This window comes from Phreatobacter sp. (assembly GCF_016793595.1).
In the GTDB taxonomy this organism is placed as follows: Bacteria; Pseudomonadota; Alphaproteobacteria; order Rhizobiales; family Phreatobacteraceae; genus Phreatobacter.
Window position 1 is genome coordinate 1 of the sequence record NZ_JAEULY010000004.1, and the last position, 53581, is coordinate 53581.

The window sequence follows — 53581 nt, forward strand, 5'->3', positions numbered from 1 at the left end:
CTTGAAGTTCGTGTTGACCTTGTTGAAGGCGTTGAGCGTGTTGGTGCCCATGGTGTTGACCGCGACGATGACGACGGCGGCGATGCCGGCGGCGATCAGGCCGTACTCGATGGCGGTGGCGCCCGAGTTGTCCTTGGCGAAGCGAGCGAGAAGATTGGTCATTGGTGGTCTCCCTTTCTGATGGAGCCATCACACCACACAGAGATTGAGGAACTCGCCTCGCAACAGCCGATAAAGACGTTTGCGCGTATTAACCTTGCCGCTTCGTTAGGCCCTTGGAAGACCCGCCATTCCCGGCCAGCGCCGGCCGGAGGCCGGCCCCGCGACGGTCGATGATGGCGACGAGCGGCGTCACCGCGCCGCTCGTTCTTGCCTGATGCGCCCGGCGTGCCCCCGATAGGCCGGCGTGCCATGGCGCCGCGCAACGAAAATGGGGCCGCCCAAGGGCAGCCCCAAGTTCATGAAGAAGATGCACTGCTGCAGAAATCAGTACCGGGCGACAACGGCCGAGGGGCCGGTCGTGAACATGTAGCTCACGCCGAGACGGACCGTGTGCGTGTCCAGACGCTGGGCGATCGAGCCGCCGGCGAAACCTGTTCCGAGCGTCGTGCGGGTCCCGTAATTGGCATAGAGATATTCGCCGCGAATGGCGACATTCGGCGTGACGGCGTAGGCGACGCCGGCGCCGACCGTCCAGCCAGCGCGCGTTCCGCCGAACTGGGTGTTGGCAACGCAAGCCGCGCCGGGCACAGTGACGCCGCACCCGGAAATCCCGATGAAGCTGACGCCGCCCGTTGCGTAGAGGAGCGCCCGGTCAACCGCGAAGCCGGCGGTTGCCCGGATCGATCCGTCCCAGTTCGCGCGGGACTGATAGGCGTTCGGTGCGAAGCCGTTGATCGTGAAAGCCTTGGTGCCGGCGCTCAGCCAGGACAGATCACCTTCGACGCCGAGCACGAAGTTGTTGGCGAACTGGTAGCGATAGCCGACATGCCCGCCCAGCTTCACGCCCGACAGACTGCCGGACGCAGTGAACGTGTTGGCCGGCTGCGCGAAGCTGTTCTGTGCGGAGTAGAAGCCAAGATCGGCACCGACATAGAAGCCGGTCCAGCTGAAGGCGGGCATCACCACGACGGCCGCAACCGGCGAGCGCGGCACGCCGAGATCGGCGGCCTGCGCGCCCGAAGCCAGAGCGACGACAGCGGCGCTGGCGAGAAGGAACTTTTTCATGGAACGACCTCCGATCTGTTACCATAAAAGAACATCTACCCCAGCGTCATGGCAACCGATATTCACAGTTTGCCATATTAACTGAACTGCGCTGTGGCAATTATCCCACATTCTCGAGGAGCCCCTGCCGGCACCACGCGGGGGACGAGAGCGGCGCCGACGATCGGATGCCCCCCGGATTGTCCAGCGCTCCCGCGACATGCCGCAGGTGGTGCCCCTCCCCGGTTTCCCGCAGCCTGCCAGCCGTGCCATGGTGCCGCCCGCATCGCATCAGGAGCGCCGCCATGTCCGACAGCCAGATTTCCGACAGCCCGGCCACTGATGCTCCGGCCGGAGCAGGCGCCCTTCCCGACTGGCTGGAAGCTGCCCTCGAATATGTTCCACGCTGGGTCGACTTTCAGCTCCAGCAGGTCGACCAGCCGGGCTGCGCCATCGCCGTCGCCCACAAGGGCCGGATCGTCATGGAGGAGGCGTTCGGCGTCGCGGACCTTGGCTCCGGTGAGGCGCTCACCCCACGCCACCGCTTCCGCGTCGCCTCGCACTCCAAGACCTTCACCGCCGCCGGCATCCTGAAGCTGAAGGAGCGCGGGCTGCTGCGGCTCGACGACGCGGCCGGCAGCTTCGTGCAGGGCCTGCATCCGGCCATCGCGGACGTCTCCCTGCAGCAGATCCTGTCCAACAGCGCGGGTCTGTCGCGCGACGGCGGCAATGCCGGCTATTTCCCCGGCCTGCGCCCCTTCCTCTCGGCTGCGGAGCTGAAGGAGGCGCTGACGCTGCCGCCGCCGCTGCCGGCCGCCGAACGCTTCAAGTATTCCAACCACGGTTTCAGCCTGCTCGGTCTCGTCATCGAGCAGGTGGCGGGCGAGCCCTATCGCGACTGGATCATGCGCGAGGTGGTCGGCGCGGCCGGCCTCACCGAGACCTTCGCCGATATCGGGCTGATGACCGAAGGCCCCTTCGCCAAGGGCCATTCGACCCGCCTGCCGGTCGGCCGCCGCCTCGTCCTGCCCGGCGACATGGCGACCGCCGACATGGCGGCAGCGACCGGATTCGCCTCGACCGCCGGCGATCTCGCGCGCTTCTTCGCCCAGCTCTCGTCGAATTCCGAAAGCCGGCTCCTGTCGCCGCTCACCCGGCGCGACATGAGCCGCCCGCACTGGCGCGACCGCGAGACGGCGCTCGACCGCGCCTATGGGCTCGGCACCATATCCGGCACGCTCAGGGGCTGGGACTGGTTCGGCCATTCCGGCTCGTTCATCGGCACGCTGAGCCGCACCGCCGTCTTTCCAGCCGAGGATCTGACCATTTCGGTCATCACCAATGCCATAGACGGGCCGGCGCAGGCCCTGGTCGACGGTATCGCCCTGATCCTGAAGACGTTCCGCGAGCGCGGCGCGCCGACCCCGGAGGTCGCCGACTGGGCGGGACGCTGGTGGATGATGTGGGGCGCCATCGACCTGGTGCCGGTGGGCAACCGCGTATTGGCTTACGCGCCCGCCCTGCCGGCGCCGCTGTCGGAGGCGAGCGAGATCGCCGTGACGGGCCTCGACGCCGGCACCATCGTCCGCGCGCCGGGCTTCGCCAGCCCCGGCGAGCCGGCGACCCGCACCCGCGACGCCGATGGCATGGTGTCCGAGGTCTGGCTCGGCGGGGTCGGCCTCGTCAGCGAGCCGGACTTCATCGAGACCATGCTGTCGCGCTTCGAGACCTGACAGCCGTCACGTTTCGGCTTCGACGGGAGCGGGCTCGGCTCGCGCCAGCAGCGCCAGCGCGACGAGGGCTGCCGCGACCGAAACGCAGGCGGAGATGAGCGCCGTCAGTTCCAGCGCATCGGTGAAGGCCATCCGCGCTGCGCCGATCAGCTCCCCGGCGGCCGGCCCCGTGAGCCCGCTCGCCACCGCGACGGCGCCGCCGAGCGTGTCGCGCGCGGCATCGGCCGCCGCCAAGGGCACGCCAGCGGGCACTGCCGCTGCCATGGCGCTGCGGTAGATGGCGGTGACGATGCTGCCGAGCACGGCGATGCCGACCGCGCCGCCGAACTCAGCGCCGGTCTCGGAGATCGCCGAGGCCGAACCGGCCTTTTCCGGCGGCGCGGCGCCGACGATCAGGTCCGTCGTCAGCGTCACCACCGGCGCCATGCCCAGCGACAGGATCACATAGCCGACAACCACCACGGCAAGGCCGTGCGGCCCGCCGATCTGGGTCAGCAGCGCGAAACCCGTGGCGCTGGTGAGAAGCCCACCGGTCATCACATAGGCCGGCCGGAAGGCACGCGTCAGCCGGGGCGCGATCATCGATCCGGCGATGAAGCCGAAGGCCGACGGCGCGCTCCAGAGCCCCGCCTCCAGCGCGGTCATGCCGAGGACGAGTTGCAGATATTGCGCGATCAGCAGGAACGAACCGAAAGCGACCGAGAAGCCGAGCACGTTCACCACCACAGCCGCCGAAAAGACCCGCGACCGGAACAGGCGGAAATCGATCAGCGGATCGGCAAGGCGCTTCTGCCGCGCCACGAACAGCAGCCCGATCAGGATGCCGGCCGCGATCGGCGCCCAGGCCAGCACGCCGACGCCATGTTCCGCGATGCGCTTGATGCCGAAGATCACCGCCAGCACCGCGACCAGCGACATGGCGGCGCTGACGAGGTCCAGCCGGCCGGCATTCGGATCCTTGTATTCCGGCAGCAGCCACGGCCCGACCGCCAGCAGCAGGATCATGATCGGCACGTTGGCGAGGAAGACGGAGCCCCACCAGAACTGGGTCAGCAGCAGGCCGCCGACCAGCGGCCCGATGGCGCCGCCCGCCGAGAAACTGGCGATCCAGACGCCGATGGCGACGGTCCGCTCCTGCGGGTCGAGAAACATGTTGCGGATCAGCGAGAGCGTCGAGGGCGCGAGCGTCGCCGCGGCGATGCCGAGCAGGGCGCGGGCCGCGATCAGCTGGTTCGGCGTGGTGGCGAAGGCCGCCAGCACGGAGGCGATACCGAAAGCGGCGGCGCCAATCAGCAGCAGCTTGCGCCGGCCGATCCGGTCGCCGAGCGTGCCCATGGTGATCAGCGAGCCGGCGACGAGAAAGCCGTAGATGTCGACGATCCAGAGGAGCTGCGAGGAGGTCGGCTTCAGATCGGCGGAAAGATGCGGCACCGCGAGGTTCAGCACCGTCAGGTCCATCGAATAGAGCAGGCACGGCAGGGCGATGACCGCGAGGCCGATCCACTCCCGGCGGCCCGCCTTGGGGCTGTCTGCGATGGCCGTTTCGGTCGAGTGGGTCATGGCATGCTCCAATGGCGGACGGGCGGTGCGCGGCCCCTTCGGGGCGGCGCGAGCAGATCGAATTTTCGGGACGCTGGACTGTCTCACGGGCTGCCGTCCGATCCTGTCAGCAGGCGGACCGCCGGCCCTGCGTCAGCCTGACGCGCGGGCGCGCTCCTCGATCCAGCCGCCGAGCCAGGCGCAGGGCATGGCCGAGGCGATCAGCGCCAGCGGATACCAGGCCGGGCCGTGGTTCCACATGGCGACGGCTCCGAGGCTCGCCAGAACCGTGCCGATGCCGCCGAGGATCAGCGCGTGGCGCAGCGGGCGGGCCGGCGCCAGGACGGCGGTCACGAGGCAGCCGAGCACCGCGATCAGGCAGCGATAGGCGAAGGCGAACAGGAGCAGCCCGTCGGGCACCGGCCGGCCGTAGTGCGGGACGATGCCGGCGACGTGCATGACGTGATCGGCCGCGTGCGTCAGCAGGACGGCGGTGCCGAGACCGGCGAGGATCGCGAAGGCGCTCCGGTGCAGCGCGCGGCGACGGGGAACGCGGACGGTAAAGGCGGTCATGACGGGCTCCTCCCCTTCGGTCGGCCGGGCAAGCAGGCTTGGTACCGGGCGTCAGTCCGTGACGAGTCCGCAGGAGAGGTTCATGACCGCGCCGGTGATTGCGCCCGCGCGCGGCGAGGCGGCGAAGACGGCCGCCTCGGCCACCTCGTCGAGCGTCGGAAACCGACGCAATGCCGGTATCTCCTGCGGCTGCGCCAGCATCTCCTCCACCGTCAGGCCCTCGCGGGCGGCGAGCGGCGCGAAGACCTCGCGGGCGTGGGAGCCGCACGCGATCGTCTCCGGAACCGCATTGGGCATCAGGCAGACGACGCGAATGTTGTGGGGGCCGAGCTCCACCGCGAGACGCCGCGAAAAGCTCTCCTTGGCGGCGCAGGCGATGCCGTAACCGAGGAAGCCCGGCCAGGTCAGGCGTGAGCCGGGCGTCGACAGCGTCAGGATCACGCCGGAGCCGGCCTTCACCATGGGCCGTGCCACCGCCTGCGCCGTGACGAACAGCGCCCGCAGGTAGGCATCGACCGGGTGGACGAAATCCGCGAGCGTCAGGTCGAGGAAGGGCGTGCCCTGCACATGGGCGAAGCCGACGGCGACCATGGCGATGTCGATGCCGTCTGCCTCGGCCGCAACCGCATCGACCAGATCGCGCACCGCGACCGCATCGAAGACATCGAGCACCGCCGTATCCGCCGTGCCGCCCGCGCCCCGGATGTCGCGGGCGATCGCCTCCAGTTTCGACGCGGTTCTGCCGGCAAGGACCACGCGCGCGCCCTCACGCGCAAACGCGCGGGCAGCCGCGCCGCCGATAGCGCCGCCGCCTCCGAACACAATGGCTGTCCTGTTTGCCAGCATCATGACGCTCTCATCCTCGCTTGGGGCGGGCAATGCAGATCCTTCGCGCGCGCCGGGTGACGCGAGCGGTTTCGTCGATCGTTGCTGCACGCATCAGCCGGAAGGCAGCCGGGGGCCCTCCCCGCGCCAAATTCGGCGCGAGGAGGGTCGGCGGGGGCCAATCCCTGGCCCCGTGACCTCGGCAAATCTGGTGTTGCGGCCGTTTCCGGCCGGCCGCCTCAGGCGGCTGCGGCGGCGCGCTCGGGCCAGGGGTCGAGCCAGCCCTTCAGGCGGCTGAGCTCGTCGTGCCAGCGGCGGACATGGGCGAAATCGGCCAGCGGAATATTGGCCTTCTGCGCCCAGGGCAGCGTGACGCCCGCCGCAATGTCCGCGATGGTCAGGCTGTCGCCCGCGAGCCAGCGGCTGGCGGCAAGCCTGCCATCCAGCACGGACAGGTGGCGCTTCGCCGCCTTGATCGTAGTCGCTTCGGCCTCGGCATCGACCGGGCCCATGCCGAAATGCGACTTGATGATGTGCTCGAAATAAAGCGCGCCGGTCTGCGGGTTGAGCTCATGGGCGGCGAAACTCAGCCAGCGCTGCACCTCGACCTGCCTTGCCGGATCGGACGGCCAGAGATCGGAACCGGCCTTGACCGCGAGGTGCATGGCGATGGCATCCGCCTCGGATAACGTCAGATCGCCATCGACGAGGACCGGCACCTTGCCGGCCGGGTTCATCGCGCGGAAGGCCGGCGTCCGGTGTTCGCCCTTGCCGAGATCGACAAGGACATAGTCGAGCGGCATATCCAGCAGCTTGGCCACCGCGCAGACCTTCCGCGGCATCATCGTCTCGGCGTAGTAGAGCCTCATCATCTGACATCCTCCCGGACGAAGAGCCGTTCCATCTTGTTGAGCGAAGCGGTCCAGCCGCGGGTATGACCGAGGCGCGCGGCCTCGTCGTAGAGTTGTTCGTGGATCAGCGTCAGCATGCAGCCGTCGCCATCGGGGCGCGTCTTGACGGTGACCTGGGAGACGCGCTCGGCCGTCGACTTCCAGAACCAGGAGAAGACCAGCTTCTCGTTCTCGACGACCTCGCGATACTCGCCGTGGACATCGTGCCGCTCGCCCTGGAACTCGAAGCCGACATGAAAGGCGCCACCGACGCGCACGTCGAGCTCGATCACCCGCATGTCCTCAGGCGCGCCCGGTCCCCACCACTGGGCTAGCCTTTTGGGGTCCGTCCACGCGGCGTAGACCTTGGCCGGCGAGGCGTTGAGCCAGCGTCGGATGGTGAGGCTGGGCCTGACGCCGGCACCAGCGAGAGGCCGGGCGGCGACGGGTTGCGACTGGGCTGACATGCGTCCTCCTCGAGCAGGGCCTGGAGACGGTCGAGCTGGCGTGTCCAGAAGATCTGGTAGCGGGTAAGCCAGTTCATCGCCTCCTCCATGGGTGCGGCGTTCAATTGGCAGGTGACGGTGCGCCCGGTCTTCGACCGTGTGACGAGGCCGGCATCCGACAGCACGTCGAGATGCTTCATCACCGCTGGCAGCGACATGGCGAAGGGCCTTGCGAGCTCGCTCACCGATACCGCCTCGTGGTCGCCGAGCTGGGCCAGGAGCGCGCGCCGCGTCGGGTCGGCGAGCGCAGAGAAGATCCGGTCCAGTTCGGGATTCTGATACTTAACCATTAAGTTAAGTCTTATGCGCGCCACCGGCCGCCGTCAAGAGGCTTCCCATGAACATCCGAAGATGTCGGCGATGGCCTGTCGCGATGGAATGCGACAACGCCCGGGATCACGCCCGGGCGCTGGTTTCATTCCCGGCGCCGCGCTCAGGCCGCGAGCGCGGCGCTGGCCGCGGTCAACCGCCGCTCGATGCGGACGAGACGCGGATCCTCCCGATGGCGCGCCTCGATGGCCCCGACCTTCGCGGCGAGCGCCAGCATGGCATCGTTGCCGCGCAGCGTTTCGCCATGAAGCAGTCTCGCGCCGGCCTTCCCGGCGCAGCTCGCGATGGCGGCAAGCAGCGCGGCGCCTATGCCCCTGCCCTGCCAGTCGTCGCGCACCGAGAGCGCGAACTCGACGGACCCGGCCTGCCGATCGATCGCATAGACCGCTTCGCCGACCATCGTCCGCCGGTCGCATTCGACCAGTTCGGCGATGAGCGGGAACACGGTTCCACCTGCGCCGCCCAGCAGCCGCTCGACCTCGGCGCGCGCGAGCTCGTTGACGCCGCCCAGATAACGGTTGTGCCGGGAGCGCACGGACAGCCCGCGCACATGCGCCAGCAGCGCCTCCGAATCCGCCGCGACCATCGGCCTGATGTCGAGCATCGTGCCGGCACCGATGCGCAACCCGGCGCGCCAGACCGGGCGCGCCATGCAGAGATGGACGGCGATCGCGATGCTCATGATCAAGCCGCCCGCCGCGTGTCGATGACGCTGTCCGGGCCCGCGCCGGACGCCTGCGTCCCGGCGGCGCGATGCGGATCGCGGATCGTCACGTCCGCCGGCCCGGCAATGGCGCAGACGAGGCTGAGCCCCGCGCGGTCGATGACGAATTCCTGACCCGGCTCGAGCAGGATGTCGCGATCGTCGCGCTCCAGCGTGACCCACACCGCGCCGGACAGGCAGCGCACGGCGGTGCCTTCCGCATCGCCGAGGCGGATGAGGCCACCGCGCTGGACATGAATGCGTGCATCAGCTTCGAGACAGACCATGGCGGCCTCCTCCGATACGGGATCTGGATGAGTGGTGCGAATGTGACGGCCGGCTATTTGTCAGCAGGAAGCTGCGCCGACCTCGACATGAGCGAAGGGTGCGCGCATATGTGGCAGCGCACAAACGATCAATTCTCACTCACTGCATGAGTTCTGAGAATGTCAAAACGCCGCTATGACCTGCCGCCACTCGGCTTCGTCCAGGGCTTCGAGGCAGCCGCGCGTACGCTCTCCTTCACCAAGGCCGCGGAGGAGCTGTTCCTGACCCAGTCCGCCGTCAGCCGGCAGATCAAGACGTTGGAGGACCATCTCGGCGTGCAGCTTTTCGAGCGCCGCCACCGCGCGCTGGCGCTGACCGACGATGGCAAGGCGTTCCAGCGCATCGCGGCGGACGTGCTCGACCGCCTGCAGTCGTCGATCAACCAGATGCGCGCGCGGGGCGCGGAGAACCAGCTCTCGGTGACGACGGTCACCGGCTTCGCCTCGCTCTGGCTTATCCCGCGGCTGAAGCGCTTCACGCGGCTCTATCCGCATATCGACGTGCATATCGTCGCCAATGACAAGCTGCTCGATCTCGAGCGCGGCATGATCGATCTCGCCATCCGCTATACCAAGACCGAACGCGTGGCGCCGGGAGCGGAACGGCTGTTCGACGAGGACATCCTGCCCGTCTGCCACCCCTCGCTCGTCGCCAGCAACGTGACGCCGCTGCGCCGGCCGCGGGATCTCGCGCACCACACGCTGCTCCACCTCGACTATCACGGCGCACGCAAGACCTGGTTCGACTGGGGCACCTGGCAGACCGTGCTCGGTATCGAGGATCTGAAGCCCGCCGGCCATCTCTATTTCAGCCGTTACGACCAGCTCATCCAGGCGGCCATGGCCGGCCAGGGCGTCGCGCTCGGCGTCTCGCCGCTGATCAACGAGGCGATCCGGTCCGGCTCGCTGATCGCCCCTTTCGACAAGCAGGTCGCCGGCCCGCATGGCTACTATCTCGTCCGCTCATCGACCGGGCAGGCGAAGCCGCAGGTGGCCGATTTCATCGCCTGGCTGCACGAGGAGGTGCGCGAAGGGGCTGTCGCCGAGCCGCTGATGGACACCGTCGACCTTTGAGAGCCGCCCCTCGCCTCTGCCGCCTTGCCAAGCCCGGCATTCGCGGGCATAGAGGCGCTCGCAACGGAGACGTGGCCGAGCGGCTGAAGGCACTCGTTTGCTAAATGAGCATACCCCAAAAGGGTATCGAGGGTTCGAATCCCTCCGTCTCCGCCAAGCGTTTCTTCTTTTTGTTTTCAGCCGCTTCCGTTGAGCGTCAATGCTGACTTTGTGGCATCTGGCTGGCTGCCCGACGGTCGGCCGCGCCGCCACCCACGCTTCGCCCCTCGCCCGCAGCAGTTCCGGATTCTCGCGCGGCGTTGAACCGATCAACGGGGTCATGTCCACCGCCTCGTCACCGAGCAATCGCAAGCCGGATTGTCGAGACCGCTCAATCCGCCGTATCGCGCCGGCACGGCGCGAACGATCTTGACCCCTGCCGCTCCGCCTCGTGACACGCGACGGCGGTCGCGCGTAGCTTGTGCCGCGAATTTCGAGGAGAGACACCATGGACATTCATCGCTGCGGCACCATCAAGTCCCGGCGCCCTCCAAGCGACTGGTTCACCGGCGATGTCTGGCAGGAGCCCATCGTCGAGGCGCCGGCCCCGGCCCGCGTGCGCTCCGCCGTCGTCCGCTTCGATCCCGGTGCCAGAACCAACTGGCACACCCACCCGCTCGGTCAGACGCTCTATGTGATCGCGGGGAGCGGGCTGGCGCAGACGCTGGGCGGCCCGATCCAGGAAATCCGCGCCGGCGACGTGGTCTGGATTCCGCCGGGGGAAAAGCACTGGCATGGCGCCGGGCCATCGACCGCGATGACCCATGTCGCCATTCACGAGGCCCTCGACGGCAAGCATGTCGATTGGATGGAGCCGGTCACCGACGCGCAATATGGCGGCACGGCCGGCTGACGGGTGCGGCCGCTGGCGTCAGGCCTGATCGCGCTTACCCGTTCTTCTGGTCGCGGCGAAGTGTCGGCAGGCCGATGCCGGTGGCCTCGAACCCGCCATCGACGGCCAGCGTCTGGCCCGTGATATAGCTCGCCCCGGGTCCGCACAGATAGACGATGGCGTCGGCCAGCTCTTCCGGCAGGCCGTACCGGTTGAGCGGGATGGCATCGTGATAGTCGGCCCTGATTTCCGGCGAATGGACCCTCTTGGCCATTGCCGTGTCGACCGGCCCCGGCGCCACGGCGTTGACCCGGATGCCGTAGCTCGCGAGCTCCACCGCCATCTGCTTGGTGAGATGGCCGAGCCCGGCCTTCGACGTGCCGTAGGCGACGCGCAGCGTCGAGGCGCGCAGCGAGGAAATGGACGTGATGTTGACGATGGCGCCGCCGGTTTCGCGCATCAGCGGGACGGCGGCCTTGGTCATGATGAACGGTCCCGTGAGATTGACCGCCATGATCTCGTTCCATGCCTCGAGCGACGTCTCCATCAGCGGGCCGAAATGGGCGATGCCGGCATTGTTCACCAGCGCGTCCAGCCGGCCGAACCGCGCGCGGACGGCGGCAATCGCCTGATCGGCATGATCCGGCCGCGAGACGTCGAACGGCAGGGCCAGCAGCCTGTCCGGCTGCTTCAGCGCGCGAACGGCCCCGTCCAGCGTCTCGGCCTTGATGTCGAGCATGGCGACCGACCAGCCATCGGCGAGGAACCGCGTCGCCGCGGCAAGGCCGATGCCCTGCGCGGCTCCGGTGACGAGCGCGACTTTCGAAAGATTATCGGACACCACGACCTCTCATCTCCGCGCCCTGCCGGCGCCGTGCGCATCCTTGCGAAAAGGGCGCAGCGGTCAACATCGCCAGAAGGAGCGAGCCCAGACGGGAACAGGCCTCACCAGGCCAGCGTCTCGCCCTGATAGTCGAGGAAGCGGTGCGCCGGATCGTCGAGGGCCGCTTCGAGCACCCGCGTCATCCCGCCGACGCTCTCGGGAATCGTGAGCGGCGCGCTGGCGCCGCCCATGTCGGTCTGCACCCAGCCGGGATGCAGCATCAGGACGCCGACCCCGGCGGGCAGCGCGTCCCGCACGGCGAAGGATCGCCCGAGCGAATTGAGCGCCGCCTTGCTGGCCCGGTAGAGCTCGCTGCTGCCGGTATCGTTCAGCGCGACGCTGCCCATCCGGGAGGACATGAAGGCCATGACGCCGCCGCGCCGGACCAGCGGCAGAAGGTCGCGCGCCAGCCGGATCGGCGATATTGCATTGGTCAGGAACAGATCCGCGACCTCGGCTGCACCCGCCTTGCCGGCATCCTGATGATCGGGGCCCTTGATGCCCGCATTGACTAGGACGAGATCGAAGCGCGACCCGGCAAGCGCGCCGACCAGTTGCTCGCCGCACCGCGGATCGTTCACGTCCAGCGGCAGGGTCGCGATCCCCTTCGTCCCGGCAAAAGGCGTCCGCGCGGCATCGCGCACCGTGGCGACGACCGACGTGCCGCCCGCTGCGAGGGCCTCCGCCATGGCGCGGCCGAGGCCGCGCGAGGCGCCGATGATGAGAGCTTGCTTCAGGGCTGACACGATGACCTCGCCTTGGCGGACCTGCCGGATGCGCGGTCATAGCAGGCAGGACGGCCGCGGTCAGGATGGTTGTGCGGATCGACCCGGTGGACGGACCGCGCCCGCTCCTCGGCCCCGTGGCCGCCGCGCGCATTGCCCCGCCGCCCTGCGGTACCCGCGATGGAGCGATGCCGCCACGCGGTGGACGTGGCCGCCCCGTTATGGGATCAGGCCGCCCCACGTCAGCGCGGCGGCCCCGATTGTCCTCACTGTTCCAGAGACCCAACAATCTCCTCGGCATCGCCATGATGCTGATCGGCTTCTTCGTCTTCGCGGCCAATGACGCGCTGGGCAAATGGCTGCTGGCGACCGCGACGGTCGGCCAGCTGATGCTCGCGCGCGGCGTGGTGGGGCTGATGGTCGTCGGCTCGACGCTGGCCCCCTCGGGCCTCGCCCCGATCCGGACCCAAAAGCAGATCTGGTTGCAGATCGCGCGCGGCATGCTGTCGGCGACCGAATCGTCGCTGTTCTTCGCCGCCCTGATCTTCCTGCCGCTGGCGAGCGTCATGACCTACTATCTGGCGGGCCCGATCTATGTGACGGCGCTGTCGCCCTGGCTGCTCGGCGAACAGGTCGGCTGGCGGCGATGGCTGGCCGTCGGCATCGGATTCTGCGGCGTCGTCATCGCCATTCAGCCGGGCGCGGACAGCCTGTCGTGGGGCGCCATCGCGGCTCTGGGAGGCAGCATCGCCTATGCCTTCGTCATGATCTTCACGCGCAAGCTCGCGGCGACCGACGGTCGCGTCCTGATGGGTTGGCAGCTCATCAGCGCCGTCGTGGTCGGGATCGGACTGACCGCCTACCAGGGTTTCGCGCCGCTCGGCACACTCGACATCGTCCTGATCGGCATCCTCGCCATCGGTTCGCTCGCGGGCAACTGGTGCGTGAATATCTCGCTGCAGCTGGCCCCGGCATCGGTGGTCGTGCCCTACCAGTACTCGCTGATCATCTGGGGCGTGCTTTTCGGCTATCTCGTGTTCGGCGAGGTGAGCGAAAGCCACACGCTGATCGGAGCCGCGATCATCGTCGCCGCCGGCCTGTTCATCTTCCTGCGCGAACAGCGCCTGCACCGGGGCGCCACGAGCAGCAGTCCCTCGGTGAACAACTGACGCTGCACGAGCCTATCGCGCCGGTCGGTTGTGGAACCGCATCGACCTCCGCAGCCACATCGGGAGCCAGCCGGCCTTGCCGCGCGAGGCTATTGATCGGCTCGCGCAGGCTGTGGGCGCGCCCGGAGAGCGGTGGTTGCTGAACGGCGACATCACCACCTGTTCATTGTCAGGTCATCGTGCCAGCATCAGGCTGCCTTCGCCACAAAGGAGGCGCATATGAGTATCTTCTCGTCGATTCTGAACAAGATCCTGCCGGGCCGCGCACAGGCTGCGGAGCAGCCCGCGCCGCCAGCGGCGACCACGACCGCCCAGGCCGCTCCGGCTCCGTCCGCGGCGCCCGCGACACCGGCGGCGACGGCGGCGACGGCCCCGGCCGCCGTCCCGGTCGATGTCGTCGCCATCCTGACCGAAAAGGCCACGAAGGCCGGCCAGAAACTCAACTGGAAGACGTCGATCGTCGACCTCCTGAAGCTCCTCGACCTCGATTCCAGCCTCGCCGCCCGCAAGGACCTCGCCAAGGAGCTCGGCTATACCGGTGATACAAACGACAGCGCGACCATGAACGTCTGGCTGATCAAGCAGGTGATGAGGAAGCTCGCGGAGAACGGCGGCAAGGTGCCGGACGATCTCAAGGACTAGCAGCGGCCGTGCAGTGCATGGGCGACGGCGGTCTTTTCGCCCGTCGTCGCCGTTCGACCACGTCGTGACAGGCTCAAATCAAGGGGGCACTCATGGAGCAGATTCTGATCAATCTCGTTGCCGGCGCGCTCGGCGGCAACGGCGTCGGCAAGGCTTCGCCGCAATTCGACCTCGGCACCATCGGCAATACGATCGCGGGGCTCATCGGTGGTGGCGCGCTGGGGCAACTCGTGCCCTTGGTCCTCCCGGCCGTCCAGGCCTCGATCGCCAGCGGAAACTTCAGCATCGGCGGCGTGGTCGCCAACCTGATTTCGGGTGGCGCCGGCGGCGCGATTCTCACCGCCATTGTCGGCCTGATCAAGAACAGGGCCGGCTAGGCGCTCTTGCCGGGAGATGTCGCGCCGACACGCGGCGCGGCATCATCCCACTGGATCGGGCTCGCGCGGCTCAGCTCAGCTGCGGCGCATCCCATCTCAAGCACATCTTGGACAGCCGCAAGATCAGAAACACTCCAATCTTCGACATGTTCATTGATATTTGTTGACACAATAAATCAACTTATCTAGCAGGGCCAAGGGTCATCGCCGAGCGGTGACCCGTGCCAGCCAGCGTTTCAAGCCAGCCAGCCGAACAATCAGGTCAGGCATAGGGGCTTGAGACAATGTCTCGTTACAGATACGGCGCGCTCGTCGCGTCGGTTTCGGCGTGCGCGCTGATGGCATCGTTTTGCGGCGCGGCCGCGCAGTCGGGCGGCGATGAAATCACGGTGACCGCGACGCGCGAGGAGCGGCAGCGGCTGGACGTTCCGGCCACCGTCGACGTCATCTCCCGCCGGCAGATGGAAGAGCGCCAGACGCGCGACATCCAGGACGCCGTTCGCTACATCCCCGGCGTCAGCGTCGAGCGCTTCACCTCGGCGACCGACCCCTGGAAGAACCTTGGCGGCTTCACGGTGCGCGGCGTGTCCGGCAACCGGGTCGCCATCACCGTCGATGGCGTGCGCATCATCGAGCGCATCACCGACGGCACCCGCGACCTCATCGACATCCCCTATATGAGGTCGATCGAGATCATGCGCGGGCCTGCCTCGGTGCTCTGGGGCGCCGACGCGCTCGGCGGTCTGGTGGCGTTCCGCACGATGAACCCGCAGGACCTGATCCGCGGCAACGAACGCGGCTGGGGCGCCCGGCTGCATACGAGCTTCGACAGCTTCACGCGCTCGATCGTCAAGACCGCCATGGCCGGCGTCACCATCTCGCCCAATGCCGAAGCGATCTTCTCGCTAAGCCACGGCACGGCGTTGCAGCCGACCTACTCGACGGCGCGTGCGGACGGCGGCATCTGGACTTGCCCAACGATCCGCGCCCTGCCCTGCAACATCACCGACCCGTTCCGCGCCCATAACTGGAACGGCTTCGCCAAATTCGTGTTCAGGCCCGCCGACAATCACGAGCTTCGCCTGACTGTCGAACACTATTCGAAGATGACGGTCGCCACCCAGCTCTGGGATCGCGGCATCGTGGCAACCGGCAGCTGGCGGAACGACAACTTCTCCCGCGACCAGTATCTGGAGCGCCAGCGGGCAACACTGTCCCATGACTGGACGCCGGGATGGGGCTGGATCGATGCGATCCGCACCAATCTCACTTACTCGCCGCAGCGCCGCAACCTTGACAGCTATCGCTACCAGACAGGTGTCGGCGGCACCAATCTCAACCAGCAGCGCCTGACCTACGACATTCTCGACTATTCCGAGAAATTCTATCAGGGCGACGTGCAGCTGACGTCCAGCTTCAACTTCGGCCCCTCGCGCCACGTCTTCACCTACGGCTTCCAGGGCGACGTCGCGCGCACCGATTACTACCGTCAGGGCACCATCACCAACCTGACGACGGGGACCAGCACAACGACCATCGCCGGCGGCTTCAACTTCGCCAACGCGACGACGACGCGCGCCGACTTCTACATCCAGGACGAAATCAGGCTGCTGGACGACCGCTGGACGATCACACCGGGTCTACGCTGGGCGAACTACCGCATGACGCCGCGTCTCGGCGCCGGCTATCAGCCCGTGCCCGGCGCGGAGCCGCGCGAGGTGACGTCGAGCCGGTTCATTCCGCAGATCGGCACGATCTTCAAGCTGACCGACGTCTATTCGGTCTACGCACGCTATGGCGAAGGCTTCAAAATGCCGACCGCCCAGCAGCTCTACCTGTCGGTGCCGAACGCCTGTGGCGCCGGCTGCAGCCTCATTCCGAATCCGACGCTCCAGCCGGAAAGCGCCCGCTCCTACGAGGCGGGTTTCCGTGGCCGCTTCGAGCGCGGATGGTTCTCCATCGGCGCGTTCCACACGAACTACAAGAACTTCATCCAGAGCTTCCAGACCGCGCCTGACGGCGTGAACATGACCAATATCAACCTGTCATCGGTCGTGCTCTGGGGCATCGAAGGCTCGGCCGAGTACCGCGTCACCGACGATATCCACGTCCATGCCGGCTTCTCCTACCAGTTCGGCAACCAGCGTTCGCGGCCGACGTCCCCGATCACGGCCTTCGACGCGGCGAGCCCGTTCAACGGCGTCCTCGGCCTGCGCTGGTTCAAGCGCGACTGGAACCTCGACGGCGAGGTGGTCAGCCGCTTCTCCGCTCCGGTTTCCCGCGCCAGCGTCGCGACCGTCTACAAGCCGGGCGGCTGGTTCGTCCTCGACAGCTTCGTCAACTGGCGGCCGCGCGAGAACGTGACTCTCCGCGCCGGCGTCCAGAACATCTTCGACACCCGCTACTTTCAGAACCTGATGGGCAGCTACCCGATCACCCCGACCACGGCCGTCGCTCAGCAGAATCCGCTCGAACTCCAGGTCCAGCCGGGTCGGACGTTCAAGGCCTCGATGACCGTCGATTTCTGATCGTCCCATGAACCGGCCTGCCTGTGTCCGGGCGGCCATGCAGCAGGGCGGCCCGCACCTTCCGAAAGGCAAGGCGGGCCGCCCACCCGTTTCCAGCACGAGACCAGACCCATGACCGACCCCAAAGCCATCCGCGAAGTCCTCGCCTGCTCCGTCGCCGCCGCCGTCGAGACGACCCGCGGCATGGGCCGGGTCATGCTGTCGGTCTCCGACAGGGGCGCGACCCACGAGCGGATCGGCGTGGTGGATATGGTGACGGTCGAACCGGATGCCGTTTCGCTGTCGGGCGCTGCTCACGATTCCCGCATCGACCTGACTGTCATCAAGGGCGTCGTCGCCGACCGCTCTGGCAAGATGAAGGACAAGGTGCTGCCGCGCCTCGAATTCCAGGATGCCGCCGGCACGACGCTATTCAGCATTATCGGCCTCGACGGCATCGAGCCGTTCGACGCGGCGCTGGAAGCGGTCGGCGGCGGCTCGCCGCTGCCCGAGAGGGAGCGGCCGACGCCGCCTGCGGGTGGCAATCCGCCGGCCGAGATTGACCCTGAGGATGCCGGTGCCAAGCCGCTTCATGCCGCGAAGGACAGCGGCGCGACCATTGGCGTCGTCTATCGCGGCAATGGCCTTGAGCAGCGCTGGACCGGCACAGTGGCCGAGGTGCGCCCCGCCATGGGCTTCATCAACATCATCCAGCCGGACTTCCATCTGCACCTGAAGGCGGGGGCCGTCGCAAGCTGGCGCCGTGAGGACAGTGAAGCCGGTGTCGCGCTTCACGGGCAGAACGCCGAGGGCCGGCCGCTCGGCCTGATCCTCACCGGCCCCGCCTCCCTCGCCTGAGCGTCGTGCGGCCGTGATCACCAGCCTGAAGCAGATCTGGCGGCTCGCGGTCATCTGCGCCTGGCGGCCCGGCGGGCGGCTCGGCATCCTGATCTTCGCGGCGGTGTTCGGCCTCGGGCTCGTCGGTATCCACATCACGGTCCGGCTGATCCGCTGGACCAATGACTTCTACAACGCGCTGCAGCGTCTCGACGTCCAGGCGGCGGTGCACCAGATCGGCGTGTTCTTCGTGCTGGTCGCGATCAGCGCGGCGCTGCATCTGGCCGCGAACTACCTGCGCAAGCTCCTGCAGATCCGCTGGCGGCGCGTGCTGACCGATGCGGCTCTGGAGGTCTGGCTGGCCGGCCACGCCTACTGGCACATGCGCGACCGCACCGAGCACGGGCTCGACAATCCTGACCAGCGCATCGCCGATGACTGCCGCATCTACGTCTTCCGGCTCACCACCGAGGCGCTGGAATTCATCACCGCCATCGTCGCGCTGTTCACCTACGTCTCCATCCTCTGGTCGCTATCGACCTTCCCCCTCGCCTTCACCCTGTTCGGCTTCGACGTCTCGATCCCGCGCTACATGGTCTGGGCGGCGCCGCTCTATGTCGCGGTCTCGTCCGGCGTCACCCATTGGCTGGGCGCGCCGCTGGTGCCGCTGAATTTCGAACAGCAGAAGACCGAGGCGGATTTCCGCTTCGCTCTCGCGCGCTTCCGCCAGTCCGGCGAGCAGGTGGCGCTGCTGTCCGGCGAAAAGGCCGAGCGGCGGCTGTTCGACCGGCGCTTCAGCGCCATCGTCGGCAACTGGCACCGGCTGATGAACCGCGAACTGATTCTTGGCTGCTTCACCCGGCCCTACATGCAGACGGTGCTGCGCATCCCGCTATTTCTCGCGCTGCCGGCCTTCCTCGCGGGGCGCGTGACCTTCGGCGGACTGATGCAGATCGGCTCGGCCTTCCAGAACGTCGTCACGACCATGTCCTGGTTCATCTTCTCCTACCGCGACCTCGCGGAACTGGCCGCAGCCGCCAAGCGCCTCGACAGCTTCCTGGAATCGGCCGGGAGCGCGGCAGGCACGCCGAGCGGGGTATCCCGCAACCCTGAAGGCGGCGACACGTTTCGTCTGTCCGACGTCGTTCTGAAGAGTCCGGCGGGCCGCGACATCCTTGATGTCGACGGCCTCGACATCCGCCGCGGCGAGGCCGTCTGGCTCAGAGGCCCCTCCGGTCGGGGCAAGACGACGTTGGTGCGCATGCTCGCCGGCTTGTGGCCGGACAGCGCGGGCCACGTCGACCATCCCGACGGGCGGATGCTGTTCCTGCCGCAGCAGGCCTATCTCCCCATCGGTTCGCTCAAGGACGCGGCGGTCTATCCGGCCGACGCCGCCGACATCGATGACCGAGAGGTCATTGCTGCGCTGGGGGTGGTCGGCCTTGGCCGGCTCGCGGAGTCCGCGCATCTCGCCGCCGACGTGACCTCGCTCGGCCTTTCCGGCGGCGAGCGCCAGCGGCTGGTGCTGGCGCGTCTCCTGTTCGAGAAGCCCGACTGGGCCCTGCTCGACGAGGCGACCGGCGCGCTTGACGAGCCGGCGGAAACACGGCTGTTCTCGGCCCTGCGGGAGACCCTGCCCACCACCACCTTCATCCTCATCGCCCATCGCCGCCCCACGGGTCTCGGCGACGTGCGCGAGGTTGAGCTGGGCGGCGTCGCTCGGGCGCCAGTGCCCGCCTGAATCCAGGCGGGCAAGGTCAGGCGCGATGTCGGCGCAACGGCCAGCATGATGCGAGAGGCTTCGCGGACCGGCAGGCAGCGCGACCATCGAGAACGCGCGATTCCGCGCCTCATGACCCGCGCCGTCCGGCGCGACCTGCGGTCGGGGCTGGAAAATCCGTAAGTATCAGCTGATTGCAAGGGGATGGTGGGGGAAGCAGGACTCGAACCTGCGAAGGCGTAGCCAGCGGATTTACAGTCCGCCCCCTTTGCCGCTCGGGACATTCCCCCGTCCCAGACCCGTTGGACCAAGGCCGCGGGGCGAGGTGCGCTTGATAGGGACGGCCCCCTGCCCTGTCAACCGGCAAAGCTTCGCATTCACCTACCGGCATTGCGAAGCCGGGCGGGCCGTGGGATGGAGAGCCCATGAGCAAGCAGCCGACCAAAGGTCCCGGAAAGCCGTTCCGCCCCTTCTCCCGGCCGGGAAAGCCGTTCAAGGGCCGTGGCGGCCGTGTGCTGCGCGAGCCCGCGCCCGACTACGAGAGCGGCACGGTCCTGCTCTACGGCTGGCACACCGTGTCGGAGGCGCTGCGCAATGGCGGCCGGCGAATCCGTACCCTGCTCGCCACCGAGAACGCCGCCAAGCGCCTCGACGAGGAAGGCATCGCCCATTCCGCCGAGATCGTGCCGGTGCGCGAGATCGACAGGCGCCTCGCCGCGACGCCCGACGCATTGCATCAGGGCCTGTTCGCAGAAGCCGATCCCCTGGACGCACCTGATATCGAGGACATGCCGGCCGAAGGCGTGCTGCTGCTGCTCGACCAGATCACCGACCCGCACAATGTCGGCGCCATCGTGCGCTCGGCGGCGGCCTTCGGCGTCAAGGCCATCGTCACCACCAACCGCCATTCGCCGGAAGCCACAGGCGTCCTCGCCAAGAGCGCCTCGGGCGGGCTGGAGCACGTGCCCTTCGTGACGGTGCAGAATCTCTCGCGCGCGATGAACGAACTGAAGGATCGCGGCTTTCAGATCATCGGCCTCGACAGCGAGGGCGAGGCCGATCTCGACGCGGTGAAGCTGCGCGAGCCGGTCGCGCTGGTCCTCGGGGCGGAGGGCAAGGGCCTCCGGCAGCTGACGCGCGAAACCTGCGACGCGCTGGCGCGTATCGACATGCCCGGAGCGATCAAGAGTCTCAACGTGTCGAACGCCGCGGCGCTGGCGCTCTACGCGGTCACGACGCGGCTCGGCCTGCGCCGCTGATCAGCGACGGCGGCGATTCGACCGGACCGGCGGGTCGTTCAGCGTGATTACCCGCGCCTCGGAGCCGCTGGGATAATAGGGCCGGCGCTCCATCATCGGCGAGCGGCCGGGAGCCCCCATCACGGGATAGGCGCCCGAGCGGGGGAAGATCGGATAGACCGGCACCACCTGGCGGGGATGGGCATGGATCGGCGGCTGATAGATCGGCAGCGCCATCCCGTAATCCACCCGGGGCGCCTGCGGCACGACATAGCGCCACTCGCCCGCGCGGCGCTCGACCACGAAGCCGCAGCCGCTGCAATGGTGATGATGCCGGACCTCGTAGCCGCCCGGCGTGCGGTCATCGGCGATCTCGATGCGCCGGTACTGCGCCAGCGACGCCGTGGACATGATCGGCGTGACGACGATGGCGGCCAGAGCCGCGCGACCAAGGGACCATCCCATGACGGCCGATCCTTCCCTGCGAGGGCGCCACACCCGGGAACAGCCTAGCGCAGGCCACGAGCGCCGGATAGCTCCCGCCGTGAATGCCTTACCGCATGATGAATCGACAGGCCGCCGACGCCTGATCCCCGGCACGACTCAGCGTGGAAACCCCGTCCCCCATCGACCGGACTGGGCGTCCATGGTGTTGCGCACCCAAAGATGCGACGGCCGTCAGACTTATACTTTCGTCTCTTAGACTTTCGGTATGGTCACGCGGCCCGACGTCTGTTCGCAGATGCAACAATCCAGAACTGGACTGGACCTGCGCGGCGAAAGGCGCGGCAATGACGGGTAGAGTGAGCAGCTGCGAAAGAAGTCCGCGCGTTTCTACGAAAGTCTTATCTACGATTTGCCAAGGGACACGCGCGCGGACCTCGGCCTACCGAGGATCCATCGCGAGGGCGCTCGACCTTACGCCAACAAGAACAAGGACCGGATCGTCGAGACGACGACAGCCGGGTCCGTCACCAGGACAGCAGGAAGGAAACCGCCATGTCCATGAGCACCGCCTCGGGTGCGGGGACCACCCCCCGCCCGATGACCAAGGAGGAGCGGAAGGTCATTCTTGCCTCCTCGCTCGGCACCGTCTTCGAATGGTACGACTTCTATCTCTACGGCTCGCTCGCCGTGATGATCGGCGCGCAGTTCTTCGCGCCCTTCGACGCCAATACCCGTGCCATCTTCGCGCTGCTGGCCTTCGCCGCCGGCTTCCTCGTGCGCCCGTTCGGCGCTCTCGTCTTCGGCCGCCTCGGTGACCTCGTCGGCCGCAAATACACCTTCCTCGTGACCATCGTGATCATGGGCGCCTCGACCTTCCTGGTCGGCCTGCTGCCCTCCTACGCCACGATCGGCTGGCTCGCTCCGGTCATCCTCATCGCGCTGCGCATGGCCCAGGGCCTGGCGCTCGGCGGCGAGTATGGCGGCGCGGCTGTTTATGTCGCCGAACACGCTCCTCCGGGACAGCGCGGCTACTACACCTCGTTCATCCAGACGACGGCGACGGTCGGCCTCCTGCTCTCCCTGATCGTGATTCTGACCCTTCGCCTCTGGATGGGTGAGGCGCAGTTCGCGGCCTGGGGCTGGCGCGTTCCGTTCCTTCTCTCGATCTTCCTGCTGGCGATCTCGGTCTGGATCCGTCTCCAGATGAACGAGAGCCCGGCCTTCAAGAAGATGAAGGAAGAGGGCACCCACTCGAAGGCGCCGCTGTCGGAAGCTTTCGGTCAGTGGAAGAACGCCAAGATCGCGCTGCTCGCCCTTATCGGCGGCACCGCCGGCCAGGCCGTGGTCTGGTACACGGGCCAGTTCTACGCGCTGTTCTTCCTCCAGAGCATCCTGCGCGTCGACCTGTTCACCGCCAACGTGCTGATCGCCTGGTCGCTGGTTCTCGGCACCGGCTTCTTCATCGTGTTCGGTGCCCTGTCGGACCGTATCGGCCGCAAGCCGATCATCCTGGCGGGCTGCCTGATCGCGGCCGTCACCTACTTCCCGCTGTTCACCGCGATGACCAAGGCCGCCAACCCGGCCCTCGCCCGCGCGCACGAACAGGTGAAGGTGGTGCTGACCGCCGATCCGGCCGGTTGCGGCAACGTGTTCAACCCGGTCGGCACCCGCGTGTTCACGGCGCCCTGCGACGTGTCCCGCGTGGCGCTCGCCAACGCCGCCATCAAGTATGACTTCGTCAACGGCCCCGCCGGCTCGCCGGCGACCGTCACGGTCAATGGCACGGCGGTTCCGATCGACGCGCAGTTCGCCGCGGCTCTCGGCCGGGCGACGCAGGCCGCCGGCTATCCGGCTGCCGGCAATGCCGAGATCATCAAGGTCAACGGCTTCTTCTCCGCGCTCGGAGACGGCCGCGCCCTGTGGATCATCGGCATCCTGTTCATCCTCGTCATCTACGTGACGATGGTGTACGGCCCGATCGCGGCCCTGCTGGTCGAACTGTTCCCGACCCGCATCCGCTACACGGCCATGTCGCTGCCCTATCACATCGGCAACGGCTGGTTCGGCGGGCTTCTGCCGGCGACCTCCTTCGCGATGGTGGCCGCCACGGGCGATATCTACTACGGCCTGTGGTACCCGATCATCTTCGCGATGATGACCTTCGTGGTCGGCCTGTTCTTCCTGCCGGAGACCAAGGACCGCGATATCTTCACCTACGACGGCAACAAGTAACCTCCTCTCGTGGAGGCAGGGCAGGCGCCGGGAGCGATCCCGGCGCCTGTTTCGTTTCGGACGCCGGTCGCTTGCCTTGCGCGCGACAGGTTGATAGCGAGGGCGCTGGGCCGGCGTAGCACAGCGGTAGTGCAGCGGTTTTGTAAACCGAAGGTCGGGAGTTCGATCCTCTCCGCCGGCACCAGCCTCCACCGCGACAAACGGTGTCTTTTCGTGGTCACAACCCCGTGACCGCACTGGACGCCCCGCGACATCGGGCAATCTCCATCGCAGTCTGTCGGCGCCTGTTCCGCCGCCGGGACGCAGACTGCTGGGAGAACCTCATCGATGACCACGATCAATCGCCGCCATGCGATGGCTGCCGGCGCGGCCGCGCTCGCCGCCCCCGCCATCGCCACGGATACGCTCGTCACGCGCGCGCAGGCGCAGGCTCCAGCCGCCGCGGCGCAGGCCCCCGGCTTCTACAAGTACAAGGTCGGCGACATCACCGTCACCGCCATCAATGACGGCTTCTTCGCCCGCCCGGTCGAAGGCTTCGTCCGCAATGCCGAACTGCCGGCGGTGCAGGCCGCGCTGACGGCCGCCTTCCTGCCGACCAATGCCCTACCGATCCCGTTCAACACGCTGGTGGTGGAGACCGGCGGGCGACTGGTCATGATCGATGCCGGCAACGGCAATAACGGCGCGCCGACCTCCGGCACCTGGATGGCCAATTTCCGCGCCGCGGGCTTCGACCCGGCGCGCGTCAACACGATCCTCATCAGCCATTTCCATGGCGACCACATCAACGGCCTGCGCCTGCGCGACGGCACGGCGGTTTTCCCCAACGCCGAGATCCAGGTGCCGGCTCCGGAATGGGCCTTCTGGATGTCGGACGAGCGCATGAACCAGGCGCCCGAGGGCATGCGCGGCGGCTTCCAGAACGTTCGCCGTGTCTTCGGCCCCATGGCCAACGACGTGAAGCGGTTCGAGCCGGGCGGCGAAGTCGCGCCGGGCATCACGTCCATCGCCGCCCATGGCCATTCGCCGGGCCATACCTGCTTCGGCATCGCCTCCGGTACGGGCAAGATGATCTACATGGCCGACACGACCAACCACCCCGCGCTGTTCGTGCGCAATCCCGACTGGTCGGCGGTGTTCGATCAGGATGCGGATGCGGCGCGCGCGGTGCGCCGGCGCCTGCTCGACATGGCCGCGACCGAGAAGACGCGCGTCCACTTCTACCACGCGCCCTTCCCCGCCAACGGCTATGTCGCCAAGGACGGCAACGGCTACCAGCTCGTGCCGGCGCAGTGGACGCCGTCGATCTGAGGCAGGGCTCCGCCGTCGGCTGAATTGACAGCCGCAGCGCGGCGACGCATCACATGACCGTTCGCATCGGCGGCCGCCTCATCGGGCGGCCACGGGAATGCGGTGTGCGGGGCGGCTCCGGCCGGCCCGCAAATCCGCGGCTGCCCCCGCAACTGTAAGCGGCGAGCCGGCTCCAAATGCCACTGGGATATCCCCGGGAAGGCGGAAGTCCGGCGACGACCCGCGAGCCAGGAGACCGGCCGGCGCGACGTCACTGTCCGAGCGTGCGGGAGGCGCGCCCGGGAGCGGCTCGCCGCTTCATCCGTGACACGCATGTCGCGGAGGGCCGGGCGGCTCCACACAGAGGCAAACCTCTCCGCGATCCCATCGTGATCTCACGCGGAGACAAGCCATGTCGCGCCAGCGCGCACCTTTCCCACCCCTGCCGGCCTCGGCCCGCCTCGCCGCCCTCGGGCTGTCGGCCGCGCTGCTGCCGGTAACCGCCCTCGCCCAGCAGCCGCCGACGCAATTGCCCGAGATCGTCGTGCACGGCGCCAGCACCGTGCCGGTGGAGGCGCTGCGCGTCGGCTCGGCGGTGACGGTCGTCACCGAAGAGCAGATCCGCGATCAGGGCGCGACCTCGGTTCCCGACGTGCTGCGCCTTGTTCCCGGCGTCGCCGTCAACCAGTCGGGCGGCCGCGGCGGCCTGACCCAGTTGCGCCTGCGTGGCGCGGAGGCGAACCAGACGCTGATCGTCGTCGATGGCATTCCGATCAACGACGTCAACTCCGGCGATGCCGACCTCGCCAACATTCCGGTCGACGCCATCGAGCGCATCGAGGTCGTGCGCGGACCGCAATCCGGCATCTGGGGGCCGAACGCGCAGGCCGGCGTCATCCTCATCACCACCAAATCCGGTCGCGGCCTGACGCGGCCGGAAGTGACCGCCCGCATCGAGGGCGGCTCGTTCGGTACGATGCAGGGCTCGGCGACGGTGCGCGGCGCGCAGGGGCCGTTCTACGGCGCTCTGTCGATCTCCGGCCTTCGCTCCGGCGGCTTCGTCGTCGCGCCCGGCACGACGCGCCCGAACGGTTCGGACATGGGCGCCTTCACCGCCAAGATCGGCGCGGACCTCTCCGAATGGTTCAATGTCGAGGCTGTCGGGCGCCTCGTCAGCCGCACCGGCTTCTACAATCCCGGCGTGTTCGCTTACGGGCCGCCCTGCATCGGCTTTTTCTGCACGCCAGATCCGCAGACCGGGCTGCTTGCCAACGGCACGGGTCGCGGCGTCGCCACCGACGCGCAGGGCCGGATCGTCGCGACGTTCAAGCTTCTGGAAGGCGCCTGGACGCACCGCTTCTCGGCCGACGCGTCGCACCAGACGACCAATTCGCGCAGCAGCTATCTCAGCAGCTTCGGTTTCCTCGAATCCGAGGCCTTCTGGTCCAAGACCGAGCGCACGCGGGCAGAGTACCGCACCGCCTACACGTTCGAGACGCCGTCGTTCCTGGGCGCCCGCCACACCATCGTCGGCGGCGTCGAGGCCGTCCGCGAGCGCTTCCGCTATTACTACGAGAGCGACGGCTTCTTCGGCTATTCGCCCAACGACAGCTACGCCACGACGGGGCGCGCACGCGAGCGCAAGGGCCTCTACGGCGAGTATCTCCTGAGCCTGCAAACCGGATTCGCCCTCTCGGCCGCGTTGCGTCACGACTGGAACTCGTCGTTCCGCAACGCGACGACCTGGCGTCTGACCGCCGCGCAAAGCTTCGAGACCGGTACGCGGCTCCATGCCTCGATCGGCAAGGGCGTCACCAATCCGACCTTCTTCGAGCAGTTCGGCTTCTTCGCCAATTTCACCGGCAATCCGGCGCTCAGGCCGGAAAGCTCCATCGGTTGGGACGCCGGCGTGGAACAGCGCTGGTTCGGCGGGCGGCTCGTGACGGACGTCACCGTCTTCCGGGCCAGCATCCAGGACGCCATCGTCCTGTCGGGCGGCACGGCGATCAACCTGCCGTTCCAGACGACGCGGCAGGGCGTCGAGGTCACCGCCACGGCGCGGCCGGCCGACTGGCTGCGCGTCGTCGCCTCCTACACCTACACCGACACACGCTCTGCCGAACTGGTCAGCGGCGTCTATGTCGCCAAGGAGGCGCTGCGCCGCCCGCGCCATGCGGCGAGCCTTTCGGCGACCGCCACCCTCCCTGACGACAAGACCAAGGTGACGCTGACGGTCGCCCATAACGGCAATATGCGCGACACGTTCTTCGGCCCGGCGGGGTCGAGCGACGTCCGGCTTGGCGCCTATACGCTGGTCGGCGCGCAGATCTCCCACGACCTCACCCGCAACGCCACGATCTACCTGCGCGGCGAGAACCTGTTCGGCCAGCGCTTCCAGGAGGTCTACGGCTATCAGGGTCCGGGCGCGGCGGTCTATGGCGGCCTGCGCGTGCGCTTCGGTGACTGACACCCTTCGCGAGGTTTCACCGATTCAAACGTTTCGCATCGCTCCATTGCCGCGCGCCCGTCGACAGGGCGCGCGGTTTCGGCCAGTCTCCTGCCCAACGAGCCGGACTATCGATCCGGCCTGACGGGAGGGAATCATGTCGCAGCGGATCGCGGTCGTCACCGGCGCGGGATCGGGAATCGGGCGGGCCTCGGCGCTTGCCCTCGCGAGGGCCGGCTACGCAGTGGTTATCGCCGGCCGGCGCAAGGACGAGCTCGACAAGACCGTGACCATGGCCGCCGGCGGCACCGTGGTCGCCGTGCCGACCGACGTTTCGGACGAAGCCTCGGTCGCCGCCCTGTTCAAGACCGTCAAGGACCGGTTCGGCCGCATCGACGTGCTGTTCAACAATGCCGGCATGGGCGCGCAGGCCGTGCCGCTCGACGAACTGCCGATCGAGAAGTGGAAGCAGGTGGTGGACGTGAACCTCACCGGCTCCTTCCTCTGCGCCCGCGAGGCGATGCGGATGATGCGCAAGCAGGACCCGAAGGGCGGCCGCATTATCAACAACGGCTCGATCTCCGCCTATGCGCCCCGCCCCTATTCGGCCCCCTATACGGCGACCAAGCACGCGGTGCTGGGCCTCACCAAGGCGATCTCGCTCGACGGGCGGGCAGACCGCATCGTCTGCTCGCAGATCGACGTCGGCAATGCCGCCACCGAGATGACCGAGCGCATGACCAACGGCGTGCTGCAGGCGGACTTCTCGGTGAAGGTCGAGCCGCGCATGGACGTGAGGCACGTCGCCGAGGCGGTGGTCCATGTCGCCAACCTGCCGCTCGACGTCAACGTGCTGACCATGACGGTGATGGCCAACGACATGCCCTTCGTCGGGCGTGGCTGAGGCCGCTCAGGCCACCTGCCCGCGCAGCCAGGCGAGGTAGTCGGCATCGCCCTCCGGCACCTCGATGACGAGAAAGGCCGGCGTCTCGTAGGAATGGGCCGCGCGAAACGCGATCCGCGCTGGCTCCAGCTTCGCGCGGGTCGTCTTGACGATCATCACCGCCTCGTCGGAGCGCTCCACCGCGCCGTTCCAGCGGTAGATGGAGCGCATCTGCGGCAGGATGTTCACGCAGGCGGCATGCCGGCCCTCCACCAGCAGCGCCCCGATCGCCTCCGCCTCGACAAGGGTTCCGGCGGTCGTATAGATCAGAACCACATCGTCCGGCGCTGTTCCTGGCGTCATGTCGTCCCTCCCCGCATGCATCCTTCACGATCGCATGCCAGACTGGCCTGCCATGCCGGACTTCAAACCCGACCCGAAGAAGATCGCCTTCGTCGCCTCGCCGGCCGCCGAGGCGCAGGACGCTTTCACGCGCCTGACCGAGCGCTATGGCGCCGTCGGTACCGACGAGGCCGAGGTGATCGTCGCGCTCGGCGGCGACGGCCTGATGCTGCAGACGCTGCACAAGTCGATCTCCACCGGCAAGCCGATCTACGGCATGAATCGCGGCTCGGTCGGCTTCCTGATGAACGAATATGCCGAGGAAGCCCTGATCGAGCGCATCTGGACCGCCGAGCAGTCGGTGATTCATCCGCTCGCCATGACCACGGTCGACATCCACGGCGAGCGGCACGACGCCCTCGCCATCAACGAGGTGTCGATGCTGCGGCAGACCTCGCAGATCGCCAAGCTGCGGATCCTCGTCGACAACCAGCCGCGCATGGACGAACTCGTCGCGGACGGCATTCTGGTGGCGACCCCGGCGGGCTCGACCGCCTACAACCTCTCCGCCAGCGGGCCGATCCTGCCGCTGAACGCGCCGCTGCTCGCCCTGACGCCCATCTCGCCGTTCCGGCCGCGGCGCTGGCGCGGCGCCCTGCTCCCCGAGCGGGTCTCGCTCAGGATCGAGGTTCTGGAATCGGCGAAGCGGCCGGTCAGCGCCACCGCCGACCATCACGAAGTCCGCGACGTCGCCAGCGTCGACGTCAAGATGGACACGTCGAAGTCGATGGTCCTGCTCCACGATCCCGGCCATTCGCTGGACGAGCGAATCCTGCGGGAGCAGTTCGGCGCGTAACGCCGCCGTTGCGACGGGACGTCGCCGACAGGCTTAACGCTTCGCTAATGGCCGCGCGCTAGAGTTGGCGTCGATGATCCGCATCGATTTCAACCGGCTGCGCTTTCTCGTCATTGACGACAACGCACACATGCGTCGCATCGTGCGGACGCTGCTGCATGGTTTCGGCGCGCGCGAGGTCTATGAGGCGGAGGACGGCGCGGCCGGCCTCGAAGCCTTCACCCATTACATGCCGGACATCGTCATCACCGACTGGTCGATGCCGATTTTCGACGGGCTTGAGCTGACCAGCATGATCCGCCAGCCCGGCGCCAACGCGAACCCCTATGTCGCGATCATCATGCTGACCGGCCATTCCGAGAAGAAGCGCGTGCTGGAGTCCCGCGATGCCGGGGTCACCGAGTTCCTTGCCAAACCCATATCGGCAAAGGCGCTTTATCAGCGCATTCTGAACGTCGTCGTTAACCCGCGACCGTTTATCAGGACCAAGACCTTCTTCGGTCCGGACCGTCGGCGGAACCACAGTTCCAGCTATGTCGGCCCCGAGCGTCGAAAAGGCGAGAAGGCCGACGTGATCAAGGTCCAGCCGCTTCTCGACAAGACCAAAAGCTCAGTGTGACGGAACCCAGCATGCCCAAGCCGAAGCAGCCAGCGCTCGACGAGGCCTCGGTCCAGGGATTCAAGGACCATGAGGTCATCACGCCGACCCGAAACCTCAAATCCTATGGCCGCAAGGCGAAGATCAAGGTCGACGAATTCGGCTTCGACATGGAGGCCATCGAGCGGGCCGAGGCGGCGCTGGCCGACCTTGCCGGCGAATTCGACGAGTGGATGGCCAAGGAAGTCGAGCGGCTGACCAGGGCACGCGACGCCATCGCCGCGACCGGGCTCAATGCCGACACGCGCAGCGCGCTCTACACCGCCGCCCACGACATCAAGGGCGAAGCCGCGACCTTCGGATATCCGCTGGCCGCGCGCATCGCCGACAGCCTGCGCCAGCTGCTCGACGGCATCGAGGACGATCAGGCGGTGCCTCTCGGGCTCGTGCTGCAGCATGTCGAGGCGGTGCGCGCCATCGTGCGCGAGGGCGCCAAGGGCGAGGACCATCCGCTTGCGGTCGCCATGGCCGACCAGCTTGGCGCCGCAACGAGCCAGAAGCTGATCGCCATCACCGGCGCGCCGTCCATCGCGCCCTGAGGCGCGGCATCTCTATCGGCGCATCGCGACGGCGCGGCCGTCAGGCCGCAGCGACCAGCGGAATCTCGACATCCCCATCGTCAAGCGCGTCATTGCCCGCGATCAGGTCGCGGGTGAAGGCGCGGGCTTCCTCGCGCGCGGCCTCGGCGGCGAAGCGGCGCAGCAGGGCGAGGAGCTGGTCGAGTTCGGTCGGCGCCAGGGGCGCATAGGCGGTCAGCACGCGCTCCACCATGCGGCGGCGCAGTTGCGCGTCGCCGCCGCGGAACGTGCCGGCTCCGTCGTCGTGCCAAGCATCAAGCGCCGCGCGAAAGGCCGGATAGGCCGAGAGCGGCAGACCCGCCTTGTCGTAAAGGGCCCGGAAACCCGCCCCGCGACGGTCGTGGACGAAGCCGGCGGCCCGGCGGATGCCGAGCCCGGAGAGTTCCGCCAGCGCCTCCTCGAACAGCCGGACATGACCCGAGAGCAGCGCGCGCAGCACGAGGCCGGTGGTGAGCTGGCCCGACAGCCGCAGATGTCGCACCAGCGGCATCAGCCCCTCCCCGCCACAGCCGGCGGCAATCACCACGGTCGCCTTCTCGGACGCCTCGCGGACGATGCGGTCGGCCCGGTCGGCGGCGAGCCATTCGCGCCCCGTGACAAAGGCGGAGAGCGCCGACGACAGTTTGACGACCAGCGCCTGCCGCGCGCCGGGCGAGAGATCCTCGCGCGCGAACAGCGCCTCGCGGATGTCGCCGTCGTCGCCGAAGCGCTCGACGATCCGGTCGATGGAGAAGGCGGGAATGTCGGCGTCGAGCGCCACCAGCGCGAGACAGGCCTCAAGGCAGCCGACTTCGGCGATGGCGGCGCAGACCGGGGCCGGCAGATCGTCGCGCTGGGCGATGGCATATTGCACCAGCGGTTCGCCGGAGCCGACGAGATCGACCAGCTCGGCATCGAGCAGCAGCGGCGAATGGCGCGCGACGAGGCCGGCGATCTCCGGCTGATCCTGCAAGAGGCCGATCAGCACGCTGTGCGGCGCGTCCTCGGCGGTTGCGAAAGCATCCGCGAGAGCCCGGCGAACCAGCGGCGACGGGTCGTCCAGCAGCGTGACCATCGCCGATTCGGCAGCGGCGCGATCATCGACCGAAAGGTCCGAGTAAAGGTAGGCACGGGCGAGAGCGGAGGTCGCATCCGCCCGGTCACCCGCCGATGCGGTTTGGATCCAGCGCAGGAAATGCCGCACGATCATCGGAACAGGAACCTGAGGCGAGCTACTCGGGAGGTGGCGGAAAATCCGCCTGCGGGAAGGCTAGAGCGACGCGCTTAACAAAGCGTTCACCACGAAAATTAACGGGTCGGGGATTGCCGGCGGGCGTCAGCGGCCGCGCACGTCAGGCCGCAGATATTGCGACAGGTCGAGCGGTCCCGCGCGCCGGACAGTCTGAACCTGAACCGGGTAGAACGGCCCGCCAACGGCCTGCTGGCCGGGAGACGCCGAACTGGCGGCCGATGAGGCCTGCGCCCCGCCCGAAGCCGCCGAAGGCGGCGTCAGCGCCGTCGCCAGATTGACGCGCGGCGCGCCGGCCTGATTGCCCCGCCCGAGCGCGGTCCAGGTCGCCGCGACGAAGGCATTGATGGGCCCGCCATTGCCGGAGAACATCGAGTGGAACGGCCGACCCGGATCGGCATTGATCCGCGGCACGGCGGACCAGCCGGCCGAGGCCGCCTCCGTTTCCAGCGCCGGCGTGCCGGCAGCCGCCGCCGTCTGGGTGGCGCCCGCCGTCTGGGTGGCGCCCGCCGTGGCGGCGACCGTCGAGGTCCGCCCGGACGACAGGACGCCGTAGACCTCGGCGATGGTCCGCGGCCGGCCCTGATCGAAGAAGATGCGGCGATTCGCGCCGGCAGCGTCCGGGAACATGCGCGCGGCGGTCGCCTGCGGGTTGGTCTGGTTGAGGTTGATCAGACGCGAGGCGCCGCCCGAACCGAGGAAATGCGCCATGTAGAGCTCGCCCTCGGTCGGGTCGCGCCCGGTCGCGGAGCGGAGCTCGGCGGCATTCCGATTGGTGAAGGCGCCCGCCATCAGGGCTGACACGGCGGGATCGTCGCGCAGGGCCAGAATCTGCTGTCGCGCGGCCGGATCGGCGACGGTCGGGCGGCCCGAGCCGTCGCGTCCGATCTGTTCGGCATAGCGCGAGAGGCCGAGATTGCGGCCCTCCTCGCGCATCATGGTCAGCCAGGTCGAGTCGATGAACTGGAACAGGCCGCGCGCCGAGGACGACGGGGCCTGCGCGGTCGGCTGGAGGCTCGATTCGCGCTGGGCGGTGCGCAGGAGATAGTCGAAGCCGGCGCCGGTCTTCTGCGCCGCCGTCTGAATCGCCGAAACGACGCGGCTGACCCCGGCCTCGGCGGCCGTGGTGGGTCTGCTCTGCGGTTCGGCTGATGAGCGGAAGAGAAACATCTCGGCTATGTCCGGAGGGGAAGCCCCTCTGAACTTAATGGTGCTTCATTATGGTAAACGAAATCGTAACGAGCTGACCTAAGGGGAGCCAGGCCATGGCCGACACCGCCGCGATCCCGGATGTCCGCCGCCATCAGCGCGGCGGCATTTACTTCGACGACTTCGCCGTCGGTCAGGTGATCCAGCACCGCATCACCCGCTCGGTCACGCAGATGGACAACATGCTGTTCTCCACGCTGACGATGAACCCGCAGCCCCTGCACATCGACCGGCAGTTCTCGGAGGCTTCCGAATGGGGCCAGCCGCTGATGAACTCGCTGTTCACGCTCGGCCTCTTGATCGGCATCTCGGTGCCGGACACCACCAACGGCACGCTGTTCGCCAATCTCGGCATGACCGACGTGAAGTTCCCCCATCCGCTGTTCGAGAACGACACGGTCCACTGCGAGAGCACGGTCGTCGCCAAGCGCGAATCGAAGTCGCGGCCGACAATGGGCGTCGTGGAATTCCATCACCGCGCCTTCAACCAGAACGACAAGCTGGTCGCCGAATGCCTGCGCCAGTCGCTCGTCCTGAAGCGGCCGGAGTGACCGCAATGCGTTCCATGCTGTTCGTGCCGGCGGATTCGGAGAAGAAGCTCGGCAAGGGTCTCGAGAGCGGGGCCGATGCGCTGATCCTCGATCTTGAGGATTCGGTCGCCGCCGCCAACAAGCCGGCGGCCCGCGCAATGGCGCGCGCCTTCCTCGCGCAGCACGTGCCGACCAGGAACCGGCCGCTGCTCATGGTGCGCGTCAACGCGCTGGATACCGGCCTCACCGACGCCGATCTCGACGCGATCGTCGGCGTCAGGCCCGATGCGATCATGCTGCCGAAGGCCGAGGGCGGACGCGACGTCTCCCACCTCGACGCCAAGCTGACCGCGCGCGAGGCCATTGCGGGTATCGACGACCAGACCATCAAGATCGTCGTCGTCGCCACGGAGACCGCCAGAGCCGTGTTCAGCCTCGGCACCTACGAGGGCGCGAGCCCGCGCCTCTCCGGCCTCACATGGGGCGCCGAGGACCTGTCCGCCGATATCGGCGCGGAAACCAATCGCGCGCCGGACGGCCGCCACACCGAGCCGTTCCGCATCGCCCGCTCGCTCTGCCTGTTCGGCGCGGTCGCCGCCGGGGTCCAGCCCATCGACACCGTGTTCCCGGCCTTCCGCGACACGGAGGGCCTGACGCGGGAATGCGAGGAGGCCCGGCGCGACGGCTTCACCGGCAAGATGGCGATCCATCCGGCGCAGGTGCCGGTCATCAACGCCGTGTTCTCGCCGACGCCGGAGGCCATCGCCGAGGCCGAGGCCGTGATCGCGGCCTTCGCGGCAAATCCATCGGCGGGCGTCGTCAATATCGGCGGCGAGATGTTCGACCGCCCCCACCTCACCCGCGCCGAGCGTTTGCTCGCGCGGGCGGGCAAGCGCTGACCGGCGTCAGGCCTTCCGCTTCTCGTCGAAATTGCCGCCGCCGGCGGGCCGCGTCATCTTGAACATCTGTTCCGACCCGACCTGGAAATACTGATCGTAGCCGCCGCGCATGATCGGGTGCATCCGGCCCGTATCGACGATGCCGTCGACGATGAAGTCGTCGTTGATGTACATGCCGACGACCTGGCCGATGACCAGGAAATAGTTGGTCACGCCTTCGAGCGAGGTCAGCGGCACCGTCTGCAGCCATTTGCATTCGAGCGCGGCGGGGGCTGCCTTCACGCGCGGCGCCTTCACATAGTGCGAGGGCGCGGCCTCGAGGCCCGCGAAGTCCAGCTCGCTCTCGCCGCGTGCCAGTGGCGCGGATGTCGCGTTCATGGCGTCGCGTAGTTCCCACGACACGAAGGAGCAGGTGAACTCGCCCGTCTCCTCGACGAAGGCGCGGGCGTCCTTCATGCCACCGCCGGCAAAGGCGACCATGTGCGGCTTGTCGGAAATGGCGTTGAAGAACGAATAGGGCGCGCAGTTGACCCGCCCCTGTCCGTCGAGCGCTGTGATCCAGCCGATCGGCCGGGGCGAGACGATGGCCTTGAACGGATCGTAGCGCAGGCCGTGATTGGCGGCGGTGACGTCGTAATGCATCGGATTCAGCCTTCGAAACGCGAGGTGATGGCGGTCATGTCGGGGCGCACGCGATCCTCGGCCCTGGCGGAGGGCGTGCCGATATGGACGAAGCCGGCGATCTTCTCGTGTGCGTCGAGGCCGAGGCGGTCCAGCACCCGGCGGTCATAGGCCGGCCATTCGGTGACCCAGTTGCCGCCAAAACCATGCGCGATCGCTGCATGGAGCAGGTTGAGGCAGACAGCGCCGGCCGACAGAACCTGCTCCCATTCCGGGATCTTCACGTGCGGGGCCGCGCGCGAGACCACGGCGACGCAGACCGGCGCGCGCGTGAAGCGCGCGGCATCGATCTCGACCTTCTTCGGATCAGCCGCCGCATCGTCGGACTTCACGAGATCAGCCAGGAAACCGCCGAGTTTCTCGCCGGCCTGCCGATCGATGATGACGAAGCGCCAGGGCGCGAGCTTGCCGTGATCGGGCACGCGCGCGGCGACCGCCAGCATGGACGCGAGCGCTGCGGCATCCGGACCGGGCCCCTGCATCAGGGCGAAAGGCGTGGACCGGCGGGTCGTCAGATGGTCGATCAGAACGGGGGATGCACTCATCGTGGGTCTCGCTTGGGGCGTGGTTGCGGCGGGGGCCGGCGGCGGCTCGCCCTCACCTGGGATTGGCGCGTCATTCCGCCAAGGGGCACGATCGGCGCTTGCCTGCAAGCCTCTGCCGCACCAAAAAGGCCATAATCGCCCGCGACATGGGTCACGACATGACGATCACCCCTCGCCGCCTGCCCCTTGCGGCCCTCGCGCTTGCCCTCGCCTGCCTCGCCGGCGGCGACGAGGCTGCCGCGCAGTTCAGCACGGGCGGACCGGGCTCCGTCACGCCGCAGACCCCCGGCACCGACGCAGCGCCGCTCGCCACCGAGCCGCAGCGCCGGCGGCGGCAGATGCCCGGCGGCGCGGCGACGCCGTTCTTCACGCTGCCCGACGGCGCCATGACCTTCACGCCGCAGACCGGCACCAATCCGGCGCTGATGCCGAGCATGCCGGCAACCCCGACCATGCCACCGCAGTTCTCCGACCGGGCGGCCATCGCCTTCGACGCGCGGTTCCGGCAGGGTGGGCAATATGTCCGCGACGGCCTCCACTGGCGCGTCTTCGCCGACAAGCCCGAGCCGAGCGGCGCCTTCGCGCTCGTCGCCGAATCGCGCGACCCCGCGCCGGTCTTCGCGCTCAGGCCCGGCGGCTACATCGTCCATGTCGCCTTCGGCACCTTTTCGCAGACGCGCCGGCTTGCGGTCGGCGAGACGCCGCAGCGGGATACGATCATCCTCAATGCTGGAGCCGTGCGCCTCGTCGGCAAGGTCGGCGAGCGTGACATCCGCAACGCGCGCTTGTCCTTCGACATCTTCGCCGGCGGCCTGTTCGAGGGCGGCGAACCGCGCCTCGTCATGCGGCAGGCGCCAGCGGGCGACCTTATCGCGCTTCCCGAGGGCACCTATCACGTCGTCTCGGTCTATGGCGACGCCAATGCCACCATCCGCGCCGACCTGCGCGTGCGCGCCGGGCAGATCACCGATGCCACCATCCACCATCGCGCGGCGCAGGTGAGCCTGCGCCTCGTCCGGGGCGCGGCTGGCGGCGAGCCCATCGGCAATGCCGCCTGGACCGTGCTGACGCCGGGCGGCGACGTGATCAAGGAATCGATCGGGGCCTTCCCCGACATGGTGCTGCAGGAGGGCGAGTACCTCGCCATCGCCCGCCACGAGGGGCGCGTCTTCAACCAGAAATTCCAGGTGGAAGCCGGCAAGGACCAGCAGGTCGAGGTCATTGCGCGGTAAATGCGCGTGCGCGGGCTGACCGCGGCTTGACGCCCCCGGGGCGCGGCACGCGGCGGCAAAGTCGCGGACCGCTGGTCCTGCCGCCTATTTGGCGCAGACAACGGAATAGAACATCACCATCCCCGAGAGCCTCACCTCGTCAATCTGCTGCGCAGTGACATCGACGACGACGCTCGAAAACCGCCCGTCGGGCGTTGGCGGCAAGCGCTCCGACCTCACCCTTTGACCGTTTCGCATCAGGTCGACGCGAACGTTTGCCGGGTTGGTGGTGTATCGCAGCAGAAGCCGCTCGAAACGCGAGCCGTCGAGAATCCTGATCGATAGCGGCCCGGTGTCGAGAACGAGAATGGGGCTGGGGTCTGTGCCGCCAACGTGGTCGCTCGCCTTGCCCACCGCGAATTGCTGCACCATGCCGCCCGGCAAAGCAGTGAGCTCCAGCGGGCCGGCGCGTAGGCTGACGTATCGACCGATGGCGATCTGCGACAATGGCAGGCAGTAGGACGCGCCTTGCGCCGACGCCGGGTGAGACGACGTGGCCAACGCGGCCAACGCGGCCGCAAGGAAAAGAACCGCCCGGTTCGCTGCTCGCATGTGCGCCTCGGAAATGGTCGCAATTGCCGTTTTCGACAATCAACACTTCCGGTTGTGCGGCGAGCGGTCAATATCCGGACTGTACCGCACAGGATCATCAGCACGTGCCGACGGGGCCGGCTCGGCTGCCGACGATCTTCCCTGCGCCTTCAGCTGGCGCAGCGCGCGGGGTTGCTCTGCAAGCTCAGGTTCGAGGCCTCGAACGACGCCCGCATGCCGCAATCGCTCCGGCGGCAGACGTGATCGAGGTCGCGGACGTTGATGGCCCCCGACGCCGCACGGGTGATGTCGAGCCGGCAATGTCCGGTCCCGTCGCGTCGTTCGTAGCGCCAGCCGCCGGCGGTCGGCGTCGTGCTGCCTTCGAGATGGCAGGAATGCCCGCCTCCCCCCACGGTCTCCATGCGAAAGCGGGCGCTGCCGTTCGCGCCGACATCCAGCCGCAGGAGAGCGTGGCGGTTCCGGTAGCAATAGGCCCCAGCAGGGCTGGCCGCAGCCGCGCTGCTCACGACCCGCCCGGCCGCAGCGGGGCGGCCTGCCCTGCCGCAAGCGGTCTGCGACAGCCGCCAGTTGCCCTCGCCGAGCGAGGCGATGTCGGCGATCTTCCAGCGATCGCCCGCGCGCTCGAACTCATAGCGGTAGTGGTTCGGTTTCCCCAGGCTCATGAAGCGGACATCGACGCTGGCGCGATCGCCTTCGGTCCGCGCCTCCATGCGGATCGTCCGGGCGATCTCCGCCTCGTCGTAGTTGTTGCCGTCGCTGGTGAGCGCGAAGTCGATGCATTCCTCACGGTCGTTCGCCGCGAGCAGGCGCACCAGCGGTGGCTGGAAATGACGGGCGCGGTTGGCCGGCGCGCGCATCCGGTCCAGGGAACTGCGGGTCAGGCCGCCAGCATAGATGCCCTCGACGATCGCCTGGGGCGTCTGGGCCTCCGCCGCCGAGGCCAGGCCGAGCATCCCGGCCAGGATAAGGGCCGCGGTCCATTGCATGCCGAACCTCCCGGGCGGATCGTCGCCCGTGAAAGCTGCAAGCGGGTGGCCCTCGCCGTCTTCAGCCTTTCAGATGATGACGGGCAGCGGCCGCGGCCGCCGCGCCGTTCCGCGCGACCGGATCGCGCATGGCAGGCGGGGACCGGCCATTCGCCGGTCCCATTGCTTCTCGTCCATCCCGAATGGCGCCGGTCAGCCCGCCGCCAGCTTCCGCCGGACATCGGGCGGCGTCGCCTCGTCGGCGAGCTTCGCCACGAGGTCGTCGAGGCCGATCACCTCCTGCGCCTGGCTGCCGAGGCGACGCACCGAGACGGTGCGTTCGGCGGCCTCCTTCTTGCCGACCGCGAGGATGACCGGGATCTTCTGCAGCGAGTGCTCGCGCACCTTGTAGGAGATCTTCTCGTTCCTGATGTCGGCGTCGGCCTTCAGCCCGGCCTTCTTGCAGGCAGCGAGCACTTCCAGCGCATAATCGTCGGCCTCCGAGGTGATCGGGCAGACCATGACCTGTTTCGGCGCGAACCAGAACGGGAAATTGCCGGCATAATTCTCGATCAGAATGCCTATGAAGCGCTCCATCGAACCGCAGATGGCGCGGTGGACCATGACCGGCGGGGTCTTCTCGCCGCTGGCGTCGATGTAGAAGGCGCCGAATCGCTCCGGCAGGTTGAAGTCGACCTGCGTGGTGCCGCACTGCCAGTCGCGGCCGATGGCGTCGCGCAGCACGTACTCGAATTTCGGCCCGTAGAACGCGCCCTCGCCCGGATTGATGGCGGTCTTGATCCGTCCGCCGGACTGATCGGCGATGGTCTTCAGCACCTTCTCCATGACGGCTTCGGCGCGGTCCCATAGCGCATCCGCGCCGACGCGCTTTTCCGGCCGGGTCGAGAGCTTCACCACGATCTCGTCGAAGCCGAAATCGGCATAGGTGGTCAGGATCAGGTCGTTGATGCGGATGCACTCCGCCTCAAGCTGCTCGTCGGTGCAGAAGACATGGGCGTCGTCCTGGGTGAAGCCGCGCACGCGCATCAGCCCGTGAAGCGCGCCCGAGGGCTCGTAGCGATGGACGACGCCGAATTCGGCGAGCTTCATCGGCAGGTCGCGATAGCTCTTCAGGCCGTGCTTGAAGATCTGCACGTGCCCCGGGCAGTTCATCGGCTTGATGGCGAACCAGCGCTTGTCCTCGGCCTCGTCGCCGGCCGAGATCGCCGCGAACATGTTCTCCTTGTACCAACCCCAGTGACCGGACGTCTCCCACAGCGACTTGTCCAGAAGCTGCGGGGCGTTGACCTCGTCATAGCCGTGCTCGGCGAGGCGGCGGCGCATATAGGCGACGAGGGTCTGGAACATCGACCAGCCCTTGGGGTGCCAGAACACGACGCCCGGCCCCTCCTCCTGGAAATGGAACAGGTCCATCTCGCGGCCGAGCCGGCGATGGTCGCGCTTCTCAGCCTCCTCCAGCATGTGGAGATAGGCTTTCAGCTCCTCGTCGGTCCGGAAGGCGGTGGCGTAGATGCGGGTCAGCATCGGCTTGCTGGAATCGCCGCGCCAGTAGGCACCGGCCACCTTCATCAGCTTGAAGGAATTGCCGATCTGGCCGGTCGAGGCCATGTGCGGGCCACGGCAGAGGTCGAACCAGCCGCCCTGGTCGTAGAGCTTGATGTCCTGACCGGCGGGGATCGCCTCGACCAGCTCGACTTTGAAATTCTCGCCCTTGTCGCGGAAGATGTGCGCCGCCTCGTCGCGCGAGACGACGCGCTTGGTGAAGGGCTTGTTGGCCGCGATGATCCGGCGCATCTCGGCCTCGATCGCCGCGAAGTCCTCGGGCGTGAACGGCTCGTTGCGGAAAAAGTCGTAATAGAAGCCGTTCTCGATCACCGGACCGATGGTGACCTGCGTGCCCGGCCAGAGCTTCTGCACGGCCTCGGCCATGACATGGGCCGCGTCGTGGCGGATCAGTTCCAGCGCCTCGGGGCTTTCGCGGGTGACGAATTCGATGCGCGCGTCGGCCGCGATCGGATCGGAAAGGTCCGCAACGACGCCGTCGAGCTTCACGGCGATGGACTTCTTGGCAAGGGAGGGGGCGATGGCCTTGGCAACGTCGAGCCCGGTCACACCGGAATCGTAGGAACGCTGGGCGCCATCAGGGAAGGTCAGGACAGGCATTTTTCTCTCCGCTCACTCCTGCCGACAAAGCAGGTAAGGGGTGGGTTCGGGCTTGGATGCGCGTTCCCCGGGAGTTGCCGACACGAGCCAGCATCCGGTCGGGAAACACGGCAGGAAATAGCCGAGGGCGGCATCAGGAGCAATGCACTGGCGAAGGCGGATGCGGTGCGACGGTCGCTGCGTTAGGTTCGGCCGATGCGGACCCTGGTTCTCCTGTTCGGCCTGCTCGCCTGCCCGGCCGGCGCGGCGCAGGCCCAGTCCACACCGCCCGCCGCCGCGCAGGCGATGACGCCGATGACCTTCGCGCTGGTGACCGGCGCGCCGGATTCCTGCGGCCCCGGCTGCGCGCAGTGGATCGTCGCGGAGGGCGTGATCCTGCCCGGATCGGTCGTCGCCTTCGACGAGTTCGCGCGGCAGCTCAGGGGCGCCCGCCCGCCGCTCGTGATCCATTCGCCGGGCGGCATCCTCGACGTCACGCTGGCGCTGGGGCGGATCGTCCGGCGGGCCGGCCTCGACACCATTGTCGCGCGCACCGACCGCTCCGGAGAGACGCCGGCACTGGCGCTCGACGGCGAGTGTTTCGGGGCCTGCTTCTACCTGCTCGCGGCCGGGCGCGGGCGCAGCGCCGCTCCCGGCGCGGTCATCTCGATCAGCCCGGTCGATTTCCGTCACCCGGCCGGCGGCGAACTGCCGGAAGCGCTGCGCGCGCGCCTCATCACCGCAACGCTGGAGAGGGTCCGCGCCTATCTGTCTGAAATGGGCATCGACCCCGCGCTCGCGCTTTATCTCGACGGCGAGCGCTACGAGCCCTTCTATCCGGCGCGCGGCCTCCTGGAGACCTACGGCCTGATCACCCGCGATCCGTCGAACTAGGAGCAGTCACGGCCTCGCAGACCGGGCCGCCCCGCCGCCAGCGCCAGTTGCCGTAGCGCCAGGGGCGGAGCCAGCCTGCGCCCGGAGGCAAGCCCGATGGCGGATTGTCGATGCCCGAGGTGCCGTAGGGGTGGCAGCGGCACAGGCGCGCCAGTCCCATCCAGCCGCCGGCCCAGAGACCATGGCGCATCACCGCCTCGTCCATATAGGCCGAGCATGTCGGCAGATGCCGACACCAGCGGCCGACGAGCATGGAGATCGAGAGCTGATAGGCCCGGATCAGGCCGTGACCGGCAAGGCGCGGCCAGCGCGACGGGCGGCGGTCGGCGAACAGGCTGTCGAGATCGTCCGCGCGGCTCATTCCGCCGCGGCGGCCGTGCGGGCGGCCTCGATCCGTCCGATGGCGTCGACCACGGCGTCGAAGGTCAGCAGCGTCGAGGCGTGGCGGGCCTTGTAGTCGCGCACCGGTTCCAGCACGGCGATATCGGCCCAGCGGCCATCCGGCGGCGGGCCGTTCTCCTTGAGCATCCGGCGCACGGTGTCGCGCAGGGCGCGCAATTCGCCGGCGGTCGCCCCCACCACATGGCGCGCCATGATCGAGGAGGAGGCCTGCCCCAGCGCGCAGGCCTTCACGTCATGGGCGAAGTCGGTCACCGCATCGCCCTTCATCGCGAGATCGACCGTCACGGTCGACCCGCAGAGCTTGGAATGGGCCGTGGCGCTCGCATCCGGCTTGGCCAGCCGGCCGAGCCGCGGAATGTCCGCCGCCAGTTCAAGGATGCGCCGGTTGTAGATGTCGTCGATCAAGGCCGAGGTCTCCGCGCCCAAGATGAACAGCCGTTCATGACGCGTTCACATGCCAGCATCATATATGCCTCGCAGGCAGGCATTAAAGCCCGGCGGCAGTCCGGGCAGGTCAGCGATCGGAGGCCGATTGGACAGCTCCGGACGAGGGCAATTTGTCGCACCCCCTCAAGGTGCCTTTTGCGCGTCCGAAACGTTCTGGCCTTCGTATCCGGAAACGTCCCTCATCGGAGTATCAGTGCCATGGATGCCGTCGTTAAGACCCTTCCCCTCCCGAAGGGCGCGGAGGCTCTGCGTCATCGCCGCCCCAGCCGCGAGGAAGCCGAGGCGGCAGTCCGCACCCTGATCGAATGGGTCGGCGACAATCCCGATCGCGAAGGTCTTCTCGACACGCCGCGCCGCATGGTGAAGGCGTGGGAGGATCTGTTCCGCGGCTATGGCCAGTCGGCCGCCAAGGAACTCGGCACCGTCTTCGAGGAAGTCGGCGGCTATGGCGACGTGGTCCTGGTGCGGGACATCCCGTTCTTCTCGCATTGCGAGCATCACATCGTGCCGATCATGGGCCGCGCCCATATCGCCTATTACCCGCGCGAGGGCGTGGTCGGCCTCTCCAAGCTCGCCAAGGTCGTCGACATCTATGCCCGCCGCCTGCAGACGCAGGAGAACATGACGGCCGAGATCGTCAATGCGGTGGAGGAGAACCTTCAGCCGCGCGGCCTCGCCGTGCTGGTCGAGGCCGAGCATATGTGCATGTCGATGCGCGGCGTTCAGAAGCAGGGCGTCTCCACCATCACCACTGGCTTCACCGGCCTGTTCAAGAACGATGCCTCGGAACAGGCGCGCTTCATGCAGATGATCCGCGGCTTCCGCTGACGCGAGACGCCATTTCGCCCAGCCCCTCAGCGCCCGCCTTTCCGGCGGGCGCTGTCGCTTGCGGCCTCAGAGCGCGACGCTTTCGCCCGGCTTCGGCACCGCCACCCTGGTCTTGCCGCCGCCCATGGCGCCGACGAACTTGTCGGCGGTCTGGTCGATGATCGGGAACGTGCCGTAGTGGCAGGGGATCGCCGTCTCGAACTGAAAGAACTTGCGGCAGGCGAAGGCCGCGGCATCCCCGCCCATGGTGAAGCGGTCGCCGATCGGCACGAGGCCGATGGACGGCTTGTGCCACTCCGCGATCAGCGCCATGTCGGCCATCATGTCGGTGTCGCCCATGGCGTAGATGTTCGGGCCACCTTTCACCTTGATGACGAGGCCGTTGGGATTGCCGAGCGCGTCGCTGACGCCGTCGTGGAAATCGGCGGAGGAATGCAGCGCGTTGGTCAGCGACACCGTGAAGTCGCCCTGATCCGTCGTGCCGCCGGTATTCATCGGGTCGAAAGCCTTCAGGCCCTTGTGCGCCAGCGCCATGCACAGGTCGAAATTGGTCACGACCTTGGCGCCGGTCTCCGCCGCGATCGCCAGCGTGTCGCCGACATGGTCGGAATGGCCGTGGGTCAGGAGGATATGCGTCGCGTCGGCGATGGCCGCCGTCCGCTCGCCCTTGAACGAGGGATTGCCGGTCAGGAAGGGATCGATCACCACGACGGACTTGGCAAAATCGAGCCGGAAGGCCGAATGGCCGAACCAGGTGAGCTTCATGGCGACTTCTCCTGCATGTGGGGATGTGGGCGTGACCGAACCCGAGTATAGGCTCCGGGGTGATACCCTCAATGTGACGCAGGGACTTTTCCGCTCATGGCAGTCATCGACCTGGCCGATCTGCGCGGCGCGGTGGCGACCGGCCAGCGCCTGATCGGTATCGATCTCGGCACCAAGACCATCGGCCTCGCCTTGTCGGACGTGATGTGGACCATCGCCACGCCGCTCGAGACGATCAGGCGGGTGAAGTTCACGCCGGACGTCGAGGCCATGCTGGCACTGGCCGGGCAGCACGGCGCCGGCGCGCTCGTCATCGGCCTGCCGAAGAATCTCGACGGCACCGAGGGGCCACGCGCCCAGTCGACCCGTGCCTTCGTGCGCAATCTCGTGCCGAAGACCGGTCTGCCCATCGTGTTCTGGGACGAACGGCTGTCGACCGCGGCCGTCACCCGCACCCTGCTGGAGGCCGATGCCTCACGCGCCCGACGCGCCGAGCTGGTCGACAAGATGGCGGCCGCCTACATCCTGCAGGGCGCGCTGGATCGGCTCGGCTATGGAGATTTTGGCGCCGAGTAGCAGGCAGCGACCGCCGCTGGCGCCAGCACAATGCGATCCGGTTTAGCTTTTCAGAAGATCCAGTTCCCAGGTCTGCCCGACGAGATCCACGCCGAAGGAATGGTGCTTGTCCTCCGCCGTCAGCACGAAGCCCTCCGCCTGATAGATGCGCCGGGCGCTGGCGAGGATATCGTTGGTCCAGAGCACCATGCGCCGATAGCCGGCCTGCCTCGCGAAGGCGATGCAGTCGGCGACCAGCCGCCGGCCGAGACCAAGGCCGCGCGCGGCCTCATCGACGTAGAGCATCCTGAGCTTGGCGACGCCCTCCCCCGCATCGATGCAGAAGACCGAGCCGACCACCTGCCCGCCGCGCTCGGCGATGAAAGCGCGCTCCCGCTGGGGATCGTGATCTTTGAGAAATTCCGCCCCGATCTCGGCGACCAGCGCCTCGAACGTGTCGTCCCAGCCGAATTCCCCGGCATAGACCCGCGCCTGCCCCGCGATGATCGCGCCCATGTCGCCGGGCCTGTGGCGGCGAACGATCACGTCCTCGCCGCCCTCGGTCATCAGCCGCTCGATCAGTCCCATCGCGCCGACCAACCGGCCGCGATCGGCCTCTCCGAGCCGTTCAAGCACCGCGCCCATCTCGTCCCGCGACGCCCGGTCGTAGGGCGCGAAAGCCGCGCGCCCCGCTTGCGTCAGCCTCAGGATGGACCGGCGGGCGTCATCGACCGACGGCGTGCGCGCCAGCCAGCCGGCCGCCTCGAATTTCTTGAGGATGCGCGAGACATAGCCGGCATCCAGACCGAGCTCGTCGCAGAGCTCGGCCGCCGTCAGCCCCTCGCGGGCGAAGAGCTCGTAGAAGACGCGCGATTCCGTCAGCGACCAGGGCGCGTCGAGATAGCGGCCGAGCAGGCCGATGGCGCGCGTGTAGAAGCGGTTGAAGCCGCGCATGGCGGCGATATCTGGATCATCGGCGGGCAACGGCATGGCTTCACTCCCGATGGGAGGATCACGCCATTGGTTGACGGCGTCAACTATTTACCGCAGTTCGATGGGCCTTGGCAGCATCTCGGTGATCTGCACGCCGATGCGGTTGCCGTTGATGACCACCTGCCCGCGCGCGATCGGCATGTCATTGGCGAGGATTTGCACCTCGTCGTCCTCCGTGGCATCGAGTTCGATCACCGCGCCGCGGGCCATGCGCAACATCTGGTGGATCGGCATTGTGGTTGTGCCGAGGACCACCGAAATATCGAGCGAGACTGTTTCGAGCTGCGCCATGTCACCCATTGCCGATGCACTTTTCCAAGTGCCGACCACCCTGACCAAACATGGTGAACGAGTGGTAAACAACCGTGCCGATTTGGCAGTCTCGATGCTGGCGCCCGCCGACGCGCCGCCGGTCGAGTGGCTGATCAGCAACGCACCCGTCGCCTATGACGAGGCGCTCGCCGCCATGGAGGCGCGCGTCGCGGCGATCTCCAAGGGCACGGCAGCCGAATGCGTCTGGCTGCTGGAACATCCGCCGCTCTACACGGCCGGCACCTCCGCCCGCGACGGCGGCGTGGTCGATGCACGCTTCCCCGTCTTCGAGGCCGGGCGCGGCGGGCAGATGACCTATCACGGACCGGGACAGCGGGTCGCCTATGTCATGCTCGACCTGAACCGGCGCAAGCGCGACCTGCGCGTTTTCGTGGCGGCGCTGGAGGACTGGATCATCGCGACGCTCGCCGGCTTCAACATAAGGGGCGAACGGCGCGAGGACCGCGTCGGCGTCTGGGTGAAGCGCCCCGACAAGGGCGAGGCCCACGAGGACAAGATCGCTGCCATCGGCATCCGCGTGAAGCGCTGGGTGACGCTTCACGGCATCTCGCTCAACGTCGAGCCGGACCTGACCCATTTCGACGGCATCGTGCCCTGCGGCATCGCCGATCCGCGCTACGGGGTCACCAGCCTCGTCGATCTCGGCATACCCGTCACCATGCCAGAGGCTGATGCCATCCTGCGGACGGCCTTCGAGGATCGTTTCGGGCCGACAGTCTAGCAAACGCGAGGAAGCGCCATGCCGGCATCGAGGGTCCAGACCTATCGCGCCATGGCCTACAACAATGCCTGGGCGAACCACCGCCTGCTGACGGCCTGCGAGAAGTTGACGCCGGATGAGTTTGCGGCGACCCGCACGAGCTTCTTCCCCAGCATTGCCGCGACCCTCAACCACAACCTGACCATCGACTGGTTCTATGTCGATGCGCTGGAGGGCGGCGACCTTGGGCCCAGGGCGTGGGCGGTCGAAATCCCTCATCCCCTCGTCGCTGACCTCAAGCGCGAACAGGCCGCCGTGGACCGCCGCCTCCTCGCGGTCTGCGAGGCGCTGACGGACGAGGCTCTCAGCGCGAACGCCCATGTGAACCGGATCAAGCGTGTGCAGCTGGAGCGTCGCGACCGGCTGCTGCTGCACCTCTTCCAGCATCAGGTCCACCACCGCGGGCAGGCCCACGCCATGCTGGCGGGAACGCCGGTCAAGCCGCCGCAGCTCGACGAGTTCTTCTCCATCGGCGAAGCGCCACTACGGGCGGAGGAGTTCCGGGAACTCGGCTGGACGGAGGCGACGGTGTGGGGCCGCACCGGGTAACCAACGTTCGTCAAAGGTTGCGGATTGATAGCATAATTGCTACGTTGATAGCACTGCTATCACTTTACGGGATTCGCCTCTGGTGCCCGCCGTGACCATTCGCAATCTATCCGAAGAGGCGCATCGCGCGCTCAAGGTCCGTGCCGCCCGCCACGGCCGCAGCACGGAAGCGGAAATGCGCACCATTCTGGAAAGCGCCGTTCGGCCCGCGCAGCGGGTCCGCCTGGGCACGGCGCTCTCCCGGCTCAGCCACAAGGCCGGGCTGACCAATGCCGATTTCGAAGGCCTCGACGAGGTGCACGACCGTAAGCCTGCCGCCCCCCTGAGCTTCGGATGATCGTCCTCGACACCAATGTCGTTTCCGAGGCGATGAAGCCGGAACCGAACCCTCGCGTCCAGGCATGGCTCGATGAGCAGGCGGCGGAGACACTCTACCTGTCGAGCGTGACGATCGCGGAACTGCTGTTCGGTATCGGCGCGCTTGCCACCGGCCGCCGCAGGGACAACCTGACTGCGGCACTCGACGGTCTGCTCGACCTCTTCGATGGTCGGATCCTCTCATTCGACCTGTCAGCGGCTCGTCACTATGCCGATCTCGCGGTCAAAGCCCGCAATGCTGGCCAGGGCTTTCCTACGCCCGACGGCTATATCGCGGCGATCGCTGCCTCCCGCGGCTTTGCCGTCGCGACACGCGACACGACCGCCTTCGATGCCGCCGGCTTGGCGGTCATCAATCCATGGATGGTCGCTCGTTGAGGTCCGGCGACGGCGGTGCTCCAACACTCACACCGTCGGCAATATCACCATTTCCCCGGCGCGCACGGCCTTCGTCTCGGCCTCCGCAGCCTCACGCCGGTCGATCCGATCGACCTTCGCGCCTAGCGGCCCGTTCATCGCCTCGCGCACGAGGTCGTCCACTGCCGCGCGCGGCCCGGACATCACCGCCTCCACGGTCTCGTCGGTGCAGTTGCGCACCCAGCCCGCGACGCCGCGCCTCTCCGCCTCGCGGCGGAACCACTGGCGGTAGCCGACGCCCTGCACGATGCCGGCGATGGTGAGATGCTCGCTCACGTCGCCCACGGCAGCACGCCCTCCCGTCCCTTCAGATCGGCCTCGCGCGCCGTGATGAAGTCGCGCGTCACCGGCACGGCGTCGCGCTTTTCGGAGAGGAGGAGCTGGTAGACCATGTTGGAGCCGTGCAGGAAGCCGAGCTCGACGGCGGCGAGATAGAACTCCCACATGCGGGCGAAGCGCTCGCCCTGCATCGCCACGACCTCACCACGCACGGCCTCGAAATTCTCGCGCCAGGCCTTGATGGTCCAGTAGTAGTGCAGGCGCAGCACCTCGCAGTCGTCCACCCACAGGCCGCAGCGCTCGGTGGAAGCGAAGACCTCCGACAGCGCTGGCACATAACCGCCGGGAAAGATGTATTTGCGGATGAAGGGCGCGGTCGTGCCGGGCGGCGACATGCGGCCGATGGCGTGGATCATGGCATAGCCGTCCCGCCCGCAGAGCCGCTTCACGGTGGCGAAATAGTCGTCGAAGTGATTGACGCCGACATGTTCCATCATGCCGACCGACACCACGCGGTCGAAGGCGCCGGTCAGCTCGCGATAATCCTTCTCGAAGAAGGTGACGCGGTCGGCGACGCCGGCCTTGCAGACCCGGTCCTTGGAGGCCGCGAGCTGGTCCGGCGAGACGTTGATGGCGGTGACCTTCGCGCCGCAGACGGCGGCGAGATAGGTCGCAAGCCCGCCCCAGCCGGAGCCGATCTCGGCCACCGTCATGCCGGGCTCGATGCCAAGCTTCGCCGCGATGTGCCGCATCTTGGCGACCTGCGCGTCCTTCAGCGCCATGTCCGGCCGCTCGAAGTAGGCGCAGGAATAGCTCATCGTCTCGTCGAGCCAGAGTTCGTAGAAGGCCCGGGGGTGGTCGTAGTGGCTGGAGACATTGGCCGCCGCCTGCCCGACCTTGTTCGACTGGTGCCGCGACTTCAGCGCCCGCCAGACCTTGCGCAGCGCCTGCTGGACGGGGTGCGAGCCGAGCCCGGTGCGGTTCACCGAGAACAGCATCAGGAGGTCGAGGACCTTGCCGCCCTCGATGGTCAGGCGGCCGTCCATATAGGCCTCGGCCGAAGCGAGTTCCGGATTGAAGAACAGGTCGCGCTGCACCTTGGCGTCATGCAGCTTCACGGTCACGTCCGGGCCGTTCTCGCCCGAGCCGAAGCTCTCCTTTGCCCCGTCGTGGTGCAGCACGGTCAGCCGGCCGTTGCGGATGAAGCGCGAGAGAAGGTGACCAAGAATGCTCATGGGGAAAACGCCTCGGACTATTCTCGATGCCGCGTCAGCCGCGAAAACCCTGCCGCCTGAAGCGGTCGAGACCGGCGATATAGCGGTTCGGCAGGTTCCATGCGAGCGCGGAGCCGCGCATCGCCTCGCTAAAGTAGCGCCGGCGCGGCCGGGCGCCCTCCAGAACGCTGCCGCCGTCATAGACGAGGCATGACACCGAGCGGGCTGCCAGCCGCACGCGCACCGTGCGCTTCACATACCAGCCCTCGTCGATGCCCTCGTAGCGGTCGAGCACCGCGCACAGCCCTGCTCTTCCCGCACCCACCTCGCGATTCCCGATCCGCCATGCTTTGGTGCGATTCCAGAATTGGGGAAACGCATCATGGCCAAGAAGCCAAAGGGTCCGACCGGCATGCGCAAGGGGCTGACCGCCTATGGCGATCCCGGCTTCTCGCTGTTCCTGCGCAAGGCTTTCATCAAGGCGGCGGGCTTCTCGGACGATGCACTGGACCGGCCGATCGTCGCCATCACCGACACCTATTCCGACTACAATCCCTGCCACGGCAATGTCCGCACGCTGGTCGAGGCGGTGAAGCGCGGCGTCATGCTGTCGGGCGGCCTGCCCTTCGCCTTCCCGACCGTGTCGATCCACGAGAGCTTCTCCAACCCGACATCGATGTTCCTCAGGAATCTGATGGCCATCGACACCGAGGAGATGATCCGCGCCCAGCCGATGGACGCGGTTGTCATGATCGGCGGCTGCGACAAGACCGTGCCGGCGCAGCTGATGGGCGCGGCTTCCGCCAACGTGCCGGCGATCCAGCTCATCACCGGCCCGATGCTGGTCGGCCACTACAAGGGCGAGATCCTCGGCGCCTGCACCGATTGCCGCCGGCTCTGGGCCATGCACCGCGCCGGCAAGATCGACGAGGCCGAGATCGAGGCCGTCTCCGGTCGCCTCGCGCCCACCGTCGGCACCTGCATGGTCATGGGCACGGCCTCGACCATGGGCTGCCTCACCGAGGCGCTGGGCATGGCCCTGCCGCATACGGGCACCATTCCCGCCACCCATGCCGACCGCGTCCGCGCGGCGGAGGCCTCCGGCCGCGAGGCCGTGAAGCTGGCGAAGTCCGGCCTCAAGCCGACCGACGTGATCACCCAAGGCTCCCTGCGCAACGCCATGGTGGTGCTGCAGGCCATCGGCGGATCCACCAATGCCGTCGTCCACATGGCGGCGCTGGCTGGCCGTCTTGGCCTCAAGTGGGACCTTGAGGAACTCGACCGGATCGGCCGCGACGTGCCGGTCCTCCTCGACCTCAAGCCCGCCGGCTCCAACTACATGGAGCATTTCCACTGGTCGGGTGGCGTGCCGAAACTGCTGAAGGAACTGCGCGGCCATCTCGACCTCGACGCCCCGACCGTCACCGGCGAGCGCATCGGCGACTGGGCCGAGCGCGCCGAGGAGGTGCCGAACCAGACGATCATCCGCCCCCTCGCCCAGCCCTTGAAGAAGACCGGCGCCCATGCTGTTCTGCGCGGCTCGCTCGCCCCCGGCGGTGCGGTGATCAAGGCGGCGGCCGCGACGCCGAAGCTGATGGTCCATACCGGCCGCGCCGTGGTCTTCGAGGATGTCGAGGACATGACCAACCGGATCGACGATCCGAACCTCGACGTCACCGCCGACGACATCCTGGTGATGCGCAATGCCGGGCCGAAGGGCCATCCGGGCATGCCCGAGGCGGGCCTCCTGCCGATCCCGAAGAAGCTGGCGACGCAGGGCGTCACCGACATGATCCGCATTTCCGATGCGCGCATGTCCGGCACCGCCTACGGCACCATCGTCCTGCACGTGACGCCCGAGGCGGCGGAGGGCTCGCCGCTGGCGCTGGTGCGCTCCGGCGACCGGATCACGCTGGACGTTCCCAACCGGCGCGTCGACCTGCTCGTATCGGACGAGGAGCTCGCGGCCCGCCGCAAGGCGTGGAAGAAGCCCGCCCACATGCGCAAGCGCCAGCGCGGCTATCGAAAGCTCTACCTCGACCACGTCACGCAGGCGGACAAGGGCTGCGACTTCGACTTCCTGGAGAAGTAGGCGAGCGGGTATCCAGAAGCTCGATGACTGTATCAGAGCAGCGCGCCTTTCGAGGCTCGCTTCGCTCGCACCTCGGGATGAGGAGGTTGGTGCTCTGCACCAGGGCCAGAAGGGGGAACAGCTAAGCATCACTCGGCCGCCGAGCAATTCTCCACCTCCTCATCCCGAGGTGCGAGAAAGCGAAGCGAACGAGCCTCGAAGGATGCACTTGGCTGATGCAAGTCACCCCGTCGCAGGCCCCTGACACGGAGGCCGGCGCATCGCTCATGCGCCCCACCCAGTTGCGCGCGGAACGATCCCGTGATGGAAGACGCGGGCCCTGCCCCCCGCGACACCGCTCATGTTTCCGATCATCGCCAGCCTGACGCCCGTTTTCCTGATCATCGTGCTCGGCGCGTGGCTGAAAGCCGTGCCGCTGATGGAGGATGCCGGCTGGCGCGGGCTGGAGCGCGCCACCTACTACGTCTTCTTCCCGGCCATGATCATCATGACCATGGCGAAGGCGGACCTGCGCAGCGTGCCGGTCATCGCCATGGGCCTCGCGCTGATCGGCGGCATCCTCGCCATGACCGCGATCCTGATGGCGCTCCGGCCGCTGCTCGCGCGCTCCTTCGGCATGGACGGACCGGCCTTCACCTCGGTCTTCCAGGGCGCGACGCGCTGGAACTCCTTCGTCGCCATCGCCACGGCCGGCGCGCTGTTCGGCCAGATGGGGCTGACGCTCACCGCCATATCCGTCGCGGCGATGATCCCGCTGCTCAACGTGCTGGCCGTTGTGATGCTGCAGCACTATGCGCAGGACAAGCCGATCGTCCTCGGGCCGACCCTCAAGGCCATCGTCACCAATCCGTTCATCTGGTCGTCCGCCATCGGCATCGCGATCAACGCCATCGGCGTGCCCCTGCCGACGATTGCCATGCGCTTCGGCGACATTCTCGGCGCCGCCGCGCTCGGCACCGGCCTGCTGCTGGTCGGTGCGGGGCTGGACGTCCGCGCCGCGCTCAGGCCCCGCGCGCTCACCTGGGTCACGACCGCGCTGAAACTCCTGCTCATGCCCGCCATGGCCGCCGGCATCGCCCTGGCCCTTGGCGTCGGCGGCGTGCCGCTGCAGGTCGCGATCCTCAGCGCCGGCATGCCGACCGCCTCCGGCTCCTACATCCTCGCCCGGCAGATGGGCGGCGACGCGCCACTGATGGCGGAAATCCTGACGGTCCAGACCTTGATCGCGGTCGTTACCATCCCGCTGATCCTCGCCCTCGCCGCATAGAAAAAGGCGCGGTCCCTGCGGACCGCGCCCTTCATGCTCAAAACCGCGCCGCCTTAGCGGAACGTGTGCGGATAGCGCTCGTCGGCGCGCACGCGCGGGTGGCGCACGCGCGGCGGCGCCTCGTAGTAGTAGGCCGGGCGCTCGTAATAGGTCGGACGCTCGTAATAGGACGGGCGCTCGTAATAGCCGTAGCGCGGCCGCGGCGCGTAATAGCCGTCGTCGTAATAGTAGGCGCGGCGGTTCTGGTCGGCGGCGATGGCCGCAGCGCCGAGGCCGAGCACGCCGAGCGCGATGCCCGCGCCGATCGCGGCGCCCCGGTCCCCATGGTAGTGGCGGCGGTAATACTGCGCCTCGGCGGGAGCCGCGGCCGCGGCAACGCCGGCGGCGACGACAATGGCGGCCACGGTGGCCTTGAGCTTGTTGGAAAGCATGACGATGCCCCTTTCCGTTCGCTTGGGACGCTTCGTGGCGCGACGCGCCTCGACTTCAAGCTCCCGTTCAAACGTTGCCGGACACTAGGGGTTCCGCGCTGAACCCGTTCTGAACGAAGAATGTCCGCACCATGGCACCGCGATGAACAGGCGTTCAGCCGGCATTTCGGTTCCGTCGTTCGTCAAGGAGCTCACCATTTCCGTCATGGCCGGGCTTGGCTGGGCCATCCACGACCGGAACACAGCGGATGATGGAATTCGTGGATATCCGGGCCAAGCCCGGGCATGACGCAGCAGTAGCCGAGACGCGCTCAGCGGCGCTCAGACCTCAGGCACCGCCTCGATGATGACGAAGGCCTGCGCCATCGGGAAATCGTCGGTGATCGTCAGATGGATCAGCGCGCGATGGCCGGCCGGCGTCAGCGAGCGCAGCATGTCCAGCGCGCCGCCGGTCAGTTCCATGGTCGGTTTGCCCGACGGCAGGTTCGCGACGCCCATGTCGCGCCAGAACACGCCCTTGCGGATGCC

General features: G+C 67.7%; 60 protein-coding genes, 3 tRNA genes and 1 riboswitch (1 of these 64 cut by a window edge). Of the genes, 31 read left to right on the forward strand and 32 right to left on the reverse strand.

Annotation, left to right across the window (positions count from 1 at the left end; genetic code table 11):
- Window positions 1-162, reverse strand: a 162-nt coding sequence (locus JNK84_RS03985) for a Flp family type IVb pilin (protein WP_293423462.1), incomplete at its 3' end; no start/stop codon positions are given.
- A 324-nt stretch (window positions 163-486) separates the two neighbouring features.
- Window positions 487-1227 carry an outer membrane protein gene (locus JNK84_RS03990; RefSeq protein ID WP_293420809.1) on the reverse strand — a complete coding sequence of 247 codons (741 nt, stop codon included), beginning with the start codon at window positions 1225-1227 and terminating at the stop codon, window positions 487-489.
- 284 nt (window positions 1228-1511) lie between these two features.
- On the opposite strand from JNK84_RS03990, the gene JNK84_RS03995 reads away from it, so the two are divergent.
- Window positions 1512-2939 carry a serine hydrolase domain-containing protein gene (locus tag JNK84_RS03995; RefSeq protein WP_293420811.1) on the forward strand — a complete coding sequence of 476 codons (1428 nt, stop codon included), beginning with the start codon at window positions 1512-1514 and terminating at the stop codon, window positions 2937-2939.
- A gap of 6 nt (window positions 2940-2945) precedes the next feature.
- On the opposite strand, the gene JNK84_RS04000 is transcribed toward JNK84_RS03995, so the two are convergent.
- The 8 genes from JNK84_RS04000 to JNK84_RS04035 form a co-directional block, all read right to left on the reverse strand.
- Window positions 2946-4499, reverse strand: a complete 1554-nt coding sequence (locus JNK84_RS04000) for an MFS transporter (RefSeq protein WP_293420813.1) — start codon at window positions 4497-4499, stop codon at window positions 2946-2948.
- Between the two features lie 132 nt (window positions 4500-4631).
- On the reverse strand, window positions 4632-5051 hold the full coding sequence (locus JNK84_RS04005) for a hypothetical protein (RefSeq protein WP_293420815.1): 420 nt from the start codon (window positions 5049-5051) through the stop codon (window positions 4632-4634).
- Window positions 5052-5102: 51 nt separating this feature from the next.
- On the reverse strand, window positions 5103-5900 hold the full coding sequence (locus JNK84_RS04010; protein WP_293420817.1) for an SDR family NAD(P)-dependent oxidoreductase: 798 nt from the start codon (window positions 5898-5900) through the stop codon (window positions 5103-5105).
- Window positions 5901-6115: 215 nt separating this feature from the next.
- Window positions 6116-6748 carry a glutathione S-transferase family protein gene (locus tag JNK84_RS04015; RefSeq protein WP_293420819.1) on the reverse strand — a complete coding sequence of 211 codons (633 nt, stop codon included), beginning with the start codon at window positions 6746-6748 and terminating at the stop codon, window positions 6116-6118.
- On the reverse strand, window positions 6745-7164 hold the full coding sequence (locus tag JNK84_RS04020; RefSeq protein WP_293423464.1) for an SRPBCC family protein: 420 nt from the start codon (window positions 7162-7164) through the stop codon (window positions 6745-6747). The genes JNK84_RS04015 and JNK84_RS04020 overlap by 4 nt, the downstream gene beginning before the upstream one ends.
- Window positions 7098-7562: an ArsR/SmtB family transcription factor gene (locus JNK84_RS04025; RefSeq protein WP_293420821.1), complete on the reverse strand. Its 465-nt coding sequence runs from the start codon at window positions 7560-7562 to the stop codon at window positions 7098-7100. Before JNK84_RS04025 ends, JNK84_RS04020 begins: the two co-directional genes overlap by 67 nt.
- 143 nt (window positions 7563-7705) lie before the next feature.
- Window positions 7706-8284: a GNAT family N-acetyltransferase gene (locus JNK84_RS04030; protein WP_293420823.1), complete on the reverse strand. Its 579-nt coding sequence runs from the start codon at window positions 8282-8284 to the stop codon at window positions 7706-7708.
- A 2-nt stretch (window positions 8285-8286) separates the two neighbouring features.
- Complete coding sequence (locus tag JNK84_RS04035; protein ID WP_293420825.1) at window positions 8287-8592, reverse strand: DUF2917 domain-containing protein; 306 nt, start codon at window positions 8590-8592, stop codon at window positions 8287-8289.
- 159 nt (window positions 8593-8751) lie between these two features.
- On the opposite strand from JNK84_RS04035, the gene gcvA reads away from it, so the two are divergent.
- The 3 genes from gcvA to JNK84_RS04050 all read left to right on the forward strand — a co-directional run bounded on the left by gcvA (window position 8752) and on the right by JNK84_RS04050 (window position 10597).
- Window positions 8752-9705 (forward strand): transcriptional regulator GcvA, encoded by a 954-nt coding sequence (gene gcvA / locus JNK84_RS04040; protein ID WP_293420827.1) that lies wholly within the window; start codon window positions 8752-8754, stop codon window positions 9703-9705.
- 65 nt (window positions 9706-9770) lie between these two features.
- Window positions 9771-9861: transfer RNA gene (locus JNK84_RS04045), tRNA-Ser, on the forward strand.
- A 331-nt stretch (window positions 9862-10192) separates the two neighbouring features.
- On the forward strand, window positions 10193-10597 hold the full coding sequence (locus tag JNK84_RS04050) for a (R)-mandelonitrile lyase (protein WP_293420829.1): 405 nt from the start codon (window positions 10193-10195) through the stop codon (window positions 10595-10597).
- A gap of 34 nt (window positions 10598-10631) precedes the next feature.
- Here JNK84_RS04050 and JNK84_RS04055 read toward each other — a convergent pair whose 3' ends face one another.
- Window positions 10632-11417, reverse strand: a complete 786-nt coding sequence (locus tag JNK84_RS04055) for an SDR family NAD(P)-dependent oxidoreductase (protein WP_293420831.1) — start codon at window positions 11415-11417, stop codon at window positions 10632-10634.
- 104 nt (window positions 11418-11521) lie between these two features.
- A complete protein-coding gene (locus JNK84_RS04060) occupies window positions 11522-12205 on the reverse strand; it encodes an SDR family oxidoreductase (RefSeq protein WP_293420833.1) in 684 nt (227 codons plus the stop codon).
- Window positions 12206-12444: 239 nt separating this feature from the next.
- Between JNK84_RS04060 and JNK84_RS04065 the strand changes: the two genes are divergently transcribed.
- The 6 genes from JNK84_RS04065 to JNK84_RS04090 all read left to right on the forward strand — a co-directional run bounded on the left by JNK84_RS04065 (window position 12445) and on the right by JNK84_RS04090 (window position 19457).
- Complete coding sequence (locus tag JNK84_RS04065) at window positions 12445-13353, forward strand: DMT family transporter (protein ID WP_293420835.1); 909 nt, start codon at window positions 12445-12447, stop codon at window positions 13351-13353.
- 219 nt (window positions 13354-13572) lie between these two features.
- Complete coding sequence (locus JNK84_RS04070; protein ID WP_293420837.1) at window positions 13573-13995, forward strand: DUF3597 domain-containing protein; 423 nt, start codon at window positions 13573-13575, stop codon at window positions 13993-13995.
- 92 nt (window positions 13996-14087) lie between these two features.
- Entirely contained in the window at window positions 14088-14372 is a 285-nt protein-coding gene (locus JNK84_RS04075; RefSeq protein ID WP_293420839.1) for a hypothetical protein, read from the forward strand.
- Window positions 14373-14710: 338 nt separating this feature from the next.
- On the forward strand, window positions 14711-16900 hold the full coding sequence (locus tag JNK84_RS04080) for a TonB-dependent receptor domain-containing protein (RefSeq protein ID WP_293420841.1): 2190 nt from the start codon (window positions 14711-14713) through the stop codon (window positions 16898-16900).
- Window positions 16901-17011: 111 nt separating this feature from the next.
- Window positions 17012-17737: a hypothetical protein gene (locus tag JNK84_RS04085; RefSeq protein ID WP_293420843.1), complete on the forward strand. Its 726-nt coding sequence runs from the start codon at window positions 17012-17014 to the stop codon at window positions 17735-17737.
- Window positions 17738-17750: 13 nt separating this feature from the next.
- Window positions 17751-19457, forward strand: a complete 1707-nt coding sequence (locus JNK84_RS04090; protein WP_293420845.1) for an ABC transporter ATP-binding protein/permease — start codon at window positions 17751-17753, stop codon at window positions 19455-19457.
- A gap of 184 nt (window positions 19458-19641) precedes the next feature.
- Here JNK84_RS04090 and JNK84_RS04095 read toward each other — a convergent pair.
- Window positions 19642-19726, reverse strand: a tRNA-Tyr gene (locus JNK84_RS04095).
- 135 nt (window positions 19727-19861) lie between these two features.
- On the opposite strand from JNK84_RS04095, the gene rlmB reads away from it, so the two are divergent.
- Complete coding sequence (gene rlmB, locus JNK84_RS04100; RefSeq protein WP_293420847.1) at window positions 19862-20695, forward strand: 23S rRNA (guanosine(2251)-2'-O)-methyltransferase RlmB; 834 nt, start codon at window positions 19862-19864, stop codon at window positions 20693-20695.
- Here the strand turns inward: rlmB and JNK84_RS04105 are convergent, their stop codons facing one another.
- Window positions 20696-21139 carry a hypothetical protein gene (locus tag JNK84_RS04105; RefSeq protein WP_293420849.1) on the reverse strand — a complete coding sequence of 148 codons (444 nt, stop codon included), beginning with the start codon at window positions 21137-21139 and terminating at the stop codon, window positions 20696-20698.
- A 534-nt stretch (window positions 21140-21673) separates the two neighbouring features.
- Here JNK84_RS04105 and JNK84_RS04110 point away from each other — a divergent pair.
- From JNK84_RS04110 to JNK84_RS04130, 5 genes are all read left to right on the forward strand, one after another.
- Window positions 21674-23353, forward strand: coding sequence for an MFS transporter (locus JNK84_RS04110; RefSeq protein ID WP_293420851.1), 1680 nt, complete (start codon window positions 21674-21676; stop codon window positions 23351-23353).
- Between the two features lie 109 nt (window positions 23354-23462).
- Window positions 23463-23537 (forward strand) — tRNA-Thr (locus JNK84_RS04115).
- 143 nt (window positions 23538-23680) lie between these two features.
- A complete protein-coding gene (locus tag JNK84_RS04120) occupies window positions 23681-24664 on the forward strand; it encodes an MBL fold metallo-hydrolase (RefSeq protein ID WP_293420853.1) in 984 nt (327 codons plus the stop codon).
- Window positions 24665-24714: 50 nt separating this feature from the next.
- Window positions 24715-24922, forward strand: a riboswitch (cobalamin riboswitch).
- 133 nt (window positions 24923-25055) lie between these two features.
- On the forward strand, window positions 25056-27110 hold the full coding sequence (locus tag JNK84_RS04125) for a TonB-dependent receptor plug domain-containing protein (protein ID WP_293420855.1): 2055 nt from the start codon (window positions 25056-25058) through the stop codon (window positions 27108-27110).
- A gap of 136 nt (window positions 27111-27246) precedes the next feature.
- Window positions 27247-27993, forward strand: coding sequence for an SDR family oxidoreductase (locus tag JNK84_RS04130; protein WP_293420857.1), 747 nt, complete (start codon window positions 27247-27249; stop codon window positions 27991-27993).
- Between the two features lie 6 nt (window positions 27994-27999).
- Here the strand turns inward: JNK84_RS04130 and cutA are convergent, their stop codons facing one another.
- Window positions 28000-28335, reverse strand: a complete 336-nt coding sequence (cutA, locus tag JNK84_RS04135) for a divalent-cation tolerance protein CutA (protein WP_293420859.1) — start codon at window positions 28333-28335, stop codon at window positions 28000-28002.
- Between the two features lie 52 nt (window positions 28336-28387).
- Here cutA and JNK84_RS04140 point away from each other — a divergent pair, with 52 nt between their 5' ends.
- The 3 genes from JNK84_RS04140 to JNK84_RS04150 all read left to right on the forward strand — a co-directional run bounded on the left by JNK84_RS04140 (window position 28388) and on the right by JNK84_RS04150 (window position 30367).
- Window positions 28388-29170, forward strand: a complete 783-nt coding sequence (locus tag JNK84_RS04140; protein ID WP_293420861.1) for an NAD kinase — start codon at window positions 28388-28390, stop codon at window positions 29168-29170.
- Between the two features lie 73 nt (window positions 29171-29243).
- Complete coding sequence (locus JNK84_RS04145; RefSeq protein WP_293420863.1) at window positions 29244-29789, forward strand: response regulator; 546 nt, start codon at window positions 29244-29246, stop codon at window positions 29787-29789.
- A gap of 11 nt (window positions 29790-29800) precedes the next feature.
- The gene (locus tag JNK84_RS04150) at window positions 29801-30367 is read left to right on the forward strand and encodes an Hpt domain-containing protein (protein WP_293420865.1); all 567 of its coding nucleotides are present in this window, start codon (window positions 29801-29803) and stop codon (window positions 30365-30367) included.
- A 40-nt stretch (window positions 30368-30407) separates the two neighbouring features.
- Here the strand turns inward: JNK84_RS04150 and JNK84_RS04155 are convergent, their stop codons facing one another.
- Together JNK84_RS04155 and JNK84_RS04160 are read right to left on the reverse strand one after the other, a co-directional pair.
- On the reverse strand, window positions 30408-31595 hold the full coding sequence (locus tag JNK84_RS04155; protein ID WP_293420867.1) for a DUF2336 domain-containing protein: 1188 nt from the start codon (window positions 31593-31595) through the stop codon (window positions 30408-30410).
- 126 nt (window positions 31596-31721) lie between these two features.
- On the reverse strand, window positions 31722-32804 hold the full coding sequence (locus JNK84_RS04160; RefSeq protein WP_293420869.1) for a transglycosylase SLT domain-containing protein: 1083 nt from the start codon (window positions 32802-32804) through the stop codon (window positions 31722-31724).
- A gap of 95 nt (window positions 32805-32899) precedes the next feature.
- On the opposite strand from JNK84_RS04160, the gene JNK84_RS04165 reads away from it, so the two are divergent.
- The gene (locus JNK84_RS04165) at window positions 32900-33394 is read left to right on the forward strand and encodes a MaoC family dehydratase (RefSeq protein ID WP_293420871.1); all 495 of its coding nucleotides are present in this window, start codon (window positions 32900-32902) and stop codon (window positions 33392-33394) included.
- Window positions 33395-33399: 5 nt separating this feature from the next.
- Window positions 33400-34272: an HpcH/HpaI aldolase/citrate lyase family protein gene (locus JNK84_RS04170; RefSeq protein ID WP_293420873.1), complete on the forward strand. Its 873-nt coding sequence runs from the start codon at window positions 33400-33402 to the stop codon at window positions 34270-34272.
- Window positions 34273-34278: 6 nt separating this feature from the next.
- Here the strand turns inward: JNK84_RS04170 and JNK84_RS04175 are convergent, their stop codons facing one another.
- Together JNK84_RS04175 and JNK84_RS04180 are read right to left on the reverse strand one after the other, a co-directional pair.
- Window positions 34279-34914, reverse strand: a complete 636-nt coding sequence (locus JNK84_RS04175; RefSeq protein WP_293420875.1) for a flavin reductase family protein — start codon at window positions 34912-34914, stop codon at window positions 34279-34281.
- Between the two features lie 5 nt (window positions 34915-34919).
- Entirely contained in the window at window positions 34920-35498 is a 579-nt protein-coding gene (locus JNK84_RS04180; protein WP_293420877.1) for a nitroreductase family protein, read from the reverse strand.
- 158 nt (window positions 35499-35656) lie between these two features.
- Between JNK84_RS04180 and JNK84_RS04185 the strand changes: the two genes are divergently transcribed.
- Entirely contained in the window at window positions 35657-36730 is a 1074-nt protein-coding gene (locus tag JNK84_RS04185) for a hypothetical protein (protein ID WP_293420879.1), read from the forward strand.
- Between the two features lie 84 nt (window positions 36731-36814).
- Here JNK84_RS04185 and JNK84_RS04190 read toward each other — a convergent pair whose 3' ends face one another.
- The 3 genes from JNK84_RS04190 to thrS form a co-directional block, all read right to left on the reverse strand.
- The gene (locus JNK84_RS04190; RefSeq protein WP_293420881.1) at window positions 36815-37360 is read right to left on the reverse strand and encodes a hypothetical protein; all 546 of its coding nucleotides are present in this window, start codon (window positions 37358-37360) and stop codon (window positions 36815-36817) included.
- A 110-nt stretch (window positions 37361-37470) separates the two neighbouring features.
- Window positions 37471-38307, reverse strand: coding sequence for a hypothetical protein (locus JNK84_RS04195; protein ID WP_293420883.1), 837 nt, complete (start codon window positions 38305-38307; stop codon window positions 37471-37473).
- Window positions 38308-38499: 192 nt separating this feature from the next.
- A complete protein-coding gene (gene thrS / locus JNK84_RS04200) occupies window positions 38500-40470 on the reverse strand; it encodes a threonine--tRNA ligase (protein WP_293420885.1) in 1971 nt (656 codons plus the stop codon).
- A gap of 195 nt (window positions 40471-40665) precedes the next feature.
- On the opposite strand from thrS, the gene JNK84_RS04205 reads away from it, so the two are divergent.
- Window positions 40666-41343 carry a hypothetical protein gene (locus JNK84_RS04205; RefSeq protein ID WP_293420887.1) on the forward strand — a complete coding sequence of 226 codons (678 nt, stop codon included), beginning with the start codon at window positions 40666-40668 and terminating at the stop codon, window positions 41341-41343.
- Here the strand turns inward: JNK84_RS04205 and yidD are convergent.
- Both yidD and JNK84_RS04215 read right to left on the reverse strand, forming a co-directional pair.
- A complete protein-coding gene (gene yidD / locus JNK84_RS04210; protein ID WP_293420889.1) occupies window positions 41321-41704 on the reverse strand; it encodes a membrane protein insertion efficiency factor YidD in 384 nt (127 codons plus the stop codon). The two genes, JNK84_RS04205 and yidD, sit on opposite strands and share 23 nt — an antisense overlap.
- On the reverse strand, window positions 41701-42150 hold the full coding sequence (locus tag JNK84_RS04215; RefSeq protein WP_293420891.1) for an iron-sulfur cluster assembly scaffold protein: 450 nt from the start codon (window positions 42148-42150) through the stop codon (window positions 41701-41703). Before JNK84_RS04215 ends, yidD begins: the two co-directional genes overlap by 4 nt.
- Before the next feature lie 240 nt (window positions 42151-42390).
- Here JNK84_RS04215 and folE point away from each other — a divergent pair, with 240 nt between their 5' ends.
- A complete protein-coding gene (gene folE / locus JNK84_RS04220; RefSeq protein ID WP_293420893.1) occupies window positions 42391-43020 on the forward strand; it encodes a GTP cyclohydrolase I FolE in 630 nt (209 codons plus the stop codon).
- A 66-nt stretch (window positions 43021-43086) separates the two neighbouring features.
- Here the strand turns inward: folE and JNK84_RS04225 are convergent, their stop codons facing one another.
- Window positions 43087-43785 carry a metal-dependent hydrolase gene (locus JNK84_RS04225; RefSeq protein ID WP_293420895.1) on the reverse strand — a complete coding sequence of 233 codons (699 nt, stop codon included), beginning with the start codon at window positions 43783-43785 and terminating at the stop codon, window positions 43087-43089.
- 96 nt (window positions 43786-43881) lie between these two features.
- Here JNK84_RS04225 and ruvX point away from each other — a divergent pair, with 96 nt between their 5' ends.
- Window positions 43882-44361, forward strand: a complete 480-nt coding sequence (gene ruvX, locus JNK84_RS04230; RefSeq protein WP_293420897.1) for a Holliday junction resolvase RuvX — start codon at window positions 43882-43884, stop codon at window positions 44359-44361.
- A 42-nt stretch (window positions 44362-44403) separates the two neighbouring features.
- On the opposite strand, the gene JNK84_RS04235 is transcribed toward ruvX, so the two are convergent.
- Together JNK84_RS04235 and JNK84_RS04240 are read right to left on the reverse strand one after the other, a co-directional pair.
- The gene (locus JNK84_RS04235) at window positions 44404-45330 is read right to left on the reverse strand and encodes a bifunctional helix-turn-helix transcriptional regulator/GNAT family N-acetyltransferase (protein ID WP_293420899.1); all 927 of its coding nucleotides are present in this window, start codon (window positions 45328-45330) and stop codon (window positions 44404-44406) included.
- A 51-nt stretch (window positions 45331-45381) separates the two neighbouring features.
- On the reverse strand, window positions 45382-45624 hold the full coding sequence (locus JNK84_RS04240) for a FliM/FliN family flagellar motor switch protein (protein WP_293420901.1): 243 nt from the start codon (window positions 45622-45624) through the stop codon (window positions 45382-45384).
- A gap of 94 nt (window positions 45625-45718) precedes the next feature.
- Between JNK84_RS04240 and lipB the strand changes: the two genes are divergently transcribed.
- The 4 genes from lipB (at window position 45719) to JNK84_RS04260 (ending at window position 47731) form a co-directional block, all read left to right on the forward strand.
- Window positions 45719-46387, forward strand: a complete 669-nt coding sequence (gene lipB / locus JNK84_RS04245) for a lipoyl(octanoyl) transferase LipB (RefSeq protein WP_293420903.1) — start codon at window positions 45719-45721, stop codon at window positions 46385-46387.
- A gap of 18 nt (window positions 46388-46405) precedes the next feature.
- Window positions 46406-46975 (forward strand): DinB family protein, encoded by a 570-nt coding sequence (locus JNK84_RS04250; protein WP_293420905.1) that lies wholly within the window; start codon window positions 46406-46408, stop codon window positions 46973-46975.
- Between the two features lie 82 nt (window positions 46976-47057).
- The gene (locus tag JNK84_RS04255; protein ID WP_293420907.1) at window positions 47058-47312 is read left to right on the forward strand and encodes a FitA-like ribbon-helix-helix domain-containing protein; all 255 of its coding nucleotides are present in this window, start codon (window positions 47058-47060) and stop codon (window positions 47310-47312) included.
- Complete coding sequence (locus JNK84_RS04260; protein ID WP_293420909.1) at window positions 47309-47731, forward strand: type II toxin-antitoxin system VapC family toxin; 423 nt, start codon at window positions 47309-47311, stop codon at window positions 47729-47731. Before JNK84_RS04255 ends, JNK84_RS04260 begins: the two co-directional genes overlap by 4 nt.
- Window positions 47732-47758: 27 nt before the next feature.
- Here JNK84_RS04260 and JNK84_RS04265 read toward each other — a convergent pair whose 3' ends face one another.
- The 3 genes from JNK84_RS04265 to JNK84_RS04275 are packed head-to-tail and all read right to left on the reverse strand — an operon-like array spanning window position 47759 to window position 49588.
- Window positions 47759-48055: an acylphosphatase gene (locus tag JNK84_RS04265; RefSeq protein ID WP_293420911.1), complete on the reverse strand. Its 297-nt coding sequence runs from the start codon at window positions 48053-48055 to the stop codon at window positions 47759-47761.
- Window positions 48043-49284, reverse strand: coding sequence for an SAM-dependent methyltransferase (locus JNK84_RS04270; RefSeq protein ID WP_293420913.1), 1242 nt, complete (start codon window positions 49282-49284; stop codon window positions 48043-48045). The genes JNK84_RS04265 and JNK84_RS04270 overlap by 13 nt, the downstream gene beginning before the upstream one ends.
- 34 nt (window positions 49285-49318) lie before the next feature.
- On the reverse strand, window positions 49319-49588 hold the full coding sequence (locus tag JNK84_RS04275) for a gamma-glutamylcyclotransferase (protein ID WP_293420915.1): 270 nt from the start codon (window positions 49586-49588) through the stop codon (window positions 49319-49321).
- A gap of 57 nt (window positions 49589-49645) precedes the next feature.
- Here JNK84_RS04275 and JNK84_RS04280 point away from each other — a divergent pair, with 57 nt between their 5' ends.
- Both JNK84_RS04280 and JNK84_RS04285 read left to right on the forward strand, forming a co-directional pair.
- Entirely contained in the window at window positions 49646-51355 is a 1710-nt protein-coding gene (locus tag JNK84_RS04280) for an IlvD/Edd family dehydratase (protein ID WP_293420917.1), read from the forward strand.
- A 340-nt stretch (window positions 51356-51695) separates the two neighbouring features.
- The gene (locus JNK84_RS04285) at window positions 51696-52622 is read left to right on the forward strand and encodes an AEC family transporter (RefSeq protein ID WP_293420919.1); all 927 of its coding nucleotides are present in this window, start codon (window positions 51696-51698) and stop codon (window positions 52620-52622) included.
- Window positions 52623-52675: 53 nt separating this feature from the next.
- Here the strand turns inward: JNK84_RS04285 and JNK84_RS04290 are convergent, their stop codons facing one another.
- Both JNK84_RS04290 and acpS read right to left on the reverse strand, forming a co-directional pair.
- Window positions 52676-53053 (reverse strand): hypothetical protein, encoded by a 378-nt coding sequence (locus JNK84_RS04290; RefSeq protein WP_293420921.1) that lies wholly within the window; start codon window positions 53051-53053, stop codon window positions 52676-52678.
- A gap of 321 nt (window positions 53054-53374) precedes the next feature.
- On the reverse strand, window positions 53375-53581 hold the 3' portion of the coding sequence (gene acpS, locus JNK84_RS04295) for a holo-ACP synthase (RefSeq protein ID WP_293420923.1). It continues 195 nt past the right edge of the window; only the last 207 of its 402 coding nucleotides appear in the window; its start codon lies off the right edge, out of view; the stop codon is at window positions 53375-53377.

What these genes read in the sequence shown, in the direction of transcription:
- JNK84_RS04180 (WP_293420877.1), bottom strand. Translation starts at nt 35,498, where the DNA reads ATGAGTGCATCCCCCGTTCTGATCGACCATCTGACGACCCGCCGGTCC.
- JNK84_RS04125 (WP_293420855.1), top strand. Translation starts at nt 25,056, where the DNA reads ATGTCGCGCCAGCGCGCACCTTTCCCACCCCTGCCGGCCTCGGCCCGC.
- JNK84_RS04280 (WP_293420917.1), top strand. Translation starts at nt 49,646, where the DNA reads ATGGCCAAGAAGCCAAAGGGTCCGACCGGCATGCGCAAGGGGCTGACC.
- JNK84_RS04080 (WP_293420841.1), top strand. Translation starts at nt 14,711, where the DNA reads ATGGCATCGTTTTGCGGCGCGGCCGCGCAGTCGGGCGGCGATGAAATC.
- JNK84_RS04175 (WP_293420875.1), bottom strand. Translation starts at nt 34,914, where the DNA reads ATGCATTACGACGTCACCGCCGCCAATCACGGCCTGCGCTACGATCCG.
- JNK84_RS04155 (WP_293420867.1), bottom strand. Translation starts at nt 31,595, where the DNA reads ATGATCGTGCGGCATTTCCTGCGCTGGATCCAAACCGCATCGGCGGGT.
- JNK84_RS04140 (WP_293420861.1), top strand. Translation starts at nt 28,388, where the DNA reads ATGCCGGACTTCAAACCCGACCCGAAGAAGATCGCCTTCGTCGCCTCG.
- JNK84_RS03995 (WP_293420811.1), top strand. Translation starts at nt 1,512, where the DNA reads ATGTCCGACAGCCAGATTTCCGACAGCCCGGCCACTGATGCTCCGGCC.
- JNK84_RS04105 (WP_293420849.1), bottom strand. Translation starts at nt 21,139, where the DNA reads ATGGGATGGTCCCTTGGTCGCGCGGCTCTGGCCGCCATCGTCGTCACG.
- JNK84_RS04130 (WP_293420857.1), top strand. Translation starts at nt 27,247, where the DNA reads ATGTCGCAGCGGATCGCGGTCGTCACCGGCGCGGGATCGGGAATCGGG.
- lipB (WP_293420903.1), top strand. Translation starts at nt 45,719, where the DNA reads ATGCTGGCGCCCGCCGACGCGCCGCCGGTCGAGTGGCTGATCAGCAAC.
- ruvX (WP_293420897.1), top strand. Translation starts at nt 43,882, where the DNA reads ATGGCAGTCATCGACCTGGCCGATCTGCGCGGCGCGGTGGCGACCGGC.
- JNK84_RS04270 (WP_293420913.1), bottom strand. Translation starts at nt 49,284, where the DNA reads ATGAGCATTCTTGGTCACCTTCTCTCGCGCTTCATCCGCAACGGCCGG.
- JNK84_RS04120 (WP_293420853.1), top strand. Translation starts at nt 23,681, where the DNA reads ATGACCACGATCAATCGCCGCCATGCGATGGCTGCCGGCGCGGCCGCG.
- JNK84_RS04025 (WP_293420821.1), bottom strand. Translation starts at nt 7,562, where the DNA reads ATGGTTAAGTATCAGAATCCCGAACTGGACCGGATCTTCTCTGCGCTC.
- JNK84_RS04205 (WP_293420887.1), top strand. Translation starts at nt 40,666, where the DNA reads ATGCGGACCCTGGTTCTCCTGTTCGGCCTGCTCGCCTGCCCGGCCGGC.
- thrS (WP_293420885.1), bottom strand. Translation starts at nt 40,470, where the DNA reads ATGCCTGTCCTGACCTTCCCTGATGGCGCCCAGCGTTCCTACGATTCC.
- JNK84_RS04085 (WP_293420843.1), top strand. Translation starts at nt 17,012, where the DNA reads ATGACCGACCCCAAAGCCATCCGCGAAGTCCTCGCCTGCTCCGTCGCC.
- JNK84_RS04290 (WP_293420921.1), bottom strand. Translation starts at nt 53,053, where the DNA reads ATGCTTTCCAACAAGCTCAAGGCCACCGTGGCCGCCATTGTCGTCGCC.
- JNK84_RS04070 (WP_293420837.1), top strand. Translation starts at nt 13,573, where the DNA reads ATGAGTATCTTCTCGTCGATTCTGAACAAGATCCTGCCGGGCCGCGCA.
- JNK84_RS04050 (WP_293420829.1), top strand. Translation starts at nt 10,193, where the DNA reads ATGGACATTCATCGCTGCGGCACCATCAAGTCCCGGCGCCCTCCAAGC.
- JNK84_RS04110 (WP_293420851.1), top strand. Translation starts at nt 21,674, where the DNA reads ATGTCCATGAGCACCGCCTCGGGTGCGGGGACCACCCCCCGCCCGATG.
- cutA (WP_293420859.1), bottom strand. Translation starts at nt 28,335, where the DNA reads ATGACGCCAGGAACAGCGCCGGACGATGTGGTTCTGATCTATACGACC.
- rlmB (WP_293420847.1), top strand. Translation starts at nt 19,862, where the DNA reads ATGAGCAAGCAGCCGACCAAAGGTCCCGGAAAGCCGTTCCGCCCCTTC.
- JNK84_RS04285 (WP_293420919.1), top strand. Translation starts at nt 51,696, where the DNA reads ATGTTTCCGATCATCGCCAGCCTGACGCCCGTTTTCCTGATCATCGTG.
- JNK84_RS04000 (WP_293420813.1), bottom strand. Translation starts at nt 4,499, where the DNA reads ATGACCCACTCGACCGAAACGGCCATCGCAGACAGCCCCAAGGCGGGC.
- JNK84_RS03990 (WP_293420809.1), bottom strand. Translation starts at nt 1,227, where the DNA reads ATGAAAAAGTTCCTTCTCGCCAGCGCCGCTGTCGTCGCTCTGGCTTCG.
- JNK84_RS04075 (WP_293420839.1), top strand. Translation starts at nt 14,088, where the DNA reads ATGGAGCAGATTCTGATCAATCTCGTTGCCGGCGCGCTCGGCGGCAAC.
- JNK84_RS04165 (WP_293420871.1), top strand. Translation starts at nt 32,900, where the DNA reads ATGGCCGACACCGCCGCGATCCCGGATGTCCGCCGCCATCAGCGCGGC.
- JNK84_RS04250 (WP_293420905.1), top strand. Translation starts at nt 46,406, where the DNA reads ATGCCGGCATCGAGGGTCCAGACCTATCGCGCCATGGCCTACAACAAT.
- JNK84_RS04185 (WP_293420879.1), top strand. Translation starts at nt 35,657, where the DNA reads ATGACGATCACCCCTCGCCGCCTGCCCCTTGCGGCCCTCGCGCTTGCC.
- JNK84_RS04195 (WP_293420883.1), bottom strand. Translation starts at nt 38,307, where the DNA reads ATGCAATGGACCGCGGCCCTTATCCTGGCCGGGATGCTCGGCCTGGCC.
- JNK84_RS04260 (WP_293420909.1), top strand. Translation starts at nt 47,309, where the DNA reads ATGATCGTCCTCGACACCAATGTCGTTTCCGAGGCGATGAAGCCGGAA.
- JNK84_RS04030 (WP_293420823.1), bottom strand. Translation starts at nt 8,284, where the DNA reads ATGAGCATCGCGATCGCCGTCCATCTCTGCATGGCGCGCCCGGTCTGG.
- JNK84_RS04015 (WP_293420819.1), bottom strand. Translation starts at nt 6,748, where the DNA reads ATGATGAGGCTCTACTACGCCGAGACGATGATGCCGCGGAAGGTCTGC.
- JNK84_RS04225 (WP_293420895.1), bottom strand. Translation starts at nt 43,785, where the DNA reads ATGAAGCTCACCTGGTTCGGCCATTCGGCCTTCCGGCTCGATTTTGCC.
- JNK84_RS04150 (WP_293420865.1), top strand. Translation starts at nt 29,801, where the DNA reads ATGCCCAAGCCGAAGCAGCCAGCGCTCGACGAGGCCTCGGTCCAGGGA.
- JNK84_RS04160 (WP_293420869.1), bottom strand. Translation starts at nt 32,804, where the DNA reads ATGTTTCTCTTCCGCTCATCAGCCGAACCGCAGAGCAGACCCACCACG.
- JNK84_RS04170 (WP_293420873.1), top strand. Translation starts at nt 33,400, where the DNA reads ATGCGTTCCATGCTGTTCGTGCCGGCGGATTCGGAGAAGAAGCTCGGC.
- JNK84_RS04240 (WP_293420901.1), bottom strand. Translation starts at nt 45,624, where the DNA reads ATGGCGCAGCTCGAAACAGTCTCGCTCGATATTTCGGTGGTCCTCGGC.
- JNK84_RS04010 (WP_293420817.1), bottom strand. Translation starts at nt 5,900, where the DNA reads ATGATGCTGGCAAACAGGACAGCCATTGTGTTCGGAGGCGGCGGCGCT.
- gcvA (WP_293420827.1), top strand. Translation starts at nt 8,752, where the DNA reads ATGTCAAAACGCCGCTATGACCTGCCGCCACTCGGCTTCGTCCAGGGC.
- JNK84_RS04235 (WP_293420899.1), bottom strand. Translation starts at nt 45,330, where the DNA reads ATGCCGTTGCCCGCCGATGATCCAGATATCGCCGCCATGCGCGGCTTC.
- JNK84_RS04005 (WP_293420815.1), bottom strand. Translation starts at nt 5,051, where the DNA reads ATGACCGCCTTTACCGTCCGCGTTCCCCGTCGCCGCGCGCTGCACCGG.
- folE (WP_293420893.1), top strand. Translation starts at nt 42,391, where the DNA reads ATGGATGCCGTCGTTAAGACCCTTCCCCTCCCGAAGGGCGCGGAGGCT.
- JNK84_RS04145 (WP_293420863.1), top strand. Translation starts at nt 29,244, where the DNA reads ATGATCCGCATCGATTTCAACCGGCTGCGCTTTCTCGTCATTGACGAC.
- JNK84_RS04035 (WP_293420825.1), bottom strand. Translation starts at nt 8,592, where the DNA reads ATGGTCTGTCTCGAAGCTGATGCACGCATTCATGTCCAGCGCGGTGGC.
- yidD (WP_293420889.1), bottom strand. Translation starts at nt 41,704, where the DNA reads ATGAGCCGCGCGGACGATCTCGACAGCCTGTTCGCCGACCGCCGCCCG.